This window comes from Actinomycetospora sp. NBRC 106378 (assembly GCF_030269685.1).
In the GTDB taxonomy this organism is placed as follows: Bacteria; Actinomycetota; Actinomycetes; order Mycobacteriales; family Pseudonocardiaceae; genus Actinomycetospora.
Window position 1 is genome coordinate 55,920 of the sequence record NZ_BSTT01000009.1, and the last position, 56,062, is coordinate 111,981.

The window sequence follows — 56,062 nt, forward strand, 5'->3', positions numbered from 1 at the left end:
GCGCCGGGCCGCTGGGCGTCGCGGTCGCCGGGCCGTTGCGCCGCGGCGAGGTCGCCGGGTGCACGGCCGCGGGCGTGGTCACCTCCGCGTCGAGCGAACGGGACCGGGACGAGTTCGCCGACCGCTGCGAGGTCGTGGTGGAGGCCGCCGGCGTCGGCGCCGTCGCCGACCGGGTCGCCCCGCTGCTCCGGCGGGGACGGGACGTGGTGCTCTGCTCGAGCGCCGCGCTCGCCGACCCCGTCGTCGCCGCCCGGCTCGCCCGGCGGGCGCCGGGTCGGGTGCTCGTCCCGTCGGGTGCGATCGGGGGGCTGGACGTCTGCCGCGCGGCCACCCGCGGGGACCCTTGCGCGCAGGTCCGGCTGACGACGACCAAGCGGTCCGACGCCGTCGGTGGCGGGACGGGTGAGATCTTCCGGGGGAGCGCCCGTGAGGCCGCCCTCGCCTTCCCCCGGACGGCCAACGTCGCGGCGACGCTGGCCCTCGCCACCGTGGGGTTCGACGCCGTCGAGGTCGTCGTGTGCGCGGACCCCGCCGCGTTCCGCACGCGGCACGAGATCGAGGTCGAGAGCCGGCTCGGCCACTACCGGACCACCGTGGAGAACACGGTGGCGCCCGGTTCCGGAGGGCGGACCTCGGCGGTCACCGCCTGGTCGGTGATCGTCCTGCTGGAGACGCTCGCCGCCGGTGCGCCACCCCCACAGCCGGGATGCACCGTCGCGGTCGTCCCGGGCTTATCGGCGCCGTAACACCTGCGCTGCGCCCTGGACATGCCCTTTGGATACAACATCCCGTGACCCGTTCCCACCGGAAGGACCCGACCGTGACAGTCGCCGCCACTGCGACCGGTCCCCGCGAGGAGACCACAGGAACGCCCGATCTGGTGCGGCTCACCGATGTGAGCATCGTCCACGGCCGCGGCCGCAAGGCCGTCGTCGCGGTGGACGGCGCCGACCTGGAGATCGGGCGGAAGGAGTTCGTGGCGGTCATCGGGCCGTCGGGCTGCGGGAAGTCGACGCTGCTCAAGGCGGTGGCCGGACTGCTGCCCGCCGGCTCGGTCCAGGGCCGGATCGCCGTCGACGGCCTCGACCCCGCCGCGGCCCGCCGCGCCAACCGCTTCGCCTTCGTGTTCCAGGAGCCCGTGCTCGCCCCGTGGCGCACCGCCCTGCAGAACGTGCGGCTCCCGCTCGAGGTCGCCGGGCGCGACGTCCGGGCCCGCGCCGGGCGCACACCCGAGGAGCTCCTCGAGCTCGTGGGGCTGCAGAGCTTCGCGGACAAGCTGCCGGCCGAGCTCTCCGGGGGCATGAAGCAGCGGGTGTCGATCGCCCGCGCGCTGACGCTCGAGCCGTCCGTGCTGCTCATGGACGAGCCGTTCGGCGCGCTGGACGAGATCACCCGCGACCACATGCACTCCGAGCTGCTCACCATCTGGTCCGCCACCGGCTCGTCGGTCGTGCTCGTCACGCACTCGCTGACGGAGGCGGCCTTCGTCGCCGACCGGGTCGTCGTCATGTCCCCGCGCCCCGGCCGGATCAAGACCGTGCTGCGCATGCCGTTCGCCCGGCCCCGCGACCCGGCACTCAAGACGAGCGTCGAGTTCCTCGAGGCCGTGAACGAGATCCGCGCGGCGTTGGAGGCCTGAGATGACGCAGATCGTCGACGACCCCGCCCGGACGACCGCTACCGCAGCGCGGTCGTCCCCCCGGAGCTCCGTCCCTCGATGCTGCTGCGCGTGCTGCGCTCCACCCGGGTGTGGCTCGTGCTGCTGGCGGGCGTCGTGGTGTGGCAGATCGCCGTGACCGTGCTCGACCTGCCGAACTACATCCTGCCCTCGCCGGTGCGGGTGGTCACCGAGTTCGCCAACCGGCCGCTGCTCTACCTGCAGGCCACGCTGGTGACGACGTGGGAGTCCCTGGTCGGGTTCGGCGCCGCGGTGGTGCTCGGCGTCGTGCTGGGCGTGCTCATCGCCCGGTCCCGGCTCACCGAGGAGCTCCTCTACCCCTATCTGAACGTGCTGCGGGTGACGCCCACGGTCGCGATCGCACCGCTGCTGACCATCTGGTTCGGCCGGGGCTTCCTGCCGATCGTGGTCGTGTCCTTCCTCATCGCGTTCTTCCCGATCATCGTCCAGACCGTCCTCGGCCTGAACTCCGCCGACCGCGGCCTGGTCGACGTCCTGCGCATCGCCAACGCCGGCGAGCTGCAGATCCTCCGCAAGATCCGCCTGCCCAACGCGCTGCCCTACATCTTCGCCTCGTTCCGCATCTCCGCCCCCGGAGCGGTGATCGGCACGCTCGTCGGCGAGTTCATGAGCGGCTCGCAGGGCCTCGGCTTCCTCATCACCACCGCCAGCGGCCAGCTCAACACCAGCTCGGTGTTCGTGCTGGTGGTGCTCTCCTCGCTCCTCGGCATCGCGATGTTCCAGGTCTGCGTGCTCGTCGAGCGCCGCGTCGTGCGCTGGCACCCGTCCGTCAGCCTCTGACCCCGACACCACCCCAGGAGACCGTCGTGTCCGTCCTCTCCCCGCGCCGCCGCGCCGGCATCGCCGCGCTCGTCGCCGCCGCGGGTCTCGCCCTGTCCGCGTGCTCCGGCGGCGCGGAGTCCGGCGGGTCCGCCACCACGGGCCCCAGCCCCGTGAAGCTGTCCTTCGAGTGGACCTGCGAGGGCAACTGGCCCATCGCCTTCCTCGGCCGGGACAAGGGCTTCTTCGCCGAGCAGAACCTCGACGTGCAGTGGACCCGCGGCCAGGGCGGGTCGTCCACGGTGCCGCTGATCGCCGCCGACGAGCAGGACCTGGGCGTGCTCTCGGCGCCCGCGGTCGTCCTCGGGGCGGGCCAGGGCCTGCCGGTCACCGTGGTCGGCGTCGCGGCCACCACCTCGCCGGTCAACATCTACGCCGACCCGTCGATCACCTCCCCGAAACAGCTCGAGGGCCGGACGGTCGCCGTCCAGACCGACCAGTTCGAGGGCGCCGTCTGGTCGGCGTTCGTCACGGCCAACGGCATCGACGCCTCGAAGGTCAACGTGGTCCAGTCGACGGACGCGTCGACGGTGGAGTTCCTCGACCGCGGCATCGACGCCATCGTCGCGTTCGGCCCCACCCCGTCGAGCCTCGAGCTCACGCGCCGCGCCGGAGGCGTGACGGTGATGAAGGCCCAGGACACCGTGCCGACCTACGGCCACACCCTGGTGGCGAGCAACCGGTTCCTGCAGCGCGACCCGGACGCGGTCAAGCGGTTCGAGCAGGCCTGGGCGAAGGCCACCGCCTACGCCGTGGCGCACCCCGACGAGGCGCTCGCGGAACTCCGGACCAACTGCACCGAGCTGGACGCGGACAAGGCGAAGTACACCCTCGACCAGTACCTGGCGGCGTACAGCGCCGGCGCGTCCCAGGGCTACCTCGCGTTCGACCCGCAGGGCCTGGACCGGACGAAGGACGTGCTCGTGCGGGCCGGGTTGATGCAGGACACCGACCTCTCCGAGTTCAGCAGCCGGGACTACCTGCCCTCGCCCGCCGTCACCGGCGTCGCCTCGTGAGCGAGGTCTCGGCCGTCCTGGCCGGTGTCGTGGTCCCCGGGGACGGGGGGCCGCCGGTGCACGACGCGATGATCCTCGTCGAGGACGGCCGGATCGTGTCGGTCGGACGGCGGACCGAGCGGGCCGTCCCGGAGGGAGCCGAGGTCCTCGACGCGACCGACGCCTGGGTGGTCCCGGGGCTGACCGAGGGCCACGCCCACGTGACCTCCTTCGCCTCCGAGGCCTACCACCCGCACCTCGAGGGGCGGTACCGCGCCGCACCGCTGCTGATGGAGTCGTTCGTCCGGCACGGCATCACCACGATCCGCGACACCGGGGGCCCGGACCTCGGCGCGCTGAACCGCCTGCAGACCCACGGGGAGGCGTGGCCCCGGCTGTTCGGCTCGGGTCCCAACCTCGACGGACATCCCGGCGGCCCGTGGAAGGGCATGTGGAAGACCGACGACCCCGCCGAGGCCGTCGAGTTCGTCGCGCGGGAGGCCGACGGCGGCGTCGACTTCATCAAGGTCTACGCCTGGATGGGCGAGGAGGTGCTCGCGGCGGTGGTGCGCGCCGCCCACCGCCGGGGTCTGCGGGTGGCCGGGCACGTCGGCCACCGGGTCACCGGTCGGCGGGCCGTCGAGCTCGGCGTCGACGCCCTCGAGCACGTCCGGATCGGCCCGGAGCTCGTGCCGGAGTCCGACCGCGCGGAGTTCGCCGCGCTGCCCCACCGCCCCCGCGACGAGATGGCCTCCACCCGGGCGTGGCGCTACGTCGACGTGGACGGCCCGCTGGTCGAGCAGGTGCTCACGCTCCTCGTCGAGCACGGCACCTGGCTCACGCCCACGCTCACGATCTTCGACACCGTGCTGCGTCGGGGCCGCGACCACGACCACGACCACGGCCACGGCGCGCCGGACCCCGACGCGGACCTGCGCGCCGCCATGGCGCGGCACAAGGACGCGACGTCCGCGATGGTCGAGCGGGACCCCGAGGACGAGCGGCTGGGCCTGCTCGAGTTCGAGCGGTTGCTGGCCTTCGTCGGCCGGGCGCACGAGGCCGGCGTCCCGATCGTCGCCGGCTCGGACACCCCCTCGGCCTCCGTCCTGGCCGGGGCGGGCCTGCACGACGAACTGGCCCTGCTCGTCGAGGCCGGCCTGTCGCCGTTCGAAGCGCTCACCGCGGCCACCGGGGAGCCCGCCCGGCTGCTCGGCACCCCCCGACGGGGCGTGCTGAGACCGGGTTGCCCCGCCGACCTCGTGGTCCTGGACCGCGACCCGCTCGCCGACGTCACCGCGACCCGGGCCATCCGGTCGGTCCACCTCGCGGGCGTCGCCGTGCACCACAGCTCCACCGCCATGATCGAGGAGACGGTATGACCGCCCTGCCCCGGCTGGACACGCGCGTCGTCGACGCCGCCCGCCGGATCCTGTCCGACGTCGAGCACTGCACCGACCCGGTGGCCACCGCCCGGCTGCTGCCCCGCGAGGTGTACACGAGCGAGGACTTCTGGGAGTTCGAGAAGCACGCCGTCTTCGGGCGCGAGTGGCTCTGCGTCGCCCACGTCGGCGAGGTACCCGAGCCCGGCGACCAGCTCCCGCTCACGGTGCTCGACGAGCCCGTGGTCCTCGTCCGCGACCTCGGCGGCGAGGTCCGCGTGCTCTCGGCCGTCTGCCAGCACCGCGGACACCCGCTCTTCGACGGGGTCGGGGGCGCGCCCACCGGGTGCGTGCGCGGGCGGCGCATGGTCTGCCCGTACCACAACTGGCAGTACGAGCTCGACGGTCGACTCGTCGCCGCCCCGTCGATGACCGAGACCGTCCCGGTCCGGACGCTGCGCGAGACCGTCGCGCTGCCGGAGGTCCGCAGCGAGATCTTCCACGGCCTCGTGTTCGTCACGCTCGACCCGGAGGCGCCGCCCTTGCGGGCGGGGCTGCGCAAGCTCGACGAGGAGCTGCAGACCTGGGGGCTCGACGAGCTCGTCCCGATGCCCTGGGACCTGCGGACCGGCCTGGGCTGGAACTGGAAGCTGCACCACGACAACGCCCTGGAGCCGTACCACACCGCGTACGTCCACCGGGGCGTGCACGAGGCCGCGCCGGCCAAGAACGCCCGCTTCGGCGTGTTCGACGACGACGACGGCGTCGTCATGCACCCGACCTACCTGCGCGACAAGGACTCCGGGCTGGCGAGCGCGGACGGGAAGCGGACCTCGCCGATCATCCCGGGGCTCACCGAGGAGCAGCGCAGCCGGGTGCTGTTCGCCTCGGTGCCACCGCTGCTGTTCGGGATCTTCCAGCCGACCATGGTCTCGTTGTCGATCCTGCTGCCGACCGCGGCGGGATCGCTGGACCTGCGCCGCATCAACCTCTACCCGAAGTCGGCGGTCGAGGCGGACGGGTTCGACGAGGTCTACCGCATCTACCAGGAGCGCAAGGCCGTGGCGATCCGGCAGGACGCCGAGACCACCGAGGCGTTGCAGCGCGGCATGTCGTCGCGCTTCGCGCCGCGGGGCCCGCTCTCGTGGATGGAGGGCAACATCCCGCACCTGAGCACCTGGCTGCTGCGCCGCTACCGGCGGGCCCTGGAGGAGCTGACGTGACCGACCTCGACCAGGTACTCGCCCGGCTGGACGTGCTGGAGTCGAAGGAGGCGATCGAACAGGTGATGGTCGCCTACATGGCGGCCACCGACCGGGAGAGCGAGAAGGGCAAGCACGTCGCCGAGCTGTTCACCGAGGACGGCCGCTGGCAGAGCGTGGGCCCGCACGGCAACCCGGACTGGGCCGCCGTCGGGCACGAGGCCCTGGAGCGGAAGTTCGACCGCAACGTCGAGCGGATGCCCTTCTCCGCCCACTACGTCACGAACGGCGCGGTGACCCTGGACGGCGACACCGCGCACGGCCGCTGGATGTACTTCCAGGCCTGCACCTACCGCGGCACCGAGCCGCTCTGGATCGCCGGCGCGTACGACAACGACTTCCGGCGCGTGGACGGGCGCTGGCTGCTCAGCCACATGCGCGTCCGCAACTTCTTCACGACCCCGTTCGACCAGGGCTGGGTCGAGGTCAACCACATGGAGACCCCGTGACCTACCGCCATCAGGTGTTCCGCTCGCTGCGCTTCGGCACCCTCGGCCGCTTCATGGACCTGCAGCGGGAGAAGAACACCCTGCTCGAGGCGGCCGGCCTCCCGGCCTACGAGGTGTGGGCGCCCGCCTTCGGCGGCCTGCACCACATGGTCCTCGAGGCCCGTTACCCCAGCATGGCGGCCTTCGAGGAGGCACACCTGGCCACGAAGGGGATCGAGAAGGTCGCGGTCATCAACGCCGAGCAGCTCGAGTGCGTCATCGAGGGAACCGCGCACGACAGACTCGAACGGCTCGGACTCGCCGTCTGAGACCGTCCCGCCGACCCGCTGCGCTCAGCAGCCCTTGCTCAGCGGGTTGGCGCGCATCTTCCCCCCGGGGTCGAGCCGTCGGAGGATGGCGCCCGTGATGGCGTCGAGGTCGGCGATGCGGTCGGGTCCGACGGCGTCGATGACGAGCCGGCGGACCTCCGCGGCGTGGCCGGGCGCGGCCGCGACCACCTTGTCCCACCCGGCGTCGGTGAGGCGGGCCATCGTCACGCGGCCGTTGTCCTCGCAGGGCTCCCGCGCGACCCACCCCTGCTGCTCGAGCCGCGACACGACGTGCGAGAGCCGCGACAGCGACGAACTGACCATCGAGGCCAGCTCGCTCATCGGCATCGTGCGGCCCGGCGCCTCGGAGAGCATGGCGAGGACGAGGTACGAGAACTGGGTGAGCCCGGCGTCGCGCTGCATCTGGGCGTCGAGGGCGGCGGGCAGCAGGGTGAACATCGCGGCGGTCCGTCGCCACGCGCGCTGTTCCTCTGCGGTCAACCAGTCGGCCATGTCCGTCACGCTACACTTGATGCTTCAACTGTGCACGTGTAGCGTCCGTGGCCGAACCGTCACGCAGCAGGAGTCCCGTCATGAGTTCCCCGTTCGCCACCGCCGCGCCCGGTGCCGCCTTCGACGCCTTCATCGGTCCGGCCCGGGACACCGCGTCGGGCCGGCGGCCCTGGACGCCGGCCGACGGTCCCATGCCCGCGATCTACCTGTCGCACGGCGCCCCGCCGCTCTACGACGACGGCGGGTGGATGCGTGACCTCTTCGGCTGGGCGCACCGCATGCCGCAGCCGCGCGCGATCGTCATCGTGTCCGCGCACTGGGAGTCCGCCCCGCTGACGCTCTCGGCGCCGGAGGAGGGCACGCCGCTGGTCTACGACTTCGGCGGGTTCGCCCCGCGCTACTACACGATGACCTACGCGACCCCCGACGCGACGGCGCTCGTCGACCGCGTGGCCGGGCTGCTCGGCGACGGGACCGAGTCGGTCCACCGGTCCGCGCGCGGGCTCGACCACGGCGCCTGGGTCCCGCTCTCGGTGATGTACCCGAACGCCGACGTCCCGGTGCTGCAGGTCTCCATGCCCGACGAGGACCCCGAGCGGCTCATGCGCATCGGCGCCCGCCTGCGCGAGCTGCGCCACGAGGGCGTGCTCGTCGTCGGTTCCGGCTTCATGACCCACGGCCTGCCCTTCCTCACCCGGGACATGCTGCGCGGCGACGCCGTGCCGGGCTGGACCGACGACTTCGACGCCTGGGTCGCCGACGCGCTCGGCCGTGGCGACGTCGAGGAGCTCCGCCGCTTCCGGAACGCCCCGGGCATGCCCTACGCCCACCCCACGGCCGAGCACTACGTCCCGCTCTTCGTCACGCTCGGCGCGGCGACCGATCCCGAGGCGCCGGTGCGCACCGAGATCGACGGGATGATGTGGGGCCTCTCGCGCCGCTCCTTCTCCCTCGCCTGATCCTTCCCCTCCGCCCTCCCGAGGCGTCATCGGTCGGGCTCCGGACGTGGCCCGGGGCCGGATGGATGACGCCTCGACGTCGTCCGGACGAACGTCGTGAACCGGTCGATCGTGACGACCGGAACATCCGTGGCCAAACCGTGATGATGGTGTAACACTCGGACTCTCCGTGGCGAGAACGGACATGTCGGCATCGATCGGGCGATACCGATGGAGTGACGAGTCGGTCGGGAGACACCATGCGTCAGGCTGAGGGAGGGCATCGGGCGGCCACCACCGTGCTCGATGCTCCGACCGGGGGCATGCGACGCACCCGTCCGCGCCACGGCCCGCGCGTCACGGTCGCCCAGCTCCTCGCGGCCCAGCTCGAGGACGAGCAGGCGCCCACCACGCCGTTGCGCGCCGACGACCTCGCGGCCCGCATCCCCGGCGCCCGCCCCGGCTCGGGGCCGCTGCCGGTCGTGTCACCCGGGACCGTCGGGACCGTCGGGACGCAGCCGCGCGCCCGTCGCCACGGTGCCCGCCCGACGCCGGGCCCTCCTCGCCCGGCGTCCCCGGAACCTGCCGCCCGGCCCTCGCCGACCCCGCGGACGGTCGTGGCCGCCGCGACCACGGCCACCCCGTGGCGCCCGGCACCGACGAGTGCCCCGGCCGTCGCCGCCCCGCCGCGTCCGGCGCCCGCTCCCAACCCGCCGGCCCCCGCACCGGCCCCCGCCCCGCGCCCGACCGCCACCGCCCCCCGTCGTCGGGACGGCAACCGCGCGACGGCGGTGACGAGCCTCGTGGTCCTCGTGCCCGCGCACGACGAGGAGGAGGGCATCGCCGACACCGTCGAGGGCCTGCTGGCGCAGGAGACCCCGGAGTGGCTGGAGATCACGGGCATCGTCGTGGTCGCCGACAACTGCACCGACCGCACCGTCGAGATCGCCCGCCGCTACCCGGTGACGGTGATCGAGACCGAGGGCAACACCGAGAAGAAGGCCGGCGCCCTGAACGAGGGCTGGCGGCGCGCCGCGCGCGACGCGGACCTCGTGCTCACGATGGACGCCGACACCGTGCTCGGCGACGGGTGCGCCGCGGCGATGGCCGACGAGCTGCGGGCGAACACCCGGCTCGGCGCGGTCTGCGCGCGCTACTGGGCCGCGCCCGGTCGCGGGCTCGCCTGGCGGCTCCAGCGCCTCGAGTACAGCCGCTACGACGACCTGCGCGAGCTCCGCAGCTGGCGGGTCAGCGTCGCGAGCGGGGCGGCCGCGATGTACCGGCGCCAGGCCCTCGACGAGGTGGCCGCCCACCGGGACGCGGGGCCCTGGGACGGCACCTCGCTGATCGAGGACTACGCCCTCACGCTCGACCTCAAGACGGCCGGCTGGACCGTCGGCGCCGCCCGCGCGGGCCACGTGCTCACCCACCCGCCCGCCACCTTCCGCGAACTCTGGGTGCAGCGGCTGCGCTGGGGCCGGGGCGGGATGGACGAGTGCCTCAAGCGCGGCTGGATCCCGGCCACCCGGCGCGACATCGCGTCCTACGGCCTGTTCGTGCTCAGCGTGTTCTTCCGCGTCCTGTTCATCACGATGATCGTCCTGATGATCACGCACGCGGTCCCGTTCCGGTACGCGCTCGTCGGGCTGATCCCGCTCGGCGTGATGTGGCTGGAGCGGGTGACGTCGATGTGGCGCCTGCCCGGGCGGACGGCCACCGACGTCGCGCTCGTGGCCGTGCTCGTCGTCGAGGACCTGTACGGCTTCTTCCTCGAGTTCTGCGCGGTGGTCGCCGCGTGGCGCTGTCTGTTCGCCAGGCGCCAGGCCTGGTAGCTCCCCTCGCTCCCCACCGAGAGGTTCCTGATGTACGGCGAGTCCCTGTACCTGACCAGCGGCGTCACCGGCGGCGCCACCGGCCTCGCGCTGGCCGCGTCCCAGGGGGTCAGCGCGATCGCGATGATCCTCACGGGCGTCACGGTCGCCTTCACGCTCATGCTGCTGGTCCGCATCGCCCGCCGCGGCGCCCGCCGCTTCCGCTGAGAGCGTGCCGGAGTCCAGACGACGGGGGTCTCGCGACACCTCGTCCACGGAGACGACGCTGCTCGGCGCGGCGGCCCTCGCCGCCACCGACCGGGCCCGACGACGGCGGGGCCGGGCGGGCTTCGACGCGCGACGACGCCGCACGCTCGTGACCGTCGCGATCCTGGTCGTGCTGCTCGGCAGCGGGGTCGCCGGGTTCGCGACGTGGCTGTCCGGGGCCGACGAGGCCGCGGCGGAGGCGGCACCCGTGGCGCGCGGGTTCGACGTCGTCGGGCCGCGCTACCAGCCGACGGCCGCCGACCGCGCCCGCACCCCGGCGCGGATCACGCCGACGACGCCGCTCGTGGCGCTCACCTTCGACGACGGTCCCACCCCGGAGCTCACCCCCTACGTCCTCGACGTGCTGGCGGCGAAGGGCGCGAAGGCCACGTTCTTCTTCCAGGGCGACCAGGTGGAGAAGCATCCCGACATCGCCCGCCGGGCGCAGGCCGAGGGCCACGTGATCGCCCTGCACTCCTACGAGCACGTCTACTTCCCGGACCTCGACGGGCCACGGGCGCGCGAGCAGATCGTCCGTGGCGAGGAGTCCCTCACCCGGGTGCTCGGCGTACGGCCGACGATGTGGCGCTACCCGTTCGGCGAGGCGTCGCCCGTGGCCGACGCGGTGCTGGCCGAGCGGCGTCTGGTCGGGGGCGTCGGCTGGGACTGGAAGTCCAGTCTCAAGGGCGACTTCGAGTGTCCCGGGGCCGACGCCGTGACCCGGCTCGTCGTCACCGAGGCTCGCGACGACGCCGTGATCCTGCTCCACGACGGCGGCGACGCCGTGACCTGCGCGGCCCCGCAGTGGGAGTACCTGCCGCGGGCGATCGACGCGGTGCGCGACCGCGGTCTGGAGCTCGGGGTCGTCGTCCCGACCGGCCGACCGAACGGGGCCGAGGAGACCGCCGTGGTCGCCCCGTGAGCCGGGTCGCCGTGCTGCTCGCCGTGCTGGCCCTCCTCGCGGGGTGCGCCGGTGCGACGGGGGAGGAGAGCGTCGTGCCCGCGGACCCGACCGTCGGCCGGGGACTGGACCGGCTCCTGGCCGACGGTGGCCCGACGGGGTGGGCCAGCGAGATCCAGTCCCCGCACCGGCACGTCGACCGGGACGTGGGTGCCGCCGGTATCGCGGCGGGCCTGCTCGCGGTGGCCGACGCCGCGACCGACCCCGCCGTGCGCGACCGCGCCCTCGCCGGCGCCCGGCAGGCCGGCGACTTCCTGCTCGACGCCCAGCGCGGCGCGGGTCGCTTCCCCGACTACGTCGACCCCGACGGCGCGGCCGGGTACGCCTACAGCTCCTACGACGACGGCGCGGCCGGGATCGCCGACCTGCTCTGGACGCTGGGGGAGCGCACCGGCGACCGCCGCTACACCGACGCCTCGCTCGACGCCGTGGCCTGGCTGCTGTCCCGGGCGGAGGACGTCCCGGGACGGCCCGCGTGTCCGAGGGTCTGCCGGTGGGCCTGGAGCGACGACGGCGATCCCTCGTACCGCACCGGGATGGGCGAGGGCCAGGCCGGGATCGTCTACGCGCTGAGCCTGTTCGCCGAGCGCACGGGCGACCGGCGGATCGCCGCGCACGCCGCGGGTGGCGGGGCCTACCTGCTCGGCGAGCAGGACCCCGACGGCGGGATGCCCGAGCGCGCCGACCAGCCCGCCCGCAACACCGGCTTCCTCTCCGGGGCCGCCGGTGCCGCGTTCACGTTCCTGCGCCTCGAGCGGGCGACCGGCGAGCAGCGGTGGCGCGACGGGGCGTCCCGGGCGCTGGCGTTCCTCGACCGGACCGCCGTCCCCGCCGCCGGCGGTTCGGCCTGGCCGATCTGGGTCGACCCCGCCGGCGTGCCCGGCAACCCCCGTCGCGCGACCGGCATGGAGGAGGGCGCCGCCGGGATCGGCTGGGTGTCGCTGCAGGCCGCGCAGATCCTCGGCGGCCCGGAGCACCGCGCGCGGGCCGAGGCGGCCGGGCGGTGGCTGCTCGCGGTCGGCCGGGACCGCGACGGCGGGACGGCCTGGCCGGAGTTCGACGGCAGCCCGATCGCCCACCTCTCGACGAACTCCGGCGCCGCCGGCACCGGGTGGTACCTCGACACCCTCGGCCGCGTCACCGGCCGCCAGACCTTCCGCGACGCCGGGCTCGCGGCCCGCCGCTTCCTCGTCGCCGCCCAGCTCGAGGACGGCACCTGGCCGTCGAACGTGACCGACGGGCGTCCCCGCCTCGTCGGTGAACCCTCCTGGCACTGGGGATCGGCCGGCATCCTGGCCTACCTCGCGCGGCTGGAGGGTGGGCGGGTCGACAGCCCGGGGATGCAGCCGCCGCTGGTCCCGCTGGGCTGAGCGGCTCACCGGCTTCTCCCGCGAGGTCCACCTGAGGCAGCGCTGCGGGTGCGTGCGGCTGCCTGACGTGTACCTCGCGGCGGCGGCGGCGCTCAGCGTCGGGTGACCGCCACGAGGTAGCGCACCGGCTCGTCGTCGGGGTTGCGGTAGACGCAGTCGACGGGCGGGCCCAGCTCGAGGCAGTCGCCGGTCGCGAGCCGGTGCACGGTGGCGCCCTCGACGAACTCCAGCGTCCCCTCGAGCACCCAGACCCGGTGGCGCAGGAACGCGTGCGCGTCGGCGGCGAATCCGGCCTCGGCGCGCGGCGGCATCGTGACCTCGACGAGCTCGAGGTCCCCACCGGGCCGTGGGGAGACGGCCCGGCGGACGTAGCCCGACGTCGGGTCGGTCCAGACCGGCTGGTCGGCCCGCCGCGAGACGCGGCCGCCGCCCTCCGCCCGCGCGACCAGCTCGGACAGGCTCAGCCCGAGCGCGCCCGACAGCTTGCCGAGGAGTGCGGCCGTCGGTCGGGCCTCGCCCGCCTCGACCTTCGCGATCATCGCGCGCGACACCCCGGCCCGGTCGGCGAGCGCCCGCACCGTCAGCTCACGCTCGGCGCGCCGCTCCCGGACGGCGGCGGCGAGGGAGTCGTCCAGCTCCATGCGGCCACTATAGTGGCCATCTGTGCTGAGCATCCGAGACGCCACGGTGGGCGACGCCGAGGCGTGCGCCGCGATCTACGCCCCGTACGTCCGGGACACCGTCATCAGCTTCGAGGAGCAGCCGCCGTCGGCCGCGGGCATGGCGGACCGCATCGCGACCGCCCACGCGTGGCTCGTGGGCGAGGACGGCGGCCGGATCGTCGGGTACGCGTACGCCGGGTCGTTCAACGACCGCCACGCCTACCGGTACGCCTGCACCGTCAGCGTCTACCTCGAACCCGGACGCCGACGGACCGGCGCGGGCCGGGCGCTCTACGAGGCCCTGTTCCCGCGCCTGCGCGACCACGGCTTCGTGCGGGCCGCGGCCGGCATCTCGCTGCCCAACGCGGCCAGCGTCGGCCTCCACTCCGCGCTCGGGTTCGCGCCCGTGGGCACGTTCCCGCGCGTGGGCTGGAAGTTCGACGCCTGGCACGACGTCGCCTGGATGCAGCGCGACCTCTGAGCGCGGCGCACTGCTGACGTCGGGCGTCAGCCGTGTGCCACCGCTGACGTCGGGCGTCAGCCGTGTGCCACCGCTGACGTCCCGGGCCTAGCGGCCGGCGGGCGAGATGTTCAGCGACATCCCGGCGAGCCCGCGGGCCCGGACGGTCAGGCGGTCGGCGACCTTGCGCAGCGCCTCGCCGGCCGCGGACTGCGGCGCGGAGAGCACCAGCGGCACACCGGCGTCGCCGCCCTCGCGCAGGCGGGTGTCGATCGGGATCTGGCCGAGCAGCGGGACCTCGGAGCCGATCGACTTGGTCAGCGAGTCGGCCACGGTCTGCCCGCCGCCGGAGCCGAACAGGTCCATCCGCGACCCGTCGGGCATGTCCATCCAGCTCATGTTCTCGACGACGCCGACGAGGCGCTGCCGGGTCTGCAGCGAGATGGCGCCGGCGCGCTCGGCGACCTCGGCGGCCGCCTGCTGCGGCGTGGTGACCACGAGCAGCTCGGCGTTCGGGATGAGCTGGGCGACCGAGATCGCGATGTCGCCGGTGCCGGGCGGGAGGTCGAGCAGCAGGACGTCGAGGTCGCCCCAGAAGACGTCGGCGAGGAACTGCTGCAGCGCGCGGTGCAGCATCGGGCCGCGCCACACGACGGGGGTGTTGCCCGGGGTGAACATGCCGATGGAGATGACCTTCACGCCGTGCGCCTGCGGCGGCAGGATCATCTCGTCGACCTTGGTCGGCAGGTCCTGGGTGCCCAACATGCGCGGCACCGAGTGGCCGTAGATGTCGGCGTCGACCACGCCGACCTTCAGGCCCTTGTCGGCCATCGCGGCGGCGAGGTTCACCGTCACCGACGACTTGCCGACGCCGCCCTTGCCCGATGCCACGGCGTACACGCGCGTCATCGAGCCGGGCTGGGCGAAGGGGATGACGGGCTCGTCGGCGTCGCCCTTGACGGTCTTGCGCAGCTCGCGCCGCTGCTCGTCGTTCATGACGTCGAGCTCGACGGCGACGGCGCTGACGCCCGAGACGCCCGAGACCGCGGTGGTGACGCGGCTGGTGATCGTGTCCTTCATCGGACATCCGGCGACCGTGAGGTACACCGCGACCTCGACCTTGCCGTGGTCGAGGACACGGATGTCCTTGACCATGCCCAGTTCGGTGATCGGACGGTGGATCTCGGGGTCCTCGACACCGCCCAGTGCGGTGCGGATCGCCTCGACGGACGGTGCAGCCATGCCCCGATGCTACGTGTCGGTACCGACGCTCCCGTTCGACGGACCCGTGTGCTCCAGCACCCGGCCGAGGGCCCGCTCGACGGCCTTCTCCACCGCGCGCTCGAGGGCCCGCTCCAGCGTCTTGTCGAGCGACTTGTCGACCGCGCGGGTCAGCGCCTTCTGCGTCTCCCGGTCGACCCCGGAGCGTTCGGCGCCGCGCTCGGCGAGCTCGCTGCGCAGGAAGTCCCGGGTGACCGTCTCGCCGACGGCGAGACGCACCGCGGCCAGCTCGCGGGACAGGTACTCGGTGTCGGCGATGGTCCGCTGGGCGCGGGCCCGGTCCTCGTCGAGCGACACCCGGTCCCGGTCGTCCTGCCGGTTCTGCGCCAGCAGGATCAGCGGCGCGGCGTAGGCGGCCTGCGTGGAGAAGGCCAGGTTGAGCAGGATGAAGGGATAGGGGTCCCACTCCCCGATGATCCCGATGAGGTTCAGCGCGATCCAGACGATGACGAACACCGTCTGCCACAGCAGGTAGGTCCCGGTCCCGAGGAAGCGGGCGAGGCGCTCGGCCATCCGCCCGAACGCCTCGGTGTCGAAGTCGAAGCGGAGCCGGCGCTGGGGTCCGGAGGGCTGGTCCAGTCGTCGACGGGCGGAACGCTCAGGCACGGGGGGCTCCCTTGGCGGTTCCGGCGACGCCGGGACGCGGCAGGGCGGTCTCCGGGATGCGGAGGCCGCCCGTGGTCGTGGGGTCGGGGTCCTGCGACCGCCAGTCCTCGGGCAGCAGGTGGTCGAGGACGTCGTCGACGGTGACGGCACCGAGGAGGTGGTCGTTCTCGTCGATGACCGGCCCGCAGACCAGGTTGTACGTCGCGAAGTAGCGGGTGACCTCGGTCAGCGAGGCGTCGGGGTCGAGGCGGGTGAGCTCGGCGTCGAGCACCCCCGCCACCAGCGCGAACGGCGCCTCGCGCAGCAGCCGCTGGGCGTGCACGCAGCCGAGGTAGCGCCCGGTCGGGGTGGCCGAGGGCGGGCGGCAGACGAACACCATCGACGCGAGGGCGGGGGTGATGTCGGGGTTGCGCACGCGGGCCAGGGCCTCGGCGACGGTCGCGTCCGGGGCCAGCACGATCGGCTCCGGGGTCATCATGCCGCCGGCGGTGTCGGCGGAGTAGGTGAGTAGCCGGCGCACCGACTGCGAGTCCTCGGGCTCCATGAGGCCCAGGAGCTGCTCGGACTCCGGGTCGGGCAGGTCGGAGAGCAGGTCCGCCGCGTCGTCGGGGTCCATCGCCTCGAGCACGTCGGCGGCCCGCTCCGACGACAGGTGGCGCAGCACGTCGCGCTGCTCGTCGCCGGGGAGCTCCTCGATGACGTCGGCGAGCCGCTCGTCGCCGAGCCCGTCGGCCACGTCGTAGCGACGGCGGGTGGGGAGGTCGAGCAGGGCCCGCGCCACGTCGGCGGGCCGCATGTCCTCGAACGTCGCGAGCAGCTGCTCGGTGCCCTGGCCCTCCTCGGCGAGCGAGAGACCGCTGATCGCCGCCCACGGCAGCACCTGCACCGGCCCCCGTCGTCCGAGGACCCCGAGCCGCTCGGTGACCGCCAGCCGCGTGATGAGCCAGTCGCGGCTGCGGGTGTGCTCCATGAGCACGTCGACGACCGTGGCGTCGACCTGCCGGTCGACGATCCGCACGCCCGCGTCGAGCATCTCCCCGACGACGAGCACCTCGTTCGGGCGCTGCGCGAACGGGCGCAGGTTCACCTGGCCGGTGGACAGCACGACGGCTCCCGCGTCGATCGCGGTGATGCGCAGCATCGGCACGAAGATCCGTCGTCGGGACCCCACTCCCACCACGAGACCGAGCACCCGGGGTGGTCGCGGCCCGACCGAGACGGCCGACACCGCGTCGCGCACGCGACCGATGTGCTCGCCGTCGGGACCGAGAACGGGCAGACCGACCATCCGGGCGACGAACACCCTGGTCATCGCGGTGTTGGCGGCACGGGTCACGCGCTGAGGTTAGCGGCGTTGCACTCGCGGCTCGCGGCGGAGAGGGTGCTCACCTGAATCGGGACAGCGGTGCCCCCGCGTGTCAACATCCCGGTCAACCGTGCGCCTCCGCGACGACAGGCGGGGGCCTTCGAGGAGGTCAGTGCGAGTGAGTGTCGAGAACCGCCCACGTCGGTCGTGTCTCGCGGTCCCGGGGTCCAGCCAGAAGTTCATCGACAAGGCCAGGACGCTGCCCGCGGACCAGATCTTCCTCGACCTGGAGGACGCCTGCGCCCCGCTCGCGAAGCCGGGTGCGCGCAAGACGATCGTCTCGGCCCTGAACGAGGGCGGCTGGGAGGGCAAGACCCGGGTCGTCCGCGTCAACGACTGGACCACCGAGTGGACCTACCGCGACGTCACCGAGGTCGTCGAGGGTGCCGGCGCCAACCTCGACGCGATCATGCTGCCGAAGGTGCAGACCGCGGCGCAGGTGCACGCCCTGGACTTCCTGCTCACGCAGATCGAGAAGACCATGGGTTACGAGGTCGGCCGGATCGGCATCGAGGCGCAGATCGAGAACGCCCTGGGCCTGACCAACGTCAACGAGATCGCCGCCGCGTCGCCGCGCATGGAGACCATCGTCTTCGGCCCCGCCGACTTCATGGCCTCGATCAACATGAAGTCCCTCGTGGTCGGCGAGCAGCCCCCGGGCTACACCGAGGGTGACGCCTACCACTACATCTACATGCAGATTCTCATGGCGGCCCGCGCCTACGACCTGCAGGCCATCGACGGCCCCTACCTGCAGATCCGCGACGTCGACGCGTTCCGCCGCGTCGCACAGCGCTCCGCGGCGCTCGGCTACGACGGCAAGTGGGTGCTGCACCCCGGCCAGATCGACGCGGCCAACGAGGTCTTCTCGCCCAACCAGGACGACTACGACCACGCCGAGAACATCCTCGACGCGTACGAGTACTTCACCTCCGAGGCCGGAGGGAAGAAGGGCTCGGCGATGATCGGCGACGAGATGATCGACGAGGCCTCGCGCAAGATGGCGCTCGTCATCGCGGGCAAGGGCCGTGCCGCCGGCATGAGCCGCGGGGAGCGCTGGACTCCGCCGGAGAGCTGACCGCATACTCGCCGGTAACAACGTCGTCAGGAGCGTTCAGTCATGGCACGTCTCGCCCAGACCGCGGGTCTCACCGAGGTCCAGGAGGAGATCCTCTCCACCGTCCGCGACTACGTGGACAAGGAGATCATCCCGAAGGCGCAGGAGCTCGAGCACGCCGACGAGTACCCCCAGGAGATCGTCGACGGGATGAAGGAGATGGGCCTGTTCGGGCTCATGATCCCGGAGGAGTACGGCGGACTGGGTGAGTCGCTGGCCACCTACGCGCTGACGGTCGAGCAGATCGCCCGCGGGTGGATGAGCGTCTCGGGTGTCATCAACACCCACTTCATCGTCGCCTACATGCTCATCCACCACGGCACGGAGGAGCAGAAGCAGAAGTACCTGCCGAAGATGGCGACCGGTGAGATCACCGGCTCCTTCTCGATGTCGGAGCCGGAGCTCGGCTCGGACGTCGCGGCGATCAAGACCCGCGCGACCCGCGACGGCGACGACTACATCGTCAACGGCGCGAAGATGTGGCTGACCAACGGCGGCTCGTCGAACCTCACCGCGGTGCTCGTCAAGACCGACGAGGGCGCGGAGAAGCCGTACCAGAACCTGACGACGCTGCTGGTGGAGAAGCCGCGCGGCTTCGGCAAGGTCGCCGAGGGCCTGTCGGTCCCCGGCAAGATCGACAAGATGGGCTACAAGGGCGTCGACACCACCGAGATGGTGTTCGACGGCTTCCGCATCCCGCAGACCCAGGTCCTCGGCGAGCTGCCGGGCAAGGGCTTCGGGCAGATGATGGACGGCGTCGAGGTCGGCCGCGTCAACGTGGCCGCCCGCGCCTGCGGCATCGCGATCCGCGCCTTCGAGCTCGGCATCGAGTACGCCCAGCAGCGCTCCACCTTCGGCAAGCCGATCGCGCAGCACCAGGCGATCGCGTTCAAGCTCGCCGAGATGGCCACGAAGGTCGAGGCCGCCCACCTCATGATGGTCAACGCCGCCCGCCTGAAGGACCGCGGCGAGCGCAACGACGTCGAGGCCGGCATGGCCAAGATGATCGCCTCGGAGTACTGCAAGGAGGTCACCGAGGAGTCGTTCCGCATCCACGGCGGCTACGGCTACTCGAAGGAGTACGAGATCGAGCGGCTCATGCGTGAGGCGCCGTTCCTGCTCATCGGCGAGGGCACCTCGGAGATCCAGAAGACGATCATCAGCCGCGGCCTGCTGAAGGACTACAAGCTGCGCTGACCGTGAGTCGGTACCGGCACCGTCACTGTCTCACGTTGAGAAGTGTGCTGTGATCGGCGTCATATGACCTTACCGTCGTGGCGAGGGCGCGTCCCAGATCGGTCCAGCGAGGGGCCGGCGGGCGCGTCGTCGTGACGAGGGAGTCGACGACGACGATGGCCGACAACACGAGCACGGGGCCGGTCTTCCGGCTGGTCTACCGCAGCAACCTGATCGCGAGCGATGACGTGGAAGCCCAGGTGGCGGACATTCTGGCGACGTCGCGTCGGAACAACCCCGCGCGCGGGATCACCGGCGCGCTCGTGGTGTGGGACGAGAGCGTGGTGCAGACGCTCGAGGGCGACGAGGACGCGGTCCGGGCCCTCTACGCCACGATCGAACGGGATCCCCGGCACACGGGGCTCGAACTCGTCGAGACCACCCCGGGGGTCGAGCGGGCCTTCGGGAAGTGGTCGATGGCGCGGGTCGCCGACGACGGCGACTCCGACATCGCCCTCGGACTCCGGGCGTGGGAGGGGGGCGTCGACGTGGTCGGTGGCCGCGCGATGACCACGCCGGACGAGGACCGGGCCGTCGCGATGATGCGCGAACGGGTGGGGGGCACCGCCACGCGCTGATCGAGCGAGGGGGCCCCGGTCGCATGGAACGCCCGGGGTCTCGTCGTGCCAGGAGGTAGGCGCTGCGCTGTTCGGTCGACAGCGTCAGCGGGCACACACTCCGCGTGGGCACTTTCCACCGGTTCCGTCCGTTGGAAGGATGCGCGGACCCCGAGCCACGGGGTCGACCTGGCAAGCGGAGGTAAGTCGTGAGCGCGCCGTTCCTCGGCAACCGTCCCGGGGCAGCCCCCGGGCTGCCGAACCTTCCCGAGCCGCCGTCGGGCTGGCCGATCGGGTCGTACGCGAAGTACGAGGAGGCGCAGCGGGCGGTCGACCACCTCGCCGACAACGACTTCCCGGTCGCCGACGTCACGATCGTGGGCGTCGACCTCATGCTGGTCGAGCGGGTCATCGGGCGTCTGACCTGGGGCCGCGTCCTCGCCACCGGTGCGGCGTCCGGCGCCTGGCTCGGCCTGTTCGTCGGGGTGATCCTGTCGCTGTTCAGCGCCAACGGGTCCTTCGGCGCGATCCTGCTCGGCCTCGGGATGGGCATCGTGTTCGGTGTCGTCTCGGGCGCCATCACCTACGGCGCCTCGCGCGGGCGGCGGGACTTCACCTCGGCGAGCCAGCTCGTGGCCGGTCGCTACGACGTCCTCTGCCAGCCCCGCAACGCCGAGAAGGCCCGCGACATGCTGGCCAAGCTCGCGATCGGCACCGAGCAGACGTAGGTCCGACCCGACGACGGGGTCCGCTCGCGAGGTGCACGCCGGGCAGGTCCGCAGGCCCGTCCGGATGCCTGATGTCACCCTCGCGACGAAGGGCCGTGTTCCCGACGACGGGTCCCGCTCGCGAGGTGCACGCCAGGCAGGTCCGCGGGCCCGTCCGGATGTCTGGTGTCACCCTCGCATCAGGCCGTCGCCTGCGCCGTCCAGGACTCGAAGCGCCGCCAGAACAGGCGCTGCGAGAACGCCCAGAACCGGAGCAGCCTCGGGTGGACGTGCGCGTCGATGCGCAGGTCCACCTCCGTGGCGCCGCCCGGGGCGTCGGCCACGGCGATCTGCAGCCGGGTCGGGCGCAGCAGCCGGAACGAAACGGCGTACGCGCCGTAGAGGTACTGCAGGTCGCGGTACTCGCCCTCGCGGATCTCGCCGAGCACGCCGGGCAGGTGCAGGCCCGGGCCGTGGTGGGTCGTGACCACGCCCGAGGCGAAGCCGCCGCCGAGGAACTCGACCCGCCACGGTGGGAGCTGGGTGTCGGTGAACGTGGCCGGGTCGTCCAGCCAGGCCCACACCCGCTCCCGCGGGGCCGGCGTGACGAAGCGCTGCACGTGCTGGTGGGACCGCCACCCCGGCGGCGACGGCTGGTCGGGGCCGGCGAGGTTGCTCACGCCCGGGGATGCTGCCAGGCCGGGCCCCGACCCGCCGTCGGGAACCGGGCGGCGGGGGTCAGGTGCTCGCGGCCCCCGTCGCCCGCACGACGGAGAGCGGTTTCGCGATGTCCTCGAGGGACTGCCCCTCCGCCTTCACCCCGAGCGCGAGCGTGACCAGGCCGCCGATGATCATGACCACCGCGCCGACGATGTAGCCGATGAACAGCTTCGAGGGGTCGGGCGCGTTCTTGTCGATCAGCGAGCCGTAGAACAGCGGGGCGATCGACCCGAAGGCCTGCGCGATCGCGAAGAACACGGCGATGGCCTTCGCGCGGACCTCCATCGGGAACACCTCGCTGACCGTCAGGTACGCGGCCGACGCCCCCGCCGAGGCGAAGAAGAAGATCACGCACCAGGCGATCGTCTGGGTCGTGGCGGTGAGCGCCCCGGCGCGGAACAGGAACGCCGAGATCACCAGCAGCGCGCCCGAGAGGATGTAGGTGCCGGAGATCATCGGCTTGCGACCCAGCGAGTCGAACAGGGGTCCGAGCAGCAGCGGCCCGAGGAAGTTCCCGATCGCGAACGGGATGTAGTAGAGCGCCGTGTCCTGGACCCCGAAGAACGTCCCGAGCACCGTCGCGTAGGTGAAGAAGATCGCGTTGTAGAGGAACGACTGCGTGATCATGAGGGTCGCACCGAGCGTGGACCGGCCGGGGTAGGTCCGGAAGAGCACCCGGAGCAGCGTGAGGTAGCCGGTCTGGTCGGTCGGCGTGATCTCGATGGCCTTCCGGTCGTCGACCGGCGGGAGGTCCTTGCCGGTCGCGGAGACCTCCGACTCGATGTAGGCGATCGAGCGCTCCGCCTCCTCGCCGCGGCCGTGCATGATCTGCCAGCGCGGGCTCTCGGGCAGGTTCCGGCGCAGGAACAGGATCGCGAGGCCGAGGACCGGGCCGAGCAGGAACGCGACGCGCCAGTCGATGGCGGGGGACAGGGCGCCGGAGAGCAGCGGGACCTGCACGATCGCCGCGATCGCGGCGCCCGCCCAGTAGGTGCCGTTGACCGCGATGTCCACGCGCCCGCGGTAGGACGCGGGGATGAGCTCGTCGATCGCGGAGTTGATGGCCGCGTACTCGCCGCCGATGCCCGCACCCGCGATGAACCGGGTGAGGTAGATGAAGGCGATCGCCGCACCGCCGGAGCCGATCGTGAAGGCGGTGAGCGCCGAGCCGCCGAAGTAGACGGCCAGCGTGATCATGAACAGCCGGCGGCGGCCGAGGCGGTCGGAGATGTGTCCGAAGACGAGCGCCCCGACCACCTGCCCGATCAGGTACGCCGTCGCGAGCCCGCCGACGGCGGTCGCCGACAGTCCGAGCCGCGAGGAGTCGGTGAGCTTGTCGCCGACGTTGCTCGCGATCGTGATCTCGAGGCCGTCGAGGATCCAGGCGGTCCCGAGCGCCACCACCATCCGCGTGTGGAACGGCGACCAGGGCAACCGGTCGATCCGGGCCGGGATGAGGGAACGGACGCTCCCGGGTTGATGCGTCGCCGTCACGAGGGACCTCCCGCGTCGTGGAAGGGCCGGGCGGTTGGTGAGCCCAGCTACACGACGGCCCGTGTGCCCCCGTTCACGGTCGGCCAATCGGCTTTTCGAGGGCAGGTGCCCCGAGTTGGGCCGAACGGCCCGAGTCGTCGTCGGGAATGTTCCGGAATGTCCGGAGAGTCCTACAGCCAGTGGTTCCGACGGAAGGTGCGGAAGAGCCAGCCGCAGATCGACAGGATCACGACGATCACCAGCGGATAGCCGAAGGTCCAGTGCAACTCGGGCATGTAGTCGAAGTTCATGCCGTAGATGCCGGCGAACATAGTGGGCACCGCGAGCAGGGCCGCGTAGGCGGTGATCTTGCGCATGTCGTTGTTCTGGCGCAGCGTGATCTTCGCGAGCACCGCGTCGACGAGGGTGGTGAGCAGCTCGTCGAACTGTGCGACGCGCTCCGCGACGGTGGCGAGGTGGTCGTCGACGTCGCGGAAGTAGCTGCGGACCTCGGTCGGGACGAGCGGCGAGTAGCCCTCGGTGAGCCGGCGCAGCGGGTTGACCAACGGGGCGACCGCCCGACGGAGCTCGAGCACCTCGCGCTTCATCAGGTAGATCTGGTCGGCCGAGAAGTCGGAGTAGGGCGCGAACACCTCGGCCTCGATCGTGTCGATGTCGCCCTCCACGGCGGCCGAGACGTCGAGGTAGGCGTCCACGATGTGGTCGGCCACGGCGTGCAGCACGACGGCGGGGCCGAGGGCGAGGTGCTCCGGGTCCGCCTCGAGCATCCGGCGCACGCGGCGCAGCCCGGAGTGCTGCCCGTGGCGCACGGTCACCACGAAGTCCCGCCCGACGAAGCACATCAGCTCCCCGGACTCGACGATCTCGTTCGCCGTGGTGGGGGAGGCGTGCGCGACGTAGCGCATCGTCTTGAACACCGAGAACAGCATGTCGTCGTAGCGCTCGATCTTGGGGCGCTGGTGGGCGTGCACCGCGTCCTCGACCGCGAGCGGGTGCAGCCCGAAGACCTCGGCGATGTCCTCGATCTGCTCGGCGTCGGGCTCGTGCAGGCCGATCCAGACGAAGCCCTCGCCGCGGCTGCGGACCTCGGCGATCGCGTCCCGCGGGTTCCAGCGGCCCTCGACCCGGGCGCCGCCGACGTAGATCGCGCAGTCGACGACGAAGGCCGACATGGGGACGTGGGGGACCCCCACGCCCTGGTCGAGGGCGCGGGGACGGCGCACGCGGGCGGCCGTGCGCAGGGAGGGGAGAGCGGGCATCGGGGGGACCTCGGTTCTCGGGTCGGGGCGGGAGTCGCTGCTCTCCGCGTCACCCCGCACCGGCGCGCCCCTAGGGGACGAGCGGCGCCGGCCGTGGGGCGACGCGGCCGGTACTTCCGCCGGGGGTGTCTGCTGCCTGCTCGGTCTGGTCCACGTCCACCTCCTCGGTCGGGTGCCTCGAGCTGTCTCGATCCATGTCACGGGGCTCACGCGTTCGTGCTGGTCCGCGCCGTGCGCCGATGGTCCATCCTACGACTCGTCCCCCGGCGCCCGCCGTGGGAGTGACATGACTCGTCACTGTCGTCGAGTGAATTCAGGGAGTGGACACGTGCAGTTCGGTCGGTACTTCGAGGAGTTCGAGGTCGGGGCGACGTACAAGCACTGGCCCGGCAAGACGGTCACCGAGTACGACGACCACCTCTTCTGCCTCATCACCATGAACCACCACCCGCTGCACCTGGACAACCACTACGCCTCCGGGACGCAGCAGGGCCGCAACGTCGTCGTCGGCAACTACGTGTACTCGCTGCTGCTCGGCATGTCGGTCGCCGACGTCTCCGGCAAGGCGATCGCGAACCTCGAGGTCGAGTCGCTGCGCCACGTCAAGCCGGTGTTCCACGGCGACACGATCTACGGCGAGTCGACGGTGCTCGACAAGAAGGAGTCGTCGTCGAAGAACGACCGCGGCGTCGTCCAGGTCGAGACGATCGGCTACAACCAGGACGGCGTCGTCGTCTGCATCTACCGGCGCAAGGTGATGGTGCCGAAGCGGCCCGTCGCCGACACCCCGGAGCAGCAGTTCGCGCTGGAGCAGCCGGGTCGGCCGGTCCCGCAGGACCGCTGACCGCCCGTCGCCCGGAGGTGGTCCTCCCTGCCCGCGCGACGGGTTACGCTCTGCAGTGGGCGCGGAAGACGCAGCGCAGCGGAGCTCGACCATCGCTGAACGGGGGAGGACCACCGTGCTGGCACCGCGGGACATCGACGAGTACGTCCTGCCGACCGAGCGGCGCGTGATCCGCTTCCGGCGGCACTGGTTCGTGATCGTCAACGAGGTCGTGCAGGCGGCCGTGCTGGTGATCGTCCTGATGATCGCCGCGGCGCTGCTGCCCGAGGGCCCGGTCATCTCGAACATGCTCTGGTACGGCGCGCTGCTCGTGCTGATCAAGGCGTCCTACAAGATCAGCGAGTGGTGGGTCGAGAAGGTCGTCATGACCGACAAGCGTGTGATGCTCGCCGAGGGCGTCTTCACGCAGCGGATCGGCATGATGCCGCTCGGGAAGGTCACCGACCTCACCTTCGAGCGCACCTTCATGGGCCGCATCCTCGGCTACGGCACGCTGGTCATCGAGTCGGCCGGTCAGATCCAGGCCCTGAGCCGGATCAGCTACATGCCCGACCCCGACGAGTTCTACGAGGCCATCTCCGAGCTGGTCTTCGGGGAGAAGCGCCAGACCCCGTCGCGGCCCTGACCCGGTGATCGACCTCCACCTCCACTCGAACGCCTCCGACGGGTCGGACGACCCGGCCGAGGTCGTCCGGCTGGCCGCGGCGGCGGGCGTCACCACGCTCGCGCTCACCGACCACGACACGACGGCGGGCTGGGCAGCGGCCGCGGACGCCGTCCCGCGTGGGGTGACGCTGGTGCGCGGCGCCGAGTTCTCCACCGAGGCTCCCGACGGCCGTGGTGGCCGGGTGCCCGCCCACCTGCTCGGCTACCTGTTCGACCCGGCGCACCCCGCCGTCCTGGCCGACCAGGAGCGCCTGCGGGGTGAGCGGCTGCGCCGGATCCGGGTCATGACCGACCGGCTGCGCGCCGACGGGTACGACGTCGACCCGGAGGGCATCGCGGCGCGGACGGGCGCCCCGGTCGGCCGTCCCCACGTCGGGCAGGCCCTGCTCGACCTCGGGGTCGTCGACTCGGTCGGCGAGGCGTTCCGCACCTTCCTGGGCCAGGACGGCCCGTACTACGAGCCGAAGGTCGACACGCCCATCGACGAGGCGATCGCGACCGTCCTCGCCGCCGGGGGCGTCCCGGTGTGGGCGCACCCGTGGGCCCGCACACGCGGCGAGGTGATCGAGGAGTCGGTGATCGTCGACCTCGCCGGGCGCGGCCTCGCCGGGATCGAGGTCGACCATCCCGACCACACCCCGGCCGACCGCGAGCGTCTCCGGGGGCTGGCCGGTGAGCTGGGACTCGTCGTCACCGGATCGAGCGACTACCACGGGACCCGCAAGGAGATCCCGATCGCGGCCGCGACCACCGCGCCCGATCAGCTCGAGGCCCTGCTCCAGGGGGCGACCGGCGCGGATGCGATCACCGGCGCCGCCTAGGATGGTGGCGATGAGCGGGCAGCTGAGTCTGGCGGACATGCCCCTCCCGCTGGTCAAGGTCACCCCCGCCCGGCTCGGGACCTGGGACGACTGCCGGCGCCGCTACCGGATGACCTACCTCGACCGGCCCACGCCACCGCGGGGCGGGGCGTGGGCGCACGCGACGCTCGGCGCCGTCGTCCACAACGTCTTCCGCACGGTCTACGAGACGCCTCCTGCCCGCCGGTCGCCGGCGGCGGCCGCCCGCCTCGTCGACACCCTCTGGTCCTCCGAGGGGTTCCGCGACGACGCCCAGGTCGAGGAGTACCGCGGTCGGGCCCGGGAGTGGGTGGCGCGGTACGTGGCCGAGACCGAGGTCGGCGAACCCCTCGGCGTCGAGCGGTGGGTCGCGGCCCCGGTCGGCGGGATCGTCGCCGAGGGCCGGGTCGACCGCATCGACGTCGGGCCCGACGGCGGAGCGGTGATCGTCGACTACAAGACCGGCCGCCACGTGCCGACCGCCGAGGACGCCCGCGGCTCCCGCGCCCTCGCCCTGTACGCCCTCGCGGCCACCCGCAGCCTGCGCCGGGCGGCCCGGCGGGTGGAGCTGCACCACCCGCCGTCGGGAACGGTGGCCGTGGCCGAGCACGACGAGACGTCCCTCGCGCGGCACCGGCGCGCCGCCGAGACCACCGCGCGGGCCCTGGCCGACGCCACCGACGCGCTCGGCGGCGGCGGGGATCCGGAGGCGCTGTTCCCGCCGGCGCCCGGGCCGGGGTGCGCGCGCTGCGACTTCCGGCGCAGCTGCCCCGAGGGCCGGGCCGCGTCGTCGTCGCTGCCGTCCTGGTCCCTGCTCGCCCCGTGACCGCCGTCTGGGAAGGACTCCGATGACCGCCCGGCAGCCGGACGACCCGACTCCGCCGCAGGGCTGGGCGGCCATGGACCGTGCGTTCACCCCGGCCCCGGGGACGCCGATGGAGCGTCCGGTCCCCGACGGCCCGACCCTCCCGCACGTGGCCACGCCCCGGCACCTGCAGGCCCTGCCGTCGGGTCTCCCGTCGTCCGCCCCGCGCACGGGCGCGTTCGGGCAGCCGATCGGCCGGCACCGGCCGACCGCGTTGATGCGGCTGGTGGAGGTCGCGCGGGTGCTGACCGGCGGGCTGATGGTGCTGGCGCTCGTGGTGGTCGTGGCGCCGCTGGTGCTGCGCGCCGCCGGACCGGGGCTCGGCGTGGTGGTCGGCCACGTCGCGGGCGCGGTCGTCGCGCTCGCCGCGACCGGGATCGCGGCCTCCCGGCGGACGCCGGTGTGGGCGGCGACCCTCGCCGCGGCGGCCGTGCCGGTGACCGTGCTGGTGGTGCTCTACCTCAACTGGTGGGCCTGACCGGCGACGAGCTCGGCGAGCACCTCGAACCCGGACGCCACCTCCGCGAACGACGTCGAGAGCGGCGCGAGACCGAGACGGATGCCGTCGGGGGCCCGGTAGTCGGGGATGACGCCGCGCTCCCAGAGCGTGGCCACCAGCGCCTGCGCGTCGGGGTGCCGCAGGGTGACGTGCCCGCCGCGGCGGTCCAGGTCGCGCGGGGAGGCGAGCTCGAGGCCGAGGTCGTCGGCGATCCCGACGGCGAACCGGGTCAGCGCCACCGACTTCGCCCGGACCGCGTCGATCCCGACCTCGGCGTACAGGTCGAGCCCCACCTGCAGCGGCACGGTGGCGAGCACCGGCGGGGTGCCGGAGAGGAACTGGCGGATGCCCGCGGCCGGCTCGTAGCCCGCGGCCATCGCGAACGGGTCGGCGCGCCCGAACCACCCCTGGATGGGCTGGCGCAGCACGCCGTGGTGGCGCCGGGCGACGTAGGCGAAGGCGGGGGCACCCGGACCGCCGCCGAGGTACTTGTAGGTGCACCCGACGGCGAGGTCCGCGCCCCAGCCGTCCAGCTCGACCGGCACCGACCCCACCGAGTGGCAGAGGTCCCAGAGGACCGGCGCGCCGGCGTCGTGGGCGACCCCCGTGACCGCCGCCGCGTCCGCGAGGTAGCCGGACCGGTAGGTGACGTGGGAGAGCACGACGAGGGCCGTCCGGGGCCCGACCGCCGCGGCGGCCTGTTCGACCGACACCCCGCCGGCCCGGTCGGTCGGGATCCAGCGCAGGGTGCGGCCGGTCTCCGCGGCGATGCCCTCGAGCAGGTAGCGGTCGGTGGGGAAGTCGTCGTCGGACAGCACGATCTCGTCGCGTCCGGCCGGCGCCGCGTCGACGGCCGCGCGGGCGAGCTTGTAGAGCAGCACGCTCGTGGAGTCGCCGACGATCGTCTGCCCGGGCGCGGCCCCGAGCAGGATCGACCCGAGCCGGTCCCCGAGCTCCGTGGGGAGCTCCACCCACTGCTCGTCCCACCCCCGGATCAGCCGGCCGCCCCAGTCGTCCCGGGTGAAGCGGGCGAGCGCCTCGGCGGTCACGGCCAGGGGGCGGCCGAGGGAGTTGCCGTCGAGGTAGGCGGTCTCCGGTCCGAGGACGAACCGCTCCCGGCACCCGGCGAGCGGGTCGGCGGCGTCGAGCGCGGCGGCGTCGGATGCGGTGGCGCGTCCGGTCACGCCGCGTTCCCCAGCAGGGCCTTCTCCTTCGCGAGCGCCTCGCGGGCCACGGGACCGCGCTGCCAGGTCTCGGGCAGGGCGAGCACCGTCGTGCGCAGCGCGCGGACCGCCAGGCCGGCCGCGAGATCCGTCGTCGGGAGCCCGGGCAGCCCGTGCATCCGCCGGGCCCAGCGGGGCTGCAGCGCGAAGCCGAGTGTGGCGAGCGCGGTCCAGGCCGGACGGGCGGGCGTGGTGAGGGCGACCCTCGTCGGGAGGGGCGGGGCGAGCAGGCGCAGGGCACCGCTGCGGCTCGTGGCCGACGCGCGCAGCTCGGGGCGGACGGCCTCGAAATAGGCGGCGACCTCGGCCCGGGACGACGGGACGTCGGTGGCCCCGAGGAGCTCCGCCGCCCGGACCTGCTCGGCGAGGAACCGGTCGGCCTCCTCGTCGGTGAGCCCGCCGCCGGCGCGCTGCACGGCGTCGAGGAAGCCGTGGACCTCGGTGACGTGGACCCAACGCAGCAGGTCGGGCTCCGAGGCGGCGTAGGTGCGCCCGGTGACCGGGTCGACCCCGCGCACGTGCTCGTGGGCCCGCCGGACGTGTCCCGCGATCCGGTCGACCTTCTCCCGCGGCCCGTAGGTGACGGTCATGACGTACTCGGCGGTGCGGGCCAGCCGCGGCCAGAAGTCGGTGCGGAAGTCGGAGTGCTGGTCCACGCCCGCGAGCGCGCGCGGGTGCAGCGCCTGCGTGAACAGTGCGGCGATCCCGCCCGGGCCGGCCGCCGGGTCGGCCATCACCTTCCAGGTCGCGCTCCCGGGCCCGAAGTAGCCGAGCTCGGGATCCTGCGGGAGATCCGTCATGGCTCCAGGGTGTCCTCGCGCAGCCAGGTCCGCCACGTGGGGACGAGGACGTCGAGCAGGGCGGCGGGGTTCTCGACGTTCGGCGAGTGCGCCGCGTGGGGCACCGCCGCGAACTCGGCCTCCAGCCGGTCGGCCATGGTGCGCTGGGTGGTGACCGGCCAGGCGTCGTCGTGCATGCCGCACACCACGAGCGTCGCGAGGCGGCGGCCGCGCAGCGCGGCCACGAGCTCCGGCACGCGGTCGGGTTCGCTGCGCAGCGCGTCGCCCATCCCGAGCAGCGCGACCGGCGACGACCGCTCCAGCCGCTGCCGGAGGAAGGCGGCGACGGCGGGGGTGGCCGCCTCCCAGTCGCCCGCCTCCTCGCGGAGCGCGACGACGGCGTCCAGCCCGCGCCGGCGCAGGACCGGCTCCAGGACGTCCAGCCGGGTGCGGCGCGGCCCCATCGGCAGCTCGCCCGGCCCGGTGTCCATCAGCGTCAGGCCGCGCACCGGGGCGCCGGCGAGCACTGCGGCCCGCGCGACCAGCCCTCCGAAGGAGTGCCCCAGCAGCAGGACGGTGCGGCCCGCGTCCGCCTCGTCCGCCACGATCCGCGCGACGACCGCGCCCAGGGTGCTCGCCCGGTGGTCCGATTCGCTCGCCAGCGGCGGTGACTCGAACTGCCCCGGCAGGTCCAGCGCGAGGACCCCGATCCCGGCGTCCGCGACGGGGTCGATCAGCGGCGCGAAGTCCTCCTTGGAGCCGGAGTAGCCGGGCACGAGCACCGCGACCGCGTCCCACGGCTCGTCGGGCGTGCGGGCCCGTGCCTCGGCCCGCAGGGCCACGACCGACCCCGCCAGTTCCACCCGCTGCCCGCGGTGCGGGGTGAGCTGCGCCGCGGCCCGGGGCGCCTCGACGACCCGCACCGGGAGGGGCTCGTGGCTCATCCTCCGAAGTGTGCCCCATCCCGGTGACGTGGCGGGTCGCGCGAACTCCCGTCCCGACGACGGGTCGCCCGGGTCAGGCGGGCGGGCGCAGCCCCACCACGGAGCCGCCGCGCTGTTCCACCACGGTCGCCCCGACGACGTCCACACCGACCGGTCCCGCCGGGTCCGCGCGCCGGTCGACCGTGATCAGCGGGCGCAGCGCCCCCGTCGCGGCGTCCACCGGGACGAGGCCGCCGGGGACCGGGACGAGCACGGTGGTCGGAGCGCCGAGGACGCCGGTGGGCACCGCGGCCCCCGGGCCGAGGGTGCCGGGCAGGGTCCAGCGGGGGAGCAGCGTCGAGGAGTCGAGGCCGATCGTGGCGGTGCCGGTCCACCACAGCAGCACCGGGCCCGCGAGGCGCGCCCCGAGGCCCTGGCCCGCCGGGTCGGTGGCCGTGGAGTCGGGGATCGTGCCCGCGGCCGCCCCGAGCGGCACCGTGGCGACCGGGGTGCCGGCCGCGTCGTACACCCGCAGCGTCCCGTCCGGGGCCTCCAGGGCCGTGCGCGACTCGGCGGTGGCCACCAGGCGCCCGCCGGTCACCCCGGAGAGGACACTGAACCGGTCCTCGGGCTTGTCGTACTCGGCTGGGGCCGACGAGAGCACCGACAGCCGGTCGGACGGCTCCCCGGGACAGCGCTCGAGCACGGCGACGTCGTCCGCCCCGACCGTGATCGAGGTGTGCGGGCACTGCGCCCGCGGCTGCGGGGTGCTCTGGACCGGGGTGGGGAGAGCGCCGTACTCGAGGGTCGCGACCAGGTCGTCGCGCCACACCTCGAGGTAGTCCCGGCCGGTGGCGGTGACGTGGGAGCCGTCCGCGAGCAGCCGCGTACCGGGTCGCACGTCGGCGTTGCGGGTGGGGCCGCGCTCCCCGGTCGAGGGGTCGAAGGAGGCGACGTCGCTGCAGAAGGTGCCCACGGGCGACGTCGTCGCGAAGAGGGCGAGGACCACGCCGGACCCCTCGCCGAGGGTGCACAGCGGGTCGGGTCGGCGGTACTCCCAGGCCACGGCGCCGGTGGCGGCGTCGAGGCCGGTGACCACCGCGGTGCCGTCGGCGTCGGTGCGGCCGGTGGCCACCGCCGCACCCACGCTCACCGGCCCGCCGAGCAGGCCGGGTCCCGGGGAGGCACCGACCGGGTCGGCGGCCCGCCACGCCTCGCGCAGGACCGTCGGCACGGCCGCCGTGTCCGGGGTCGGGACGGTGCGGAACTGTTGCAGGGTGGTCGAGGCCTCGTCGCCCGAGCGGACGACGAGCACGACCCCGACGATCGCGGCGACCACGATCAGCGCGATCACCACGAGGTCCGCCCGGCGGCGGCGCTCCGCCCGGGGCCACCACGTGTCCCGCCGCGACGGGGCCTCGCGCTGCTCCGGGGGTGCGCTGCTCACCCGGCTATGGAATCAGTCGGAGTCGGCACCGACCGCGACGGCCTCGGCCTCGGGCGCGTCGCTGCGGGTCCGGCCGCGTCCACGACGACGGCGGCGGGGGCGCGAACGCGAGCCCTCGCCGTCGGTGTCGTCCGAGTCGCCGGTGTCGGGACCCGCGGCGGAGGACTCCTCCGGCACCGCGTCGCCGTCGGTCACGGTCTCGTCGGTCCCGGCCACGACCTCGCCCGCACGACGACGGGTACGGCTGCGGGCGCGTCGTGGGCGCGACGGCTCCTCGGTGGCCTCGGCCGGCTCCCGGGCGGGTGCACCGTCCTCGGCCTCCTCCTCCGCGGGCCGACGACGACGGGCCACCCGGCCGGTCGCGTCCGCGGGGATGTCGAGGTCGCGGTAGAGGTGCTTGGAGTTCGAGTAGGTCTCCGGCGGCTCGGGGGCGCCGAGCTCCAGGTCGTCGGAGATCATCTTCCACTTGGGCAGGTCGTCCCAGTCGACGAGCGTGATCGCGATGCCCGTCTTGCCCGCCCGGCCGGTGCGGCCGATGCGGTGGACGTAGGTCTTCGCGTCGTCGGGGCACTGGTAGTTCACGACGTGGGTGACGCCGGTGACGTCGATCCCGCGGGCCGCGACGTCGGTGCAGACCAGGACGTCGATGCGCCCGTTGCGGAAGGCCTTGAGGGCGTGCTCGCGGGCACCCTGACCGAGGTCGCCGTGCACGGCCCCGACCTTGAACCCGCGCTCGGCGAGCTCCTCGGAGACCTTGCTCGCGGTGCGCTTGGTGCGGGTGAACACCATCGTCGGGCCGCGCTCGTCGGCCTGCAGCGTGCGGGCGAGCATCTCGACCTTGTCCATCGCGTGGGCGCGGTAGACGAACTGCGCGGTGCGCTCGCCGATGGCGCTGGCGTCGACCTGCTCGGCGCGGATGTGCGTCGGCTGCGTGAGGAACGTGCGGGCCAGCGTGATGATCGGGCCCGGCATGGTGGCCGAGAAGAGCATCGTCTGGCGCTGGTCGGGCAGCATCGACAGGATGCGCTCGACGTCGGGCAGGAAGCCCAGGTCGAGCATCTCGTCGGCCTCGTCGAGCACCAGCCCGCCGACCTTGGCGAGGACCAGGTGGCCCTGCTGCGCGAGGTCGAGGAGTCGGCCGGGGGTCCCGACGACGAGCTCGACGCCGGACTGCAGCGCGGCGATCTGCTGCTCGTAGGGGCGGCCGCCGTAGATCGAGACGACGCGCGTGCCGAGGCCCTTGGAGGCGCCCTCCAGGTCCTTCGCGACCTGCAGGCACAGCTCACGGGTGGGGACGACGACGAGCGCGCGCGGCGTGCCGTCCTCGGTGGGGGTGCCGAGGCGCTGCAGCAGCGGGACGCCGAAGCCCAGCGTCTTGCCGGTGCCGGTGCGCGCCTGGCCGATCACGTCCTCGCCGGCCAGTGCCAGCGGCAGCGTCAGCTCCTGGATCGCGAACGTGCGCTCGATGCCGTTCGCGGTGAGCGACTCGACGATCTCCGGGATGACGCCGAGCTCGGCGAACGTGGGGGAGGCGTCGGACGACGTGGTGGTGGCCACGGCCTGGGTGACGACCTCGGTGGCGGCCTCGGGAGCCTCGGTGTCGGTGCTCTCGGGGTTGTCGGTGGAGTTCAGGGGTCTGCCTCTCTCGCGTCTGGTGCACGCGAGATGTGCCGGTTGGCTCGACCGCTCCGCCCGGGCAGCGATGCCGTCGGGCACGAGGAGGCGGGAGAACCAGGGAGACCCGCGCGCGCTGGTGCGTCCCGCTCCGGGGGCCGACGGCGCCGGCCCGCCCGGGGGCGGGAGGCCCTGCGGCCGGCGACGGGGCGTGGGGGAGCGGTCCCGTGCGGGGCCACATCGGTCAGGTAGGGGTGTCACCGGCCTGGACCTGACGCCATGATAGCGGGTGTGGGCGACGTTGTTCACCACCACCGCCGGGCGTCGTGGTCGCAGGCGGTGCACGGACGGGTGGTCGTAGGCTTCCGCGCCGTGAGCGACGGCGGCGTACGGGACGAATCGCGGGCCCTGCTGGGCCTCGTGGCCTACGGCGAGCTCGCCGCGTTCAGCCGCCTCGCCGCGGACGCGCAGCGGGCCCCCGACCTCCCGGGACGCATCGAGCTGGCGACCCTGGCCGCCGTCGAGATGGACCACTTCCGCCGGGTGCGCGACCACCTCGCCGCGGGCGGGGTCGAGGTGTCCGAGGCGATGGCGCCGTTCGTCGAGCGGGTCGACGGGCTGCTGCGCACCCTGGCTGCGCGCGACTGGGTGGAGGGCCTCGTCGCGACGACGCTCGGGCGCGGTCTGGTCACCGACCTGCAGGCCGAGGCCCTCGACGGCCTCTCCGGCCCCGACGCCGAGCTGGTGCGCGAGGTGATCGCCGACGCCGGACACGACGCGTTCGTGGCCGAGCGGGTCCGCGCGGCGTGCGCTGACCCCCAGGTGCACGGCCGGCTCTCGATGTGGGCCCGCCGGTTGCTCGGGGAGGCGCTCGCCGCCGTGACCGCGGCCCTGGACGAGAACCCCGGCCTCGCCGCCGTGGTCGCGGAGGGCACCTCGGGGACGCGCTCCCCGGTGCTCAAGCGACTCAAGTCGGCGCACAACAAGCGGGTCGCCGCCCTCGGCCTGTAGCGCGCGTTCGCCCTGAGCGAGCCCGGCCGCCGGGGTGCCCCGTTCTCGACTAGCCTCGCGGTCGCCAGGTCAACGAACGAGGACCGGAGGGTCGCGTGGAGGTCAAGATCGGCGTCGCGGACAGCCCGCGCGAACTCGTCGTCTCGAGCGGGCAGACGCCCGACGAGGTGGCGGAGCTCGTGGACGGTGCCCTGTCCGGCAGCAGCGGCACCCTGTCGCTGACCGACGACAAGGGCCGCCGCTACCTCATCCCGGCCACCCGGATCGCCTACGTGGAGATCGCGCCGTCCGAGGTGCGCCGCGTGGGCTTCGGCGTCGGCAGCTGAGGGTTCCCCTGACGTCGGGGTCTCCCGGCCGGGCGGGCGTCAGCCCTCCTGCCGGGGGAACCCGCCGCCGATCCCTCGCCAGGCGAGGGTGGACATGAGGGCGATGGCGTCCTCGCGGGGCGGCTGCAGCCCGGCGTCCAGCCAGTAGCGCGCCGCCGTCGTCGAGAGACCGACCAGGCCGACCGCGAGCAGCCGGGCCCGCTCGGGCTCCAGGCCGGCGTCCGCGGTGACCACCTCGGTCACCGCGTCGATGCAGTCGCTCGTCGCCCGGTCGACGATCTCCGCGATCTCGGGCGTCGCCCGGGTGTCGGTCTCGAACACCAGGCGCATCGCGCCGTCGCGTGAGGACACCACGTCGAAGTAGGCCTGCACGGCCGCGTGCACGCGGGCCTTGTTGTCGGTGGTGGAGCGCATCGCCGCCCGCACCGTGCGCACCATCTCGTTGGCCGCGGACTCCACCAGCGCCCGGTACAGGTCGAGCTTGCCGGGGAAGTGCTGGTAGAGCACCGGCTTGCTGACCCCGGCGCGCTCGGCGATCTCGTCCATCGCCGCCGCGTGGTAGCCCTGGGCCCCGAACACCGAGCGGGCGGCCGCGAGGAGCTGCGCCCGCCGCTGCGAGCGCGACATGCGCGGCCGGCCGGCCGATCCCGCCGGGGGCGACCCGCCGGCCGCCGTCCGCGCCGCCGCTCCGGTCTCGCTCATCGCTGCCCCGCTCCCCGCATCGACGTCCGCCGCCCGGGCGGACCTGCCGCTCCACCCGGTCGCAGCGACCCTACCGACCGTGCCGCCGGGGTGCTCCCGTCACGCGCCGTGCGCCGGTCGTCGCCCTGCGGAACACCGGTGAGCCGGATTCGCTTCACCTGTCGTCCACCTGCACCATGGTCATCGTGACCATCACGGCTCCGGGGAGTGGCCCGCAGGTGAACGGGAGCCCGCTCCCGTTCGCTCCGACGAGCGCTCTCGGGCCGATCGGCGACCCCACGCCGCACTGGCCGGGCCGTCGGGTCGTGGTCGACGGCGTCGAGCTGCACGTGCGCGACACCCCCGCGGTCGGCGCGGCCGAGGGGACCGTCGTCTACGTGCACGGTCTCGGTGGGTCCGCCACCAACTGGACCGATCTGGCCGGCGCGCTGTCCTCGCGTTGGACGGGCCACGCGGTCGACCTGCCGGGCTTCGGGCACTCCACCCCGCGCGTCGACCGGGACTACTCGTTGCGCGCCCACGCCGACGCCGTCGGGGCCTTCGTCGCCTCGCTCGGCGAGCCCGTGCACCTGGTCGGCAACTCGCTCGGCGGCGCGGTCGCGATGACCGTCGCGGCCGACCACCCCGACGCCGTCCGGACGACGACGCTGGTCAGTCCCGCGATGCCCGACCTGCGCCCGGCCCCCACGCGGCTCGGCGACGGCAAGATGGCGCTGGCCGCGATCCCGCTCGTCGGCGCCCGCACACGGCGGGAGCTGGCCGCGGAGGACCCCGGCACGCGCCTGCGCCGCACGATGCGGCTCTGCTACGCCGACCCCGATGCCGTGAGCCCCGCCGCCTTCGCCCAGGCGGTCGCCGAGCAGGCCCAGCGGGCCGAGTACCCGTGGCTCGCCGAGGCGCTGCAGCGGTCGTTCGGCGGCCTCGTGTCCACCTGGTTCGCGCCGCGGTCCCGGTCGCTGTGGTCGATCGCCGCCCGGGTGCGGACACCCACCCTCGTCGTGTGGGGCGAGGTCGACCGGCTGATCTCGGTGCGCAAGGCCCGTCGGACCGTCGCGTCGATCCCGCGCGCCCGGCTGCTCCGCCTGCCCGGGACCGGGCACGTGGCCCAGATGGAACGGCCCGCCGTCGTGGCCCGCGCGATCCTGGGCATGGTCGACGCGGTGGCCGACGGCACGTGGGACTCCGCGGTGGTTCGTCCGGATGTCTGTGGGACCGTGCCGGGGTGACCCGATCGTCCGGCCCGTCCCGCAGGACGCGCCCGCCCGAGCGCGAGGCGGACGACGCGGCGGGGCACGGGTCGGACGGGCCGCGCCGGTCCCGTCGGCGCGGCGAGCCGCTGGCCGCGTCGTGGTCGCCCCAGCCACGGGACGCGGCGACGCCCGGGACGCCGTCCCGCTCCCGGCGGGGCGCCCTCGCGGCGCTCGCCGTGGTGCTGCTGGCCCTGACCGGCTTCGTCGTCGTGCGGGCCCTGGCGCCCGACGCCGGGACCACCGACGTCCGCTCGCCCGCGGCCGCCGCCGAGCAGGGACCCGTCGTCGGGGAGGCGCCCTCCGGGGGCGACTACGCCGGGGTCGACATCCCGACCGCGGAGCTCCCGGCCGGCGGGGACTTCCCCGTCTCCGGCGAGGGGACGTGGCGGGTGCTGCCCGGCGGGACGACGCAGGTCGGGACGGGGCGGGTGTACACCTACACCGTCGAGGTCGAGGACGGCGCGACCCTGGCCGAGGGCGACGCGGCGTTCGCCACCGCCGTCGACGCGACCCTCGACGACCCCCGCAGCTGGACCGGGAGCGGCCAGATCGCGCTCCGTCGGGTCGACGCCTCGGCGGGCGTCGTCCCGGACTTCCGGATCAGCCTGACCTCGCAGCTCACCACGCGGGCGCAGTGCGGCTACCAGATCCGCTACGAGGCGTCGTGCTGGAAGTCCGACATCGGGCGGGTGCTGATCAACGGGTCGCGGTGGGTGCGCGGCGCGGCGGCGTTCGAGGGGCAGCTGGGGCTCTACCGGCAGTACGCGATCAACCACGAGGTCGGGCACGTCTTCCGCAACCAGCACGTGCCGTGCCCGGCGAACGGGGCGCTCGCGCCGGTGATGATGCAGCAGAGCTTCGGGGTGTCGAACGACTACCTGGCCCAGCTCACCGACGCCAACCCGCAGGGGATCCAGATCCCGCGCGACGGCTCGGTCTGCCGCCCCAACGCCTGGCCCAACCCGGTCCGCTGAGACCACGGCTGCACGTCGGGAACACCCGGCCCGGGCATGGGGTTGAATCGGGTCGAGCAGTCGTCGTATGAGGAGCTGAACGCCCGATGGCAACCCTGCCGCCCCTGGTCGAGCCGGCCGCCGAGCTGACGAAGGAGGAGGTCGCCCGCTACTCGCGGCACCTCATCATCCCGGACGTCGGCGTCGACGGTCAGAAGCGCCTGAAGAACGCGAAGGTCCTGGTGGTCGGCGCGGGCGGTCTCGGCAGCCCCGCCCTGCTCTACCTCGCCGCCGCGGGCGTGGGCACGCTGGGCATCGTCGACTTCGACGTCGTCGACGAGTCGAACCTGCAGCGCCAGGTCATCCACGGCCAGTCCGACATCGGCAAGCCGAAGGCCCAGTCGGCGAAGGAGTCGGTCGCCGAGATCAACCCCTTCGTGCAGGTCAACCTGCACCAGCAGCCGCTGGACGCGTCGAACGCGCTGGACGTCTTCCGCGACTACGACCTGATCCTCGACGGCACCGACAACTTCGCCACCCGCTACCTGGTGAACGACGCCGCGGTGCTGCTGGGCAAGCCCTACGTGTGGGGCTCGATCTTCCGCTTCGAGGGCCAGGTGTCGGTGTTCTGGGAGGACGCCCCGAACGGGCAGGGCCTCAACTACCGGCACCTCTACCCCGAGCCCCCGCCGCCGGGCATGGTCCCGTCGTGCGCCGAGGGCGGCGTGCTGGGCGTGCTGTGCGCGTCGATCGGCTCGATCATGGTCACCGAGGCCATCAAGCTGATCTGCGGCATCGGCGACACCCTGCTGGGTCGGCTCAAGGTCTACGACGCCCTCGACATGGAGTACCGCGAGGTGAAGATCCGGCGCGACCCGAACGCCACGCCGGTCACCGAGCTCATCGACTACGAGGCCTTCTGCGGCGTCGTGTCGGACGAGGCGCAGTCGGCCGCGGCCGGGCACACGATCACCGCCGTCGAGCTCAAGGAGAAGATCGACGCCGGCGACAAGTTCGAGCTGATCGACGTCCGCGAGCCGCACGAGTTCGAGATCGTGCGGATCCCGGGCGCGAAGCTCATCCCGAAGGACAAGATCCTCTCGGGCGAGGCGTTCTCCGAGATCCCGCAGGACCGCCAGACGATCCTGTACTGCAAGTCCGGCGTCCGTTCCGCCGAGGCGCTCTCCGCGCTGCACAACGCCGGGTTCTCCAACGCCGTGCACGTGGGCGGCGGCGTCACCGGCTGGGCGCAGCAGGTCGACACCTCGCTGCCGACGTACTGAGGTCCGTTCCCGCACCGAGCGAAGGGCCCCTCCGGTCGAGTAGATCGACCGGAGGGGCCCTTCGCTCGTCCTGAACGGGGTGACTACGCGGACGCCCCCACCGGGGTGCGGTCCGCGGCGTCCTCCTCCTCCTCGCCGCCGTGCGTCTCCTGCTCGATCGCGTCGCGGACGAGGGACGGGTCGTTCAGGGCGGCCTGGAAGCGCTCGTCGTCGCGCTCGCCGCACCAGCCGGCCACGACCATGACGGCCACGCTGTTGCCGATGACGTTGGTGAGCGCGCGGCCCTCGCTCATGATCCGGTCGATGCCGGCGATGATCGCGATGCCGATGGCGATCGACTCCACCGTGTAGAACTCCCCGCCGAACGCCTGCAGCGACGCGGCCAGCGTGATGAGCCCGGCGCCGGAGACGCCCGCGGCCCCCTTCGAGGTGAGCAGCATGAGGGCGACCAGGCCGAGCTGCACGCCCCACGGCAGGTCCTGCCCGCCGGCCTGGGCGATGAACAGCGCGGCCATCGTCAGGTAGATGCAGGTGCCGTCGAGGTTGAACGAGTACCCGGTCGGCAGCACCATGCTGACCGTCGAGCGGGAGGCGCCGGCGGCCTCGAGCTTGGCCAGCAGGCGGGGGAGCACCGTCTCCGACGACGAGGTGCCGACGATGATGAGGATCTCGTCCTTGATCATCCGGATCAGCTTGAAGACGTTGAAGCCGGAGATCGCGCAGACCACGAACAGCACGCCGAACACGAAGATCGCGCAGGTCGCCCAGAAGGTGACCATGAGCGAGAGCAGGTTGGTGAGGCTCTCGCCGCCGAGGGCGCCGACGGTGTAGGCGATGCCGCCGAAGGCCGCGAGCGGCGCCAGGAACATGATCATGCGGATGATGCCGAAGATGACCTTGGCGATGAGGTCGATCCCGCCGACGACGCGCTTGCGCAGGGCCGGGGCCAGCATCGAGGTCGCGGCGGCCACGAGGATCGCGAGGACGAGGACGCGCAGGATCTCGTTCTCGACGAACGGGCCGAGGAAGCTCTCCGGGAGCAGCGTGCCCTGGATGAAGTCCAGCGCGCCGCCGCCCTGGGCGCCCTGGGCGACGTCCTCCTGCGCCTCGGCGAGCGTGGCCGGGTCCGGCGGGATCTGGGGGAAGCCCGCCCCCGGCTGCACGATGTTGACCACGACCAGCCCGAGGCCGAGCGCGATCAGCGTCATGAGCAGGAAGTAGGCGAGGGCCCGGCCGGCGATGCCGCCCGCGGCCGCGAGGTTGCCGATCGAGGCGATCCCGACGATCACCGTGCAGAAGATGACCGGTGCGGTCACCATCTTGATCAGCTGGATGAAGATGTCGGGCAGGACCTTGAGGTCCGAGGCGAAGCCGGGCGCGGTGAAGCCGACGACGATGCCCGCGACGATGCCGACGATGACCCAGAACCAGAGCTGCTTGTAGACGCCGCCCCGCTTCGAGCTCGACGGCGGGGGATCGGTCGGCGGGGCCTGGGTGGTCGTCGACATCGGTGTCTCCTCCATAGTGGTGCAGCTCTCATCCGCTGGGGTGAGTGTGAGGAACACTTGCCCCAGGGACCCAGGTCGCGCAGCACGAACTTGAGGAATCTTTGAGCCAACGATGAAGGTCTTGCTCGTCGAGGACACCGCACCGGTGCGGGACGCACTGACGAAGCTGCTGCGCGCCCAGGGATGGCGGGTGGGCACCGCGTCGAGCGGCATGGCCGCGGTCGCGGCGGTCGCCGACGAGGTCGATCCGCCCGACCTGGTCCTGCTCGACCTCGGGCTGCCCGACCTCGACGGCATCGAGGTGTGCCGGCGCATCCGCGGCCGGTCGGCGGTGCCGATCATCGCCGTGACCGCCCGGGGCCACGACAGTGCCCGCGTGATGGGCCTGCGCAGCGGGGCCGACGACTACGTCGTCAAGCCGTTCTCGGTCGACGAGCTGCTCGCCCGCATCGAGGCGGTGATGCGGCGGGTGTCCGGCCACGCCCTGGTCTCCACGATCACGGCCGGGCCGCTCGAGGTCGACCTGGCCGCCCGCTCCGTGCACGTCGACGGGGCCGAGGTCGCGCTGCGCCGCAAGGAGTTCGACCTGCTCGCCGCGCTCGCCCGTCGCGGGGGCAAGGTCGCCACCCGCGAGGAACTGCTCGACGACGTCTGGGGCCTGGCCCCGGACGACCACGGCGCCGACGCCGGCGGGCGCACCCTCGAGGTGCACGTCGCCGCGCTGCGCTCACGCCTCGGCGTCCCCGGCCTCGTGGTCACCGTGCGGGGCGTGGGCTACCGGCTCGCGAGCACCTGAGGGCAGCACCACGACGAAGCCGGTGCCGGTCCCGTCGACCCCCGGGCCCGTCGTCACCGTCCCGCCCCGGCGCTCGACCACCCGCGCCACCAGGGCGAGCCCCAGCCCGCGGGGCCCGCCCGCCTTCGTCGACCAGCCCGCCCGGAACGCCGCCTCGGGATCGGCGAGGCCGGGGCCGTCGTCCGCCACCCGGATCGTGAGGCCCTCCCCGGAGTCCGCGAGGTCGAGCTCCACGACGCCCCGACCCGCCGTCGTGAGCACCGCGTCGAGGGCGTTGTCGAGGAGGTTCCCGACGACCGTGACGAGGTCGTCGCTCCCGTCGGACGCCGCCGTCCGTCCCCGCACCCGCAGGTCGACGCCGCGGTCGCGCGCGTCGGTGGCCTTGTCCAGGACCAGGGCGGCGAGGGCCGGGTCGGCGATGCGCTCGCGCAGGTCGGCCCCGAGGTCGGCGATGTCGCGGCTCCAGCGCACGGCGAGGTCGCGGGCGTCGTCGTGCGCGCCGAGCTCGATGAGCGTCGAGACCGCCTGGAGGTGGTTGGCGTGCTCGTGGGCCTGGAAGCGCAGCGCCCCCGCGACCGACCGGGCGTCGTCCAGCGCCCGCATCACCTGCTCGACCTCGGTCCGGTCCCGCAGGGTGATCACCCACGAGTCGTCCCGGTCTCCCGTCGCTCCGCTCGCCTCGTCCGTCCGCGTCCGGTTGACCAGCAGCAACCGCTCCCCGACGAGCAGCGACTCGTCCGCCACCGGGCTCGGGTCGGCCAGCCGCGAGGCCAGCGCCGGATCCACCCCGAGCTCCTCCAGGGTCTTCCCGACGGCGGGTCCGGTCACCTCGAGCAGGCGGGTCGCCTCGTCGTTCACGACGACGACGCGGTCGTCCGCGTCCAGCACGAGCAGCCCCTCGCGGATGGCGTGCAGCACCGCCTCGTGGTGACGGTGCAGCGCGGTGATCTCGGCCGGTTCCAGGCCCAGCGTGTCCCGGCGCACCCGCCGCGCGCCCAGGACGGCGAGCCCGGTGCCGAGACCGATCGCCGCCACCGCGCCGAGCGCCAGGTACCCGAGCTCGCGCAGCACCCGCGAGAACACGTCGACGCGCAGCAGCCCCACGGCCACCATCCCGACGACGGGTCCCGTGACACCGGCCCGCACCGGCACGATCGCCCGCACCGACGGGCCGAGCGTGCCCGGGAACGTCTCGACCAGCGTCTCGCCGCGCGCGGCCGGCGCGAAGGTGCCCTGGTAGGTCTGCCCGATCAGCGCCGGGTCGGGGTGGGTGAGGCGGATGCCGTCAGGCGTCATGATCGTCACGAACGAGGCGTCGGCGTCCCGGCGCACCGCCTCGGCGGCCGGCTCGAGCCGGGCGACGTCGCGCGCGGTGACGGCCTCCGGGACCCCTGGCGCGACGGCGAGCGCGGTGGCGAGCCCGAGCATGCGGGCGGCCTCGTCGTCCTCCACCAGCGTGCGGGTGCTGACCGCGCTGACCCCCGCCGCGATGAGCACCGTCAGCAGGACGGTCACGATCTCGACGGCCAGGAGGCGGCGGACCAGGCGGGACCGTCGGCGGGGTGCGGGCACGGGGAAACCGTGACGGTGGGCACGACCGCGCCGCAAGTCCACCGTCGCTGCTCCGGACCGTGACCGATCTCCGGGACGAACCGGACGGATCGCCCGAGCGTGCTGACCGACCGTGAACTGGCACTCTCGGTCCTCCGTGGCGTGACCGGATCGAGATGTCACACTACGGACACGGTCACGGTGCGTGGCCTCGTCGGGTGAGGGCAGGTGAACGCACGTGGCACGTCGATCGGCCTCCGGGCGGACCGGTCCGTCGCTCGGCACGTGGCTCGTGGTCGCCGTGCTCGCCCTGATGGTGGCCACCGTCCTCGGGGTCACCGGACTCGTGAACGCCACGATCGGCAACGACGCGAACCACGACCAGGGTGACAGCGCCGCGGTCCCGCCGTCGGTGTCGCGCGGTGGCATCTTCGTCGACGGTCGCGTGGAGCCCGCCCGCTCCACGGCCCTGCCGCCCCGCACCGTCGCGCTGACCTTCGACGACGGCCCCGATCCCACCTGGACCCCGCAGATCCTCGCGGTGCTCGCGAAGCACCGGGTGCCCGGCACGTTCTTCGTCGTCGGCTCGCTCGGGGTGCGCCACCCCGACCTGCTGCGCGCGATCCGCGCCTCGGGCAGCGAGATCGGCATCCACACCTTCACCCACGCCGATCTGTCGCAGGTCCCGCGCTGGCGACTGGAACGCGAGCTCGGCGAGACCCAGCTCGCCATCGCCGGCGCGACCGGCGAGACCACCTACCTGATCCGCCCGCCGTACTCGTCCACGCCCGACGCGATCGACGACCGCGCCTACGCCGCGATCCTCGAGTCCGGGCAGGACGGCTACGTCAACGTCTTCACCGACGTCGACGGCGAGGACTGGCAGCGCCCGGGCGTCGACGCCATCGTCCGCAACGCCACCCCGCAGAACGGGGTCGGCGCCACGGTGCTGCTGCACGACGCGGGCGGTGACCGCTCGCAGACCGTGGCCGCGCTCGACCGGCTCATCCCCGAGCTGCAGGCCCAGGGCTACCGCTTCGACACGGTGACCGGCGCGGTCGGCGCGCCTTCCGCCCACGCTCCCGCCTCGGACCGTGACCGGCTCGTCGGCGGTGGCCTGGTCGAGGCGGTCGACCTCGCGACCGGCACCGTCCGGGTGCTGCAGGGCCTGCTCATCGGGGTCGGGCTCGTCGTGGTCCTGCGGCTGCTGCTGACGCTCGTCGTCGCCCGCCGCCACGCCCGCCGTCGTCGGGACCCCGCCTTCTCCTGGGGGTCGCCCCCGACGGTCCCTCCGCCGGTGTCGGTGATCGTCCCGGCCTACAACGAGACCGAGAACATCGAGGCCACGCTGCGCTCGATCCTCGCGAACGACCACCCGCTGGAGATCCTCGTCGTCGACGACGGGTCCAGCGACGGCACCGCCGAGCTCGTCGAGTCGCTCGGGCTGCCGGCCGTCCGCGTCATCCGCCAGCCCAACAGCGGCAAGCCGATCGCGCTCAACACCGGCGTCGCGCGGGCGAAGCACGACATCGTCGTGATGATGGACGGCGACACCGTCTTCCAGCCCGACACGATCGCCCACCTCGTCGCGCCGTTCGCCGACCCGGGGATCGGGGCGGTCGCCGGGAACGTCAAGGTCGCCAACCGGGCCGCCCTGATCCCGCGCCTGCAGCACATCGAGTACGTGGTCGGCTTCGGGATCGACCGCCGCGTGCAGGACACGATGCGCGCGATCACGACGATCCCCGGCGCCGCCGGGGCGTTCCGCCGCGAGGCGGTGCTCGAGGTCGGCGGGCTCTCCCTCGACACCCTCGCCGAGGACACCGACCTGACGATCGCCCTCGGCCGGGCGGGCTGGCGCGTGGTCTACGAGGAGCGCGCGATCGCCTGGACCGAGGCGCCGACGACGCTGTCGCAGCTCTGGCGGCAGCGCTACCGGTGGACCTACGGGACGATGCAGGCGGTCTGGAAGCACCGCCGGTCGCTGCGCGAACGCGGCCCCTCCGGGCGCACCGGATGGCTCGGCCTGGGCCACATCGGTCTCTTCCAGGTGCTGTTCCCGTTGGCCGCGCCGCTGGTCGACGTCTTCTTCGTCTACGGCCTGCTCTTCGGCGACGCCGCCCTCACGCTCGTGCTCTGGGGCTCGATGCTCGTGGTGCAGACCGGCGCCGCCGCCTACGCGTTCCGGCTCGACGGCGAGCCGATGGGCCCGCTGTGGGTCGCCCCGGTGCAGCAGATCCTCTACCGCCCGCTGATGTACGCGGTGCTGCTCCGCTCGCTGCTCTCGGCCGTCACCGGCGGGCGCGTCCGCTGGCAGCGCATCCATCGGCTCGGTGCGCTGCGCGCGCTGATGCCGGGCCAGGCGGCGCCCGTGCCCGTGGCGGCTCCGACCCCCGGTGGCAGGAAAGCGTCGTTGCCGTCGTCCGGTGGCAGCAACGACGCGAACCTGGCGCCGAAGGCGGCCACACCCCCCGTCGGCAAGTCGGAGAAGGACGAGAAGCCGCTCGAGCGGACCCGGTGGCTCGACGTGCTCCGCGCGATCGCCCTGGTCCGCGTGATCGGCTACCACATCGTCGGCTGGGGCTGGCTGTCCTTCGTCTTCCCGTCGATGGGCGTGATGTTCGCGCTCGGCGGGTCGCTGATGCTGGCGTCGCTGGCGCGGGCCGAGGCCGTCGACGTGATCGGGCGCCGGCTCAAGCGCCTGCTCCCGCCGTTCTGGCTGTTCGGGCTGCTCGTCGTGCCGATCATGGTCTGGCACGGGTTCGGACCGGACGAGACGCCGAGCGCGTCCGAGTGGCTGTTCTGGTTCGTGCCGGTGCTCGACCCGCCGGGCAGCGAGTGGGCCGGGGACGCGACGGTGGTGCTCTGGTACATCCGCACCTACCTGTGGCTGGTGCTGTTGACCCCCGCGCTGCTGTGGGCCTGGCGGCGACGCCCGGCGGTCGCGATCACGGTGCCGCTGGCGCTCGTCGCGCTGGACGCCGTGCTGGGCGGGGCGATCCGGGACTTCGGGTCGGTCGGGACGGCCCTGACCGACGCCGCGATCTTCGCCGGCTGCTGGATGCTCGGGTTCGCGCACCGCGACGGGTCGCTGCGCCGGATGCCGTGGGGCTGGGCGCTGCTGGCCGCGGGCGTGGCGATCGCCGCCGGCACGGCCTGGGCCCTGGCCAACCCCGCCGGCGACAACGGCATCGACCTCAACGACATCCCGCTCGGCCAGGCCCTCGTCTCGCTCGGCGCGGTGCTGCTCGTCCTGCGCTACACGCCGCGCCTGGCCTGGCTGGAGCGCATCCCGCTGCTCGGCCGCGTCATCACGGTCATCAACGCGCGGGCTGTCACGATCTACCTCTGGCACAACGTCGCGATCGCGGTCGCGCCGAGCATCGACGACCGCTTCGACTGGACCGGCACCGGTGCCCTCGTCGGAACCGCGATCGGCCTCACCGTGGTGCTGGCCCTCGGCCTCGGCTGGATCGAGGACCTCGCCGCCGGTCGGCGCCCCGCGCTGATCCCGGGGCCCGCGCAGCGCCCGCTGCGCCCGCGTGGTCCCCGACGTGAGGCCCCGCGTCCGCCGCAGATCCCGGCCGGCGCGATGGTCGTGCCCGCGGAGACCGAGGAGTCCTCGCTCGCGGCCCTCAACGCCCTCCGCCCGGCCTCGGACTTCCGGCGCGACCCGCGCTTCCGGGCCCCGCTGCCGGTCCCCGACTCCCGCCGCGCGGGCCCGTCCTCCCTGCCGGGGCCCGCCGTGCGGCCCCCCTTCCCGACGCCGGGTGCGCGCACCCCGAGCGGTCCGATGCCGGTCCCGACCCCGGTGCCCACGCCGGTCCCGACCTCGCGCGTGCAGCAGGGTGCCCCACCGGTGACGCACACCGCCGCCCAGCGGGACACCCGACGCCCGGTCGAGCCGGACGCCGTGACCGGCGTGGTCGGGCGTGCGCCGACCGGACGGCGGCGGCTGATGTCGTTCGGGAACGAGTCCCCGTCCCCGGAACCGGGCCGTCGCCGCGCGGAGGAGCCGCCGCCGTCGTCGCGGGCGAGCGGGAACCACCGCAGCGACGACGACGCCGCCGACCGCCGCTTCAGCCGTCTCGACGCCCCGAGCCGCCACCGCCGGTGAGGCGGGCCGCCCGCAACGCCGAGCGCCGCACCTTCCCCGCGTCGTCACGTAGCGGCCCGTCGACGACCTCCACGCCGGCCGGCACCGCCCGGACCGGCAGGTCCGCGGCGGCCACCACCTCGTCGGGATCGGCGTCGGCGTCCAGGTCGAGCAGGGCGTGCACGCCGCCGTGGAGCTCGAACACGGCGGCCGAGCGGACGGCCGGGTGCCGTTCCAGGGCGGCCTCGACCCGGGCGGGGTACACGTCGTGCCCGTCGACGCGGATCACGTCGTCCGCGCGGTCGACGAGGTAGAGGCGCCCCTCGGGGTCGAGCCACCCGAGGTCACCGAGCGCGTCCCACCCGTCCCAGCCGGGGAGCCGGCGCGCGGAGGCCCCGACGTAGCGGTAGCGGGGCCCGCCGGTCCGGGTCATGACCACCTCGCCGACCTCCCCGGCCGGGAGCTCCCCGCCGTCGCGACCGACGATCCGGAACGACGACCCGCCGACCGGGCGCCCCACCGAGCCCGGCGCCGCGAGCCACTCGTCGCCCCGGATCATCGTGATCCCGGCCGACTCCGAGCTCGCGTACACCTCGACGACCCGCTCCGGTCCGATCCGGTCGAGCCACCAGCGCTTGACCTCCGGCGGGCACGGCGCCCCCAGGTGCACGAGGTGACGTAGCGAGGAGAGGTCGGCGGACCCGACGTCGGGATGGCGGGCCAGGCGGTGGAGCATCGTCGGGACGAGCAGCGCCCAGGTCACGCCGAAGCGCGGGACCGCGTCGAGCACGGCCCCGGGCTCGAAGCGGTCGAGCAGGACGAGGGTGTGGCCCGTCATGAGCCCGCGCAGCGCGTAGGTGAACGGCGCGGAGTGGTGCAGCGGCCCGCTGACCAGCTGGACCTGCTCGCGCGGCAGGTAGGGGGCCACGTCGGCGTCGGGGTCGACCGTCGCGGGCCCGGTGGACACGACCACCTTCGGGGCCCCGGTACTGCCGCCGGAGGTGGTCGCCTTCCACGACGACGCCGGCTCGCGGTCGGGCACCCGACCCGACGTCGGGTGGGGGAGGGTCCCGACGACGAGCGCGGGAGCGGCGACGTCGAGCACCGCGTCGTGCTCCGGGGGCAGCGGCAGTGGGGTCGCGCCGAGGCGCCACGCCGCGGCGCACCCCACGACGAGGTCGGCGGTGTTGCCGAGGGCCAGGCCGACGAGGTCCTCGCGCGCCACGTCGTCGGACCAGGCGGCGGCCACGGCGGCGGACCGCTCCGCCACCTCGCGACGGGAGAGCGTGGTCCCTCCCGCGACGTCGTGGACGGCCGGGCGGTCGGGGTCGCGGTCGGCGAGCAGGTCGAGGGCGGCACCGATCGGTTGGACCGTCACGCCGGATCCACTACCCCGTTCGCCGTCCGCTTCGTGTCGTGACATCCCGTTGTGCGCCGACCATGACACAGCCTTGACCTCCTGTTCACGACCTCCGTACCGCCGAACGGGCACCGACTGTTCGTATGCCTACGCACGATCCCGCCGTCCGAGAGGTGACCATGCCCATCCCCATCAGCGAGGCCGTCGAGGAACAGACCGAGGCCGCCGCGACGAAACTGCGCGCGTCGCGCTCGCCCGCCTCCTACCTCGTGAGCGCCGCGCTCGCCGGGGCCTACATCGGCGTGGCGGTCGCCCTGATGCTGGCCGCCGCCGGACCCCTCAACGCCGCGAACAGCCCGTTCACCAAGCTCGTGCAGGGCCTGGTCTTCGGGATCGCGCTGACCTTGGTGGTCTTCGCCGGCGGCGAGCTGACCACCGGGAACATGATGACGATGGTCCTCGGCCTGTTCGGTCGGGCGCGACGCGTCGGGGTGGGCGCGGCGGTCGCGGTGATCCTCTTCTCGTTCGTCGGCAACCTCGTGGGCGGGCTGCTGTTCTCCCTGCTCGTCGAGGCCTCGGGCGTGCTGAGGATCGCGAACCCGGGGCAGCCGCCGGCCGCGCTGAACTTCCTCACCTCGACGTTCCGGTCCAAGGAGACCGAGACGGTCGCGACGATGTTCTTCCGCGGCGTGCTCTGCAACTTCCTGGTCTGCCTCGGGGTGTGGATGGCCGCGCGCACGCGATCGGACGGCGCGAAGCTCGTCGTGCTGTTCTGGGCACTCCTCGCCTTCATCACCACGGGCTTCGACCACGTCGTCGCCAACATGACGATCTTCGGGCTCGGCCTGTTCAGCGGCCTGCCCGAGGCGACCGTGGGGCACTTCGCCTGGAACATGCTCTGGGTCGGGCTCGGCAACCTCGTCGGCGGCGGCCTGCTCGTCGGCGCGGCCTACGGGTTCGTCGCGCGCAGCGAGGCCCCGGGTCGCGACGACGACGTCCCCGACTCGGCGGTGCCGCGCGAGCGCGAGGTGGCGCAGGCGTAGGTGCCGCCCCGCTGCTCCCGGACGAACGGGCCGTTCGTCACGATCTTCCGCGACGAACGGCCCGTTCGTGCTCTCCGGAGGCGCTACGCCGCGAAGCTGTACCGGCTGCCCACCGCGCCCGGCACGAACGCGTCGCCGAGGGCCTGGGCCAGTCGCATCTGCGCCCGCCAGCCGGTGCAGTGCGCGGGGACGACCACGTCCGGGGCGAGGTCGACGAGCGCGGCCACGGTGGGCTCGATGATCGGCTCGAACCCGGGCCCGGTGAGGTGCAGGCCGCCGAGGAGGGCGTGCAGCCGGTCGTGACCGGTGAGGCGGAGCGCGTGGCGCGCGATGTTCACCGACCCGGCGTGCCCGCAGCCGGTCAGCACGACGAGCCCCCGGCCGCGGACGTCGACGACGAGCGCCTGGTCGTCGACGATCCACGGGTCGGGGGTCCAGGCCCCGTCCACCCGGGCCTCGTGGAAGGGCATTCCCTGCTCGAACTCGGTCGTCCGGTCGACCTCGCCCGTGATCAGCACGCTGCCACCGAGCAGGAACGACGGCTCGCGGCGCTCGATCAGCTCGATGCCGTCCCCGACGAGCGCGGCGCGATCGAGCCGCGGCATCACGAAGGGCGCCCCGCCCGGAGGCGTGAGGCGCCGCTCCGTGAAGGCCACCGGGTGCAGCACGAGCGGGCTCGCGGCCCGGCCGAGCCACCGCTCCAGGCCCGGGAAGCCGCCGGTGTGGTCGGCGTGGCCGTGGGAGAGCACGACGGCGCCGACGTCGCCGGGGTCGACGTCGAGCCGGCGCCCGTTCACGGCCATGCCCTCCGGCGAGACGCCGGTGTCGAAGAGCAGCGTGTGGTCGTGCCCGTCCCGCGTCACCGTGACGAGCGCCGAGAACCCGTGCTCCGCCACCAGCCCGGGCCGGGCGAGGCCGTCGACGTACTGGTCGGCCGGCTCTCCGGGGCCGGTGCCGAGCCGCGCCCGCGTCACTCCGGGTGCGTCGGCGAGGAGCGCGTCGAAGGAGTTGTCGACGAGGACGGTGATCGTCAGGGCGTCGACCGGTTCCAGATGGACCGGGTCGACCGCCGTCCCGACGGCGGGTCGTGGCGCGGAGAACGCGACGGCGGCGGGATCGGGGGCCTCGGTGCACACGGCGTCGATCCTGGCCCTCCAGGAGGTCGACCGTCATCTGTGGCCTGCGCATGCTTCACTAGTGATGTAGGTACATCACTGGAGGAGACGGCTGTGGCCTCGTTCGACGTGCTGCTCGACCGGAACGCCCGCTTCGCCGCGGGCGACGCGTACTGCGACGTCCCGATCTACCCGGCGGGGAACGTCATCGTCGTGACCTGCCTCGACCCGCGTACCGATCCGGCCGCGTTCCTGGGGCTCGGGCCGGGCGAGGGGGCGGTGATCCGGAACGCCGGCGGGCGGGTCACACCGACGGTGCTCGCCGACCTCGCCTTCGTCACCTACCTCTCGGAGCGGAAGCTCCGGCCGGAGGGCCCGCTCTTCGAGATCGCCGTCGTCCACCACACGCAGTGCGGCACCCACGTCCTCGCGGACGACGCGTTCCGGCAGGCGTTCGCGGCGGCGGTCGGCGAGGACGTGGCCGCTTCGGTCGGCGGAGCCGTCACCGACCCCGCGAGCACGGTGCGCCACGACGTCGACCTGTTGCGCGCGTCGGGCCTGGTGTCCGCGCGGGGCGCCGTGTCGGGGCACGTCTATGACCTCGACACGGGAACGGTCACCACCGTTGTCCCCGCTTGAGCGATCCGCGGCCGAGGCGATGGCCCGAGACCTCGTCACCGGGTGCGTGGGGCTCCGCATCGACCGCCTGCACCGCGCCGTGGCCCGGATCTACGAGGGCGCCCTGGCCCGGGTGGGGTTGTCCCTCGCGCAGACCGAGATCCTGGGGACGCTCGTCGCGCACGGCGGGCCGCTCCCGCCCTCGGGCATCGCCGCCGCACTGACCATGGAGCGATCCACGGTCAGTCGGACACTGGCCGGCATGGCGACGGCGGGCTGGGTCGAGGCCGTCGAGGTCACGCCTACCGGGCGGACCCGTCTCGTCGAGGTCACCCCGCTCGGGACCCAGATGCTCGCCTCGGCGCGGGGAGTGTGGGAGAGCGCGCAGGCCGGGGTGGACCTCGGGCCCGATGCCGTCGACACGCTGGACCGGTGGTTGGCGGCCGTGGCGGATCTGAAGCCGCCGTGACACGTGTGGTCGCTCGGGAACGGCAGGGAGCCGTACCGGGCGACCGGGTGCCTCCTCAGGGGCGGGTGGTGACGATCAGTTCCGGCCCGTGTGTCACGGAGACGGTCCAGCGCTGATCCGGCTCGATCCACGGCGGGTCGACCAGCGTCCCCGTCGTCACGATCTCGCCGTCGGCGACGGGGATGGCGCCGGGGAGGTCGGCCAACGCGGCGAGCGCGTGCCGCGGGCCGCCGAGGGCGTTCGCACCCCGACCCGTCGTCGAGAAGCCGGGGCCGGAGAGGGCGACCTCGACGTCCGCCAACCCGTCCACCGGCAGCTGCGGGCCGAGGATCAGCATCGCGTGCAGCCCGAAGTCGGCGACCGCCTCTCTGGGGGAGAACCGCCACCCCTGGTGGTGACTGGCGACGATCTCCACGCCGAGCGCCGCCCACGCGATCTCCGGGTACCGCGAGACCCCGAGGACGATCTCGGGCTCGAGGCGTGGCTCGGGGAGCGCGCCGAGGGAGAGGCTCCGGCAACGGGTGAGAGTGGTGTCGTAGACCGGCGCCCAGATCGGGCGGTCGAGCCCGTGCGCGTCCCATGCCCCGCGGTTGGTGAACCCGATCTTGCGCCCGACCCGGCGGTTCCCCCGCTCGGTGAGTCGGTGCTCGAGCTCCGCGGCGAGGACGTAGGCCGCGTCGAGGTCCAGGTCGGGGTCCCGGGGGAGCCGGGCGCCCGTGTCCCGCGCGTCGAGCAGCCGGTCGACCCGCCGGTCCTCCATGACGAGTATCGATACACCCTCGGACGGGAACGGTCGGCGAGCCCCTCGGACGACCACCGAGGCCGACGCCGGGACGCGCCGGCGGCTCGGCAGCCACGACCTCGTTGAAGCCGCGCACTCGAGTCGCAGGCTCGTCGGTCGTGGCCTTGTCGGTCGTGGCCTCGTCGCTCCAGGCCCTGTCGCTCCAGGTGGCGTCGGCCCAGGCGTCGTCGTCCTCGTCGTCCGCGGCCAGGTGCGGCCGCAGGACCTCATCGCAGTGCACACGCAGCTCCTGCTCGACGGATGCCGGGTCGGTGGCCGCGGCGATGGAGGTCAGGAACTCCTCGGCCTCCGCCATGTCCTGGGCGTCATGGCCGTCGGTGGCCAGCGAGGCCAGGCAGTCGAGCACCGCGCGCACGCCCGACCCGCCGACGGCGCCTGCGGCGACGGCGCGCGCGAGCAGCGGCAAGCCCGCGCTGGTGAGCGTCGACGCCAGCTCGGTACGAGGGTCGGAGAGCAGGTCCTGCGGCACGATTCGAACACTAGTACGAGGGTCCGACAGTCACGGCCGCTCGACACGGGACCGAACAGCCGCCTGCGCCACGACGTCGACCTGCTGCGCGACGACCCTGGTGGAGCGAGCCCCCGTGAGGTGTCGGGACGGGCGGGAACGACGAGGGCCGGGCCGCCCGCGGCGACCCGGCCCTCGTTCCCCCCGTGACCGGGACTCAGCCGAGGCCGAGGCCCTCCTCGGCCTTCGTCACGCCGAGGTCCTCCTCGACGTCGTCGAGGCCGGTGGCCTCGCTGACGGCGTCCGAGGCGTCCGCGACCCCGGTGGCCTCCTCGACGTCGGAGACGGCGCCGCCGACCTCCTGGATGACCCCGTCCGGGGCCTCGTCCGCGAAGGCCACGCCGCCTCCGAGTCCCACGAGGGCGATCGAGACGGCGGCGGCCGCCGCGAGGCGGCCGAGGCGTGCGGTGAGCGTGTTCGACATCTGGGAGTCCTTCCGACTTGCCGCCCCCGACGGCGGCGGGTCATGGGCTACGCGGAACGTGTCGTCCCGGCGCACGGCCGACCCTGACCGCCGCATATAGCGGCAATAAATACTCCCTTTGCCTTTACGTTAACCAGCTATGACGAATTGCATGTTTGAATCCACGCCCCGTCACCGCTCGGACGCGCTCAGTAGTACCAGGGGAACGGCGACCAGTCGGGCTCGCGCTTCTCGAGGAACGACTCCTTGCCCTCCACGGCCTCGTCGGTCATGTAGGCCAGGCGCGTGGTCTCGCCGGCGAAGAGCTGCTGGCCGACCAGGCCGTCGTCGATCAGGTTGAACGAGTACTTCAGCATCCGCTGGGCCTGCGGGGACTTGCCGAGGATCTCCCGCGCCCACTGCAGCGCCGTGGTCTCCAGCTCCGCGTGCGGCACGACCTCGTTCACCGCGCCCATGTGGTGCATCTGCTCGGCGGTGTAGGTCCGGCCGAGGAAGAAGATCTCGCGGGCGAACTTCTGCCCGACCTGCCGCGCGAGGTAGGCCGAGCCGTACCCGCCGTCGAAGGACCCGACGTCGGCGTCGGTCTGCTTGAACCGCGCGTGCTCCGCACTCGCGAGCGTCAGGTCCGAGACCGCGTGCAGCGAGTGCCCGCCACCGGCCGCCCACCCGTTGACCACCGCGATGACGATCTTGGGCATGAACCGGATCAGGCGCTGGCACTCGAGGATGTGCAGCCGCCCCGCCCGGCCCGCCTCCTGCGGCGACACCGACGTCTCGCCCTCGGCGTACTGGTAGCCCGTGCGACCCCGGATGCGCTGGTCGCCGCCGGAGCAGAACGCGTGCCCGCCATCGCGCGGCGACGGGCCGTTGCCGGTGAGCAGCACGACACCGACGTCGGCGGACGTGCGCGCGTGCTCGAGGGCGGTCGCCAGCTCGTCGACGGTGTGCGGGCGGAACGCGTTGCGCACCTCGGGCCGGTCGAACGCGATGCGCACGCAGCCGAGGTCGACGGCACGGTGATAGGTGATGTCGGTGAAGTCGAAGCCCTCGACGGGGCGCCAGACCGAGCTGTCGAAGAGCGGTTCGTCCACGGGGAGGGACCCTAGGCGCCCGTCCGGCCCGCGGATGTGACGGGCGGCAGACGCGGGAACCCGGCCGCCGTCCGCGACGACCTGACCCGTGATGAGCGTCGACCAGAGCCCGACCCGCGCCCCCGTCCGCCCCCCGACGACGGGTCTGCGCACCTCCCCGCTGCGGGCGCTGCTGCTGCGCGTGCACTTCTGGGCGGGCCTGCTCGTCGGTCCCTTCCTGCTGGTCGCGGCCCTGTCCGGGTTCCTCTACACGCTCACCCCGTCGATCGAACCGGTGCTCTACCGCGACGTCCTGACGGTGCCCGCCGCGCCGACGTCGCTGCCCCTGGCCGACCAGATCGCGGCCGGGCAGGCCGCGGTGCCGGGCGCGGAGCTCAGCTCGGTGCGTCCCGCGCCGACACCCGCCGACACCACGCGCGTGATCTTCGCGGCGCCCGACCTGGGCGACTCCAGCCACTACCGGACCGCCTTCGTCGACCCGCACACCGGCGCGGTGACCGGCGTGCTGCCCACCTACGGCGGCTCGCAGGCGCTGCCGCTGCGCGAGTGGGTCGACCAGCTGCACGACAACCTGCACCTCGGCGACCCGGGCCGCCTCTACGCGGAGCTCGCCGCGAGCTGGCTGTGGGTCCTCGCGCTCGGTGGGCTCGTGCTGTGGGTGGGGATGTGGCGGCGGCGCCGCGCCTCCGTCCGGGCCCTGGTGCTGCCGCGGAACGCCACCGGTCGTCGGGCGCGTCTGCTGTCCTGGCACGGGACGGTCGGGCTGTGGTCGGTGATCGGGCTGCTCTTCCTCGCCGCCACGGGGCTGACCTGGTCGACCTACGCCGGCGCGAACGTCACCGCGCTGCGCGGGGCGCTCGCCTGGGACACCCCGTCGCCGGCCGCCACGCTGCCCGGCGCGACGGCGGGAGCGGACGCGACCGGCGAGCACGCGGGGCACGCCGCCACGGGGGGCATGGCGGGTATGGACATGGGCTCGATGCCGGGGGCTCCGGCCGTTCCCGCTCCGGCCGCCCCGCCCGCGTCGGTCGACCCGGCCGCGGGGATCGACGCCGCCTACTCCGCGGCCCTGCGCGCCGGCCTGACCGCCCCCATGGAGATCGTCCCGTCCGCCGAGCCCGGTGCGACGACGAGCGTGGCCGAGATCAGCCGCGTCGTGTCCGGGTCGGACCCCGTCGTCGGGCCGCTGCAGGGTCTGCGCGCATCGGCGCACCTGGACGC

At 73.6% G+C, this 56,062-nt stretch carries 54 protein-coding genes and 1 pseudogene (2 of these 55 only partly in view); 34 read left to right on the top strand and 21 right to left on the bottom strand.

Features of this window, described 5'->3' with window-relative positions:
- The 8 genes from QSK00_RS19635 to QSK00_RS19670 all read left to right on the top strand — a co-directional run.
- A protein-coding gene (locus QSK00_RS19635) for an aspartate dehydrogenase domain-containing protein (protein ID WP_285593161.1) crosses the window boundary here: on the top strand, nt 1–746 show its 3' portion. The gene continues 19 nt to the left of window position 1, outside the view; 746 of the gene's 765 nt are visible here — the last part of the coding sequence; its start codon lies off the left edge, out of view; its stop codon occupies nt 744–746.
- Between the two features lie 74 nt (nt 747–820).
- The gene (locus tag QSK00_RS19640) at nt 821–1,639 is read left to right on the top strand and encodes an ABC transporter ATP-binding protein (protein WP_285593163.1); all 819 of its coding nucleotides are present in this window, start codon (nt 821–823) and stop codon (nt 1,637–1,639) included.
- Between the two features lie 78 nt (nt 1,640–1,717).
- Complete coding sequence (locus QSK00_RS19645; RefSeq protein WP_285593165.1) at nt 1,718–2,479, top strand: ABC transporter permease; 762 nt, start codon at nt 1,718–1,720, stop codon at nt 2,477–2,479.
- A 26-nt stretch (nt 2,480–2,505) separates the two neighbouring features.
- Nucleotides 2,506–3,534 (top strand): ABC transporter substrate-binding protein, encoded by a 1,029-nt coding sequence (locus QSK00_RS19650; RefSeq protein WP_285593168.1) that lies wholly within the window; start codon nt 2,506–2,508, stop codon nt 3,532–3,534.
- A complete protein-coding gene (locus tag QSK00_RS19655) occupies nt 3,531–4,892 on the top strand; it encodes an amidohydrolase family protein (RefSeq protein ID WP_285593169.1) in 1,362 nt (453 codons plus the stop codon). Before QSK00_RS19650 ends, QSK00_RS19655 begins: the two co-directional genes overlap by 4 nt.
- On the top strand, nt 4,889–6,115 hold the full coding sequence (locus tag QSK00_RS19660; protein ID WP_285593171.1) for an aromatic ring-hydroxylating oxygenase subunit alpha: 1,227 nt from the start codon (nt 4,889–4,891) through the stop codon (nt 6,113–6,115). Before QSK00_RS19655 ends, QSK00_RS19660 begins: the two co-directional genes overlap by 4 nt.
- Nucleotides 6,112–6,603 carry a nuclear transport factor 2 family protein gene (locus QSK00_RS19665; protein ID WP_285593172.1) on the top strand — a complete coding sequence of 164 codons (492 nt, stop codon included), beginning with the start codon at nt 6,112–6,114 and terminating at the stop codon, nt 6,601–6,603. Before QSK00_RS19660 ends, QSK00_RS19665 begins: the two co-directional genes overlap by 4 nt.
- A complete protein-coding gene (locus tag QSK00_RS19670) occupies nt 6,600–6,911 on the top strand; it encodes a hypothetical protein (RefSeq protein WP_285593173.1) in 312 nt (103 codons plus the stop codon). Before QSK00_RS19665 ends, QSK00_RS19670 begins: the two co-directional genes overlap by 4 nt.
- A 24-nt stretch (nt 6,912–6,935) precedes the next feature.
- Here the strand turns inward: QSK00_RS19670 and QSK00_RS19675 are convergent, their stop codons facing one another.
- Complete coding sequence (locus tag QSK00_RS19675; protein WP_285593174.1) at nt 6,936–7,424, bottom strand: MarR family winged helix-turn-helix transcriptional regulator; 489 nt, start codon at nt 7,422–7,424, stop codon at nt 6,936–6,938.
- 80 nt (nt 7,425–7,504) lie between these two features.
- Here QSK00_RS19675 and QSK00_RS19680 point away from each other — a divergent pair, with 80 nt between their 5' ends.
- The 5 genes from QSK00_RS19680 to QSK00_RS19700 all read left to right on the top strand — a co-directional run bounded on the left by QSK00_RS19680 (nt 7,505) and on the right by QSK00_RS19700 (nt 12,771).
- Nucleotides 7,505–8,383 carry a dioxygenase family protein gene (locus tag QSK00_RS19680; RefSeq protein WP_285593176.1) on the top strand — a complete coding sequence of 293 codons (879 nt, stop codon included), beginning with the start codon at nt 7,505–7,507 and terminating at the stop codon, nt 8,381–8,383.
- A gap of 302 nt (nt 8,384–8,685) precedes the next feature.
- Nucleotides 8,686–10,194, top strand: coding sequence for a glycosyltransferase (locus QSK00_RS19685; RefSeq protein ID WP_285593178.1), 1,509 nt, complete (start codon nt 8,686–8,688; stop codon nt 10,192–10,194).
- A 30-nt stretch (nt 10,195–10,224) separates the two neighbouring features.
- Complete coding sequence (locus tag QSK00_RS19690; protein ID WP_285593180.1) at nt 10,225–10,401, top strand: hypothetical protein; 177 nt, start codon at nt 10,225–10,227, stop codon at nt 10,399–10,401.
- Nucleotides 10,402–10,405: 4 nt separating this feature from the next.
- Nucleotides 10,406–11,362 carry a polysaccharide deacetylase family protein gene (locus tag QSK00_RS19695; RefSeq protein ID WP_285593182.1) on the top strand — a complete coding sequence of 319 codons (957 nt, stop codon included), beginning with the start codon at nt 10,406–10,408 and terminating at the stop codon, nt 11,360–11,362.
- Nucleotides 11,359–12,771, top strand: coding sequence for a lanthionine synthetase LanC family protein (locus QSK00_RS19700; RefSeq protein ID WP_285593184.1), 1,413 nt, complete (start codon nt 11,359–11,361; stop codon nt 12,769–12,771). The genes QSK00_RS19695 and QSK00_RS19700 overlap by 4 nt, the downstream gene beginning before the upstream one ends.
- A gap of 92 nt (nt 12,772–12,863) precedes the next feature.
- Here the strand turns inward: QSK00_RS19700 and QSK00_RS19705 are convergent, their stop codons facing one another.
- Complete coding sequence (locus QSK00_RS19705; protein WP_285593186.1) at nt 12,864–13,412, bottom strand: helix-turn-helix domain-containing protein; 549 nt, start codon at nt 13,410–13,412, stop codon at nt 12,864–12,866.
- A gap of 25 nt (nt 13,413–13,437) precedes the next feature.
- Between QSK00_RS19705 and QSK00_RS19710 the strand changes: the two genes are divergently transcribed.
- Entirely contained in the window at nt 13,438–13,914 is a 477-nt protein-coding gene (locus QSK00_RS19710) for a GNAT family N-acetyltransferase (protein ID WP_285593521.1), read from the top strand.
- Between the two features lie 87 nt (nt 13,915–14,001).
- Here the strand turns inward: QSK00_RS19710 and QSK00_RS19715 are convergent, their stop codons facing one another.
- From QSK00_RS19715 to QSK00_RS19725, 3 genes and pseudogenes are all read right to left on the bottom strand, one after another.
- Nucleotides 14,002–15,135 carry an Mrp/NBP35 family ATP-binding protein gene (locus QSK00_RS19715; RefSeq protein WP_285593188.1) on the bottom strand — a complete coding sequence of 378 codons (1,134 nt, stop codon included), beginning with the start codon at nt 15,133–15,135 and terminating at the stop codon, nt 14,002–14,004.
- A 204-nt stretch (nt 15,136–15,339) separates the two neighbouring features.
- Nucleotides 15,340–15,780: pseudogene (locus tag QSK00_RS19720) on the bottom strand (DUF1003 domain-containing protein); the annotation flags it as partial.
- Nucleotides 15,773–17,092: a magnesium transporter MgtE N-terminal domain-containing protein gene (locus tag QSK00_RS19725; protein WP_285593525.1), complete on the bottom strand. Its 1,320-nt coding sequence runs from the start codon at nt 17,090–17,092 to the stop codon at nt 15,773–15,775. The pseudogene QSK00_RS19720 and the gene QSK00_RS19725, both read right to left, overlap by 8 nt.
- A 172-nt stretch (nt 17,093–17,264) precedes the next feature.
- Between QSK00_RS19725 and QSK00_RS19730 the strand changes: the two genes are divergently transcribed.
- The 4 genes from QSK00_RS19730 (at nt 17,265) to QSK00_RS19745 (ending at nt 20,784) form a co-directional block, all read left to right on the top strand.
- The gene (locus QSK00_RS19730; protein ID WP_285593192.1) at nt 17,265–18,224 is read left to right on the top strand and encodes an HpcH/HpaI aldolase/citrate lyase family protein; all 960 of its coding nucleotides are present in this window, start codon (nt 17,265–17,267) and stop codon (nt 18,222–18,224) included.
- A gap of 42 nt (nt 18,225–18,266) precedes the next feature.
- Nucleotides 18,267–19,460, top strand: a complete 1,194-nt coding sequence (locus QSK00_RS19735) for an acyl-CoA dehydrogenase family protein (RefSeq protein ID WP_285593194.1) — start codon at nt 18,267–18,269, stop codon at nt 19,458–19,460.
- Between the two features lie 155 nt (nt 19,461–19,615).
- A complete protein-coding gene (locus QSK00_RS19740) occupies nt 19,616–20,077 on the top strand; it encodes a BLUF domain-containing protein (RefSeq protein WP_285593195.1) in 462 nt (153 codons plus the stop codon).
- Between the two features lie 188 nt (nt 20,078–20,265).
- A complete protein-coding gene (locus QSK00_RS19745) occupies nt 20,266–20,784 on the top strand; it encodes a YflT domain-containing protein (protein ID WP_285593231.1) in 519 nt (172 codons plus the stop codon).
- Nucleotides 20,785–20,963: 179 nt separating this feature from the next.
- Here the strand turns inward: QSK00_RS19745 and QSK00_RS19750 are convergent, their stop codons facing one another.
- The 3 genes from QSK00_RS19750 to QSK00_RS19760 form a co-directional block, all read right to left on the bottom strand.
- Complete coding sequence (locus QSK00_RS19750; protein ID WP_285593233.1) at nt 20,964–21,443, bottom strand: hypothetical protein; 480 nt, start codon at nt 21,441–21,443, stop codon at nt 20,964–20,966.
- A gap of 58 nt (nt 21,444–21,501) precedes the next feature.
- Complete coding sequence (locus QSK00_RS19755; RefSeq protein WP_285593235.1) at nt 21,502–22,977, bottom strand: MFS transporter; 1,476 nt, start codon at nt 22,975–22,977, stop codon at nt 21,502–21,504.
- A gap of 170 nt (nt 22,978–23,147) precedes the next feature.
- Nucleotides 23,148–24,236: a magnesium and cobalt transport protein CorA gene (locus QSK00_RS19760; RefSeq protein WP_502872055.1), complete on the bottom strand. Its 1,089-nt coding sequence runs from the start codon at nt 24,234–24,236 to the stop codon at nt 23,148–23,150.
- Nucleotides 24,237–24,564: 328 nt separating this feature from the next.
- On the opposite strand from QSK00_RS19760, the gene QSK00_RS19765 reads away from it, so the two are divergent.
- From QSK00_RS19765 to QSK00_RS19785, 5 genes are all read left to right on the top strand, one after another.
- Nucleotides 24,565–25,080: a MaoC family dehydratase gene (locus QSK00_RS19765; RefSeq protein WP_018335209.1), complete on the top strand. Its 516-nt coding sequence runs from the start codon at nt 24,565–24,567 to the stop codon at nt 25,078–25,080.
- A gap of 115 nt (nt 25,081–25,195) precedes the next feature.
- Nucleotides 25,196–25,705 (top strand): PH domain-containing protein, encoded by a 510-nt coding sequence (locus tag QSK00_RS19770; protein WP_285593239.1) that lies wholly within the window; start codon nt 25,196–25,198, stop codon nt 25,703–25,705.
- 4 nt (nt 25,706–25,709) lie between these two features.
- Nucleotides 25,710–26,567 carry a PHP domain-containing protein gene (locus QSK00_RS19775; protein ID WP_285593241.1) on the top strand — a complete coding sequence of 286 codons (858 nt, stop codon included), beginning with the start codon at nt 25,710–25,712 and terminating at the stop codon, nt 26,565–26,567.
- A gap of 1 nt (nt 26,568) precedes the next feature.
- Nucleotides 26,569–27,411, top strand: a complete 843-nt coding sequence (locus QSK00_RS19780; protein WP_285593243.1) for a RecB family exonuclease — start codon at nt 26,569–26,571, stop codon at nt 27,409–27,411.
- A 22-nt stretch (nt 27,412–27,433) separates the two neighbouring features.
- The gene (locus QSK00_RS19785; RefSeq protein ID WP_285593245.1) at nt 27,434–27,928 is read left to right on the top strand and encodes a hypothetical protein; all 495 of its coding nucleotides are present in this window, start codon (nt 27,434–27,436) and stop codon (nt 27,926–27,928) included.
- Here the strand turns inward: QSK00_RS19785 and QSK00_RS19790 are convergent.
- From QSK00_RS19790 to QSK00_RS19810, 5 genes are all read right to left on the bottom strand, one after another.
- On the bottom strand, nt 27,907–29,133 hold the full coding sequence (locus tag QSK00_RS19790) for a kynureninase (RefSeq protein ID WP_285593247.1): 1,227 nt from the start codon (nt 29,131–29,133) through the stop codon (nt 27,907–27,909). The genes QSK00_RS19785 and QSK00_RS19790 overlap by 22 nt on opposite strands.
- Nucleotides 29,130–29,972 (bottom strand): oxygenase MpaB family protein, encoded by an 843-nt coding sequence (locus QSK00_RS19795; protein ID WP_285593249.1) that lies wholly within the window; start codon nt 29,970–29,972, stop codon nt 29,130–29,132. The genes QSK00_RS19790 and QSK00_RS19795 overlap by 4 nt, the downstream gene beginning before the upstream one ends.
- Entirely contained in the window at nt 29,969–30,895 is a 927-nt protein-coding gene (locus QSK00_RS19800) for an alpha/beta fold hydrolase (RefSeq protein ID WP_285593251.1), read from the bottom strand. Before QSK00_RS19800 ends, QSK00_RS19795 begins: the two co-directional genes overlap by 4 nt.
- Before the next feature lie 73 nt (nt 30,896–30,968).
- On the bottom strand, nt 30,969–32,321 hold the full coding sequence (locus QSK00_RS19805) for an Rv3212 family protein (protein WP_285593253.1): 1,353 nt from the start codon (nt 32,319–32,321) through the stop codon (nt 30,969–30,971).
- 12 nt (nt 32,322–32,333) lie between these two features.
- Nucleotides 32,334–33,878, bottom strand: a complete 1,545-nt coding sequence (locus QSK00_RS19810; RefSeq protein ID WP_285593255.1) for a DEAD/DEAH box helicase — start codon at nt 33,876–33,878, stop codon at nt 32,334–32,336.
- A gap of 429 nt (nt 33,879–34,307) precedes the next feature.
- Between QSK00_RS19810 and QSK00_RS19815 the strand changes: the two genes are divergently transcribed.
- Entirely contained in the window at nt 34,308–34,946 is a 639-nt protein-coding gene (locus tag QSK00_RS19815) for a ferritin-like fold-containing protein (RefSeq protein ID WP_285593257.1), read from the top strand.
- A gap of 95 nt (nt 34,947–35,041) precedes the next feature.
- Complete coding sequence (locus QSK00_RS19820) at nt 35,042–35,272, top strand: DUF3107 domain-containing protein (protein ID WP_179796746.1); 231 nt, start codon at nt 35,042–35,044, stop codon at nt 35,270–35,272.
- A 39-nt stretch (nt 35,273–35,311) separates the two neighbouring features.
- On the opposite strand, the gene QSK00_RS19825 is transcribed toward QSK00_RS19820, so the two are convergent.
- On the bottom strand, nt 35,312–35,974 hold the full coding sequence (locus tag QSK00_RS19825) for a TetR/AcrR family transcriptional regulator (protein WP_285593259.1): 663 nt from the start codon (nt 35,972–35,974) through the stop codon (nt 35,312–35,314).
- A gap of 176 nt (nt 35,975–36,150) precedes the next feature.
- Here QSK00_RS19825 and QSK00_RS19830 point away from each other — a divergent pair, with 176 nt between their 5' ends.
- The 3 genes from QSK00_RS19830 to moeZ all read left to right on the top strand — a co-directional run bounded on the left by QSK00_RS19830 (nt 36,151) and on the right by moeZ (nt 39,460).
- A complete protein-coding gene (locus QSK00_RS19830) occupies nt 36,151–37,200 on the top strand; it encodes an alpha/beta fold hydrolase (protein WP_285593261.1) in 1,050 nt (349 codons plus the stop codon).
- Nucleotides 37,197–38,198 carry a DUF3152 domain-containing protein gene (locus QSK00_RS19835; protein WP_285593263.1) on the top strand — a complete coding sequence of 334 codons (1,002 nt, stop codon included), beginning with the start codon at nt 37,197–37,199 and terminating at the stop codon, nt 38,196–38,198. Before QSK00_RS19830 ends, QSK00_RS19835 begins: the two co-directional genes overlap by 4 nt.
- A gap of 86 nt (nt 38,199–38,284) precedes the next feature.
- Nucleotides 38,285–39,460 (top strand): adenylyltransferase/sulfurtransferase MoeZ, encoded by a 1,176-nt coding sequence (gene moeZ / locus QSK00_RS19840; protein WP_285593265.1) that lies wholly within the window; start codon nt 38,285–38,287, stop codon nt 39,458–39,460.
- 83 nt (nt 39,461–39,543) lie between these two features.
- Here the strand turns inward: moeZ and QSK00_RS19845 are convergent, their stop codons facing one another.
- A complete protein-coding gene (locus QSK00_RS19845; RefSeq protein ID WP_285593267.1) occupies nt 39,544–40,968 on the bottom strand; it encodes a cation:dicarboxylate symporter family transporter in 1,425 nt (474 codons plus the stop codon).
- Nucleotides 40,969–41,080: 112 nt separating this feature from the next.
- Here QSK00_RS19845 and QSK00_RS19850 point away from each other — a divergent pair, with 112 nt between their 5' ends.
- The gene (locus QSK00_RS19850; RefSeq protein ID WP_285593269.1) at nt 41,081–41,764 is read left to right on the top strand and encodes a response regulator transcription factor; all 684 of its coding nucleotides are present in this window, start codon (nt 41,081–41,083) and stop codon (nt 41,762–41,764) included.
- Here QSK00_RS19850 and QSK00_RS19855 read toward each other — a convergent pair.
- Nucleotides 41,696–43,336 carry a sensor histidine kinase gene (locus tag QSK00_RS19855; RefSeq protein ID WP_285593271.1) on the bottom strand — a complete coding sequence of 547 codons (1,641 nt, stop codon included), beginning with the start codon at nt 43,334–43,336 and terminating at the stop codon, nt 41,696–41,698. The genes QSK00_RS19850 and QSK00_RS19855 overlap by 69 nt on opposite strands.
- Before the next feature lie 217 nt (nt 43,337–43,553).
- Here QSK00_RS19855 and QSK00_RS19860 point away from each other — a divergent pair, with 217 nt between their 5' ends.
- Nucleotides 43,554–47,432 (top strand): glycosyltransferase, encoded by a 3,879-nt coding sequence (locus QSK00_RS19860; protein WP_285593273.1) that lies wholly within the window; start codon nt 43,554–43,556, stop codon nt 47,430–47,432.
- Here QSK00_RS19860 and QSK00_RS19865 read toward each other — a convergent pair.
- The gene (locus tag QSK00_RS19865) at nt 47,395–48,789 is read right to left on the bottom strand and encodes an AMP-binding protein (RefSeq protein ID WP_285593275.1); all 1,395 of its coding nucleotides are present in this window, start codon (nt 48,787–48,789) and stop codon (nt 47,395–47,397) included. The two genes, QSK00_RS19860 and QSK00_RS19865, sit on opposite strands and share 38 nt — an antisense overlap.
- A gap of 161 nt (nt 48,790–48,950) precedes the next feature.
- Between QSK00_RS19865 and QSK00_RS19870 the strand changes: the two genes are divergently transcribed.
- Nucleotides 48,951–49,814 (top strand): formate/nitrite transporter family protein, encoded by an 864-nt coding sequence (locus QSK00_RS19870; protein ID WP_285593278.1) that lies wholly within the window; start codon nt 48,951–48,953, stop codon nt 49,812–49,814.
- An 83-nt stretch (nt 49,815–49,897) separates the two neighbouring features.
- Here QSK00_RS19870 and QSK00_RS19875 read toward each other — a convergent pair whose 3' ends face one another.
- The gene (locus QSK00_RS19875) at nt 49,898–50,950 is read right to left on the bottom strand and encodes an MBL fold metallo-hydrolase (RefSeq protein WP_285593280.1); all 1,053 of its coding nucleotides are present in this window, start codon (nt 50,948–50,950) and stop codon (nt 49,898–49,900) included.
- Between the two features lie 93 nt (nt 50,951–51,043).
- On the opposite strand from QSK00_RS19875, the gene QSK00_RS19880 reads away from it, so the two are divergent.
- Both QSK00_RS19880 and QSK00_RS19885 read left to right on the top strand, forming a co-directional pair.
- The gene (locus QSK00_RS19880; RefSeq protein ID WP_285593282.1) at nt 51,044–51,568 is read left to right on the top strand and encodes a carbonic anhydrase; all 525 of its coding nucleotides are present in this window, start codon (nt 51,044–51,046) and stop codon (nt 51,566–51,568) included.
- Nucleotides 51,569–51,587: 19 nt separating this feature from the next.
- Nucleotides 51,588–52,016 (top strand): MarR family winged helix-turn-helix transcriptional regulator, encoded by a 429-nt coding sequence (locus QSK00_RS19885; RefSeq protein WP_285593284.1) that lies wholly within the window; start codon nt 51,588–51,590, stop codon nt 52,014–52,016.
- Nucleotides 52,017–52,071: 55 nt separating this feature from the next.
- Here the strand turns inward: QSK00_RS19885 and QSK00_RS19890 are convergent, their stop codons facing one another.
- From QSK00_RS19890 to QSK00_RS19900, 3 genes are all read right to left on the bottom strand, one after another.
- Nucleotides 52,072–52,776, bottom strand: a complete 705-nt coding sequence (locus QSK00_RS19890) for a 2-keto-4-pentenoate hydratase (RefSeq protein ID WP_285593285.1) — start codon at nt 52,774–52,776, stop codon at nt 52,072–52,074.
- A gap of 707 nt (nt 52,777–53,483) precedes the next feature.
- Nucleotides 53,484–53,750, bottom strand: a complete 267-nt coding sequence (locus QSK00_RS19895; protein WP_285593288.1) for a hypothetical protein — start codon at nt 53,748–53,750, stop codon at nt 53,484–53,486.
- 188 nt (nt 53,751–53,938) lie between these two features.
- On the bottom strand, nt 53,939–54,841 hold the full coding sequence (locus tag QSK00_RS19900; RefSeq protein WP_285593290.1) for a 1,4-dihydroxy-2-naphthoyl-CoA synthase: 903 nt from the start codon (nt 54,839–54,841) through the stop codon (nt 53,939–53,941).
- Nucleotides 54,842–54,932: 91 nt separating this feature from the next.
- Here QSK00_RS19900 and QSK00_RS19905 point away from each other — a divergent pair, with 91 nt between their 5' ends.
- Nucleotides 54,933–56,062, top strand: the 5' portion of a protein-coding gene (locus QSK00_RS19905) for a PepSY-associated TM helix domain-containing protein (RefSeq protein WP_285593295.1). The gene runs 415 nt beyond the window's last position; 1,130 of the gene's 1,545 nt are visible here — the first part of the coding sequence; its start codon is at nt 54,933–54,935; its stop codon lies off the right edge, out of view.

What these genes read in the sequence shown, in the direction of transcription:
- QSK00_RS19825 (WP_285593259.1), bottom strand. Translation starts at nt 35,974, where the DNA reads ATGAGCGAGACCGGAGCGGCGGCGCGGACGGCGGCCGGCGGGTCGCCC.
- moeZ (WP_285593265.1), top strand. Translation starts at nt 38,285, where the DNA reads ATGGCAACCCTGCCGCCCCTGGTCGAGCCGGCCGCCGAGCTGACGAAG.
- QSK00_RS19845 (WP_285593267.1), bottom strand. Translation starts at nt 40,968, where the DNA reads ATGTCGACGACCACCCAGGCCCCGCCGACCGATCCCCCGCCGTCGAGC.
- QSK00_RS19660 (WP_285593171.1), top strand. Translation starts at nt 4,889, where the DNA reads ATGACCGCCCTGCCCCGGCTGGACACGCGCGTCGTCGACGCCGCCCGC.
- QSK00_RS19830 (WP_285593261.1), top strand. Translation starts at nt 36,151, where the DNA reads ATGGTCATCGTGACCATCACGGCTCCGGGGAGTGGCCCGCAGGTGAAC.
- QSK00_RS19895 (WP_285593288.1), bottom strand. Translation starts at nt 53,750, where the DNA reads ATGTCGAACACGCTCACCGCACGCCTCGGCCGCCTCGCGGCGGCCGCC.
- QSK00_RS19890 (WP_285593285.1), bottom strand. Translation starts at nt 52,776, where the DNA reads ATGGAGGACCGGCGGGTCGACCGGCTGCTCGACGCGCGGGACACGGGC.
- QSK00_RS19795 (WP_285593249.1), bottom strand. Translation starts at nt 29,972, where the DNA reads ATGACGGATCTCCCGCAGGATCCCGAGCTCGGCTACTTCGGGCCCGGG.
- QSK00_RS19850 (WP_285593269.1), top strand. Translation starts at nt 41,081, where the DNA reads ATGAAGGTCTTGCTCGTCGAGGACACCGCACCGGTGCGGGACGCACTG.
- QSK00_RS19705 (WP_285593186.1), bottom strand. Translation starts at nt 13,412, where the DNA reads ATGGAGCTGGACGACTCCCTCGCCGCCGCCGTCCGGGAGCGGCGCGCC.
- QSK00_RS19785 (WP_285593245.1), top strand. Translation starts at nt 27,434, where the DNA reads ATGACCGCCCGGCAGCCGGACGACCCGACTCCGCCGCAGGGCTGGGCG.
- QSK00_RS19675 (WP_285593174.1), bottom strand. Translation starts at nt 7,424, where the DNA reads ATGGCCGACTGGTTGACCGCAGAGGAACAGCGCGCGTGGCGACGGACC.
- QSK00_RS19780 (WP_285593243.1), top strand. Translation starts at nt 26,569, where the DNA reads ATGGTGGCGATGAGCGGGCAGCTGAGTCTGGCGGACATGCCCCTCCCG.
- QSK00_RS19885 (WP_285593284.1), top strand. Translation starts at nt 51,588, where the DNA reads ATGGCCCGAGACCTCGTCACCGGGTGCGTGGGGCTCCGCATCGACCGC.
- QSK00_RS19870 (WP_285593278.1), top strand. Translation starts at nt 48,951, where the DNA reads ATGCCCATCCCCATCAGCGAGGCCGTCGAGGAACAGACCGAGGCCGCC.
- QSK00_RS19760 (WP_502872055.1), bottom strand. Translation starts at nt 24,236, where the DNA reads ATGCCCGCTCTCCCCTCCCTGCGCACGGCCGCCCGCGTGCGCCGTCCC.
- QSK00_RS19735 (WP_285593194.1), top strand. Translation starts at nt 18,267, where the DNA reads ATGGCACGTCTCGCCCAGACCGCGGGTCTCACCGAGGTCCAGGAGGAG.
- QSK00_RS19800 (WP_285593251.1), bottom strand. Translation starts at nt 30,895, where the DNA reads ATGAGCCACGAGCCCCTCCCGGTGCGGGTCGTCGAGGCGCCCCGGGCC.
- QSK00_RS19740 (WP_285593195.1), top strand. Translation starts at nt 19,616, where the DNA reads ATGGCCGACAACACGAGCACGGGGCCGGTCTTCCGGCTGGTCTACCGC.
- QSK00_RS19685 (WP_285593178.1), top strand. Translation starts at nt 8,686, where the DNA reads ATGCGACGCACCCGTCCGCGCCACGGCCCGCGCGTCACGGTCGCCCAG.
- QSK00_RS19680 (WP_285593176.1), top strand. Translation starts at nt 7,505, where the DNA reads ATGAGTTCCCCGTTCGCCACCGCCGCGCCCGGTGCCGCCTTCGACGCC.
- QSK00_RS19645 (WP_285593165.1), top strand. Translation starts at nt 1,718, where the DNA reads ATGCTGCTGCGCGTGCTGCGCTCCACCCGGGTGTGGCTCGTGCTGCTG.
- QSK00_RS19715 (WP_285593188.1), bottom strand. Translation starts at nt 15,135, where the DNA reads ATGGCTGCACCGTCCGTCGAGGCGATCCGCACCGCACTGGGCGGTGTC.
- QSK00_RS19725 (WP_285593525.1), bottom strand. Translation starts at nt 17,092, where the DNA reads ATGACCAGGGTGTTCGTCGCCCGGATGGTCGGTCTGCCCGTTCTCGGT.
- QSK00_RS19690 (WP_285593180.1), top strand. Translation starts at nt 10,225, where the DNA reads ATGTACGGCGAGTCCCTGTACCTGACCAGCGGCGTCACCGGCGGCGCC.